Here is a 55304-nt window from a genome sequence, read left to right as displayed (position 1 = left end):
CCTCAACTCCGGTTCGTCGTCGGTGAAGTACCAGCTGCTCGACATGCGCGACAGCAGCCGGCTGGCGGCGGGCCTCGTCGAGCGCATCGGCGAGGAGACGTCCCGCCTCAAGCACACCCCGCTGCACGCCGGCGGCGAGAGCCGGGAGTGGACGGGCGCGATCGCCGACCACGACGCCGCGCTGAAGGCCGTCTCCGCCGAGCTGGCCAAGGACGGCCTCGGCCTGGACTCGCCGGAGCTGGCCGCGATAGGCCACCGGGTGGTGCACGGCGGCAAGCACTTCACCGAGCCGACCGTCATCGACGACACCGTGCTCGCCGAGATCGAACGGCTGATCCCGGTCGCCCCGCTGCACAACCCGGCCAACCTGACCGGCATCCGCACGGCGATGGCGCTGCGCCCCGATCTGCCGCAGGTCGCCGTGTTCGACACCGCTTTCCACACGACGATGCCGGAGTCGGCCGCCCGCTACGCGATCGACGTGGCAACCGCCGACCAGCACCGCATCCGCCGCTACGGCTTCCACGGCACCTCGCACGCCTATGTCTCCCGGGCGACCGCGAAGCTGCTGGGCAAGGCGCCGGAGGAGGTGAACGTCATCGTGCTGCACCTGGGCAACGGGGCGTCCGCCTCGGCAGTGCGGGGCGGGCGGTGCGTGGACACCTCCATGGGGCTGACGCCTTTGGAGGGGCTGGTGATGGGTACCCGCTCCGGCGACATGGATCCGGCCGTCATCTTCCATTTGATGCGTGTCGGCGGAATGTCCGCCGACGAGATCGACACTCTTCTCAACAAGAAGAGCGGTCTGATCGGTCTGTGCGGAGACAACGACATGCGGGAGATCCGCCGCCGTGTCGACGAGGGCGACGAACAGGCGCAACTCGCCTTCGACATCTACATTCACCGCTTGAAGAAGTACATCGGCGCCTATTACGCCGTGCTCGGCAGGGTGGACGCGGTCGCCTTCACCGCCGGGGTCGGCGAGAACGCGGCCCCCGTGCGGGAGGCGGCCCTGGCGGGCCTGGAGGAGCTGGGCCTGGCGGTCGACGCGGAGCTGAACGCCGTACGCGGCGGCGCACCGCGGCTGATCTCCCCGGAGTACGCACGGGTCGCGGTGGCCGTGGTCCCGACCGACGAGGAACTGGAGATTGCCACGCAGACGTACGCGCTGGTAAATGGCTCATCGAATCTCACCTGAGCGGCATCCCGCCCTTTTGTATTTTCCGCCAGCCGGAATATTCCGCAGCGAAACAAACCGATAGGATCGCCCCATGCGCCGTTCGAAAATCGTCTGTACTCTCGGCCCCGCGGTCGACTCCCATGAGCAACTGGTCGCGCTGATCGAAGCCGGCATGAACGTGGCCCGCTTCAACTTCAGCCACGGCACCCACGCCGAGCACCAGGGGCGGTACGACCGCGTCCGGGCCGCGGCCAAGGAGACCGGCCGGGCCATCGGTGTGCTCGCCGACCTCCAGGGCCCGAAGATCCGGCTCGCGACCTTCGCCGAGGGCCCGGTCGAGCTGGTGCGCGGGGACGAGTTCACCATCACCACCGAGGACGTCCCGGGCGACAGGACGATCTGCGGCACGACCTACAAGGGTCTGCCCGGTGACGTGGCCAAGGGCGATCAGGTCCTGATCAACGACGGCAACGTCGAGCTGAAGGTCACCGAGGTCGACGGCTCCCGGGTGAAGACGATCGTCATCGAGGGCGGCGTCATCTCCGACCACAAGGGCATCAACCTGCCCGGCGCGGCCGTCAACGTGCCCGCGCTGTCCGAGAAGGACGTCGAGGACCTGCGGTTCGCGCTGCGCATGGGCTGTGACCTGGTCGCCCTGTCCTTCGTCCGGGACGCCAAGGACGTCGCCGACGTCCACCGGATCATGGACGAGGAGGGCCGCCGCGTCCCCGTCATCGCCAAGGTGGAGAAGCCGCAGGCGGTGGACAACATGGAGGACGTCGTCATGGCGTTCGACGGTGTGATGGTCGCCCGCGGCGACCTGGCCGTCGAGTACCCCCTCGAAAAGGTCCCCATGGTGCAGAAGCGGCTCATCGAGCTGTGCCGCCGCAACGCCAAGCCGGTGATCGTGGCGACCCAGATGATGGAGTCGATGATCACCAACTCCCGCCCGACCCGCGCCGAGGCCTCCGACGTGGCCAACGCGATCCTGGACGGCGCCGACGCGGTCATGCTCTCCGCCGAGTCCAGCGTGGGCGCGTACCCGATCGAGACCGTCAAGACGATGTCGAAGATCGTCCAGGCGGCCGAGGAGGAGTTGCTCTCCAAGGGTCTCCAGCCGCTGGTCCCGGGCAAGAAGCCGCGCACCCAGGGCGGTTCGGTGGCCCGCGCCGCCTGCGAGATCGCCGACTTCCTCGGCGGCAAGGGCCTGGTGGCGTTCACCAAGTCCGGCGACACCGCCCGCCGTCTGTCGCGCTACCGCGCGGCCCAGCCGATCCTGGCCTTCACCACCGACGAGTCCACCCGCAACCAGCTGGCGCTCAGCTGGGGCGTGGACTCCTACGTCGTGCCGTTCGTGAACAGCACCGACGAGATGGTCGACCTGGTGGACCAGGAGGTCATCAAGCTCAACCGCTTCAGCCCGGGCGACATCATGGTCATCACCGCCGGCTCGCCCCCCGGCGTCCCCGGCACCACCAACATGGTCCGGGTGCACCACCTGGGCGAGGGCGGCCGCGGCTGACCCCGCCTGCCGGTACGACACCGAGGGCGCCCTCCTGTGACAGGGGGGCGCCCTCGGCGCTGTGCGGCTCCCGAACGGGCCTGTGGGGATCGCTCAGTCGGTGATGTACTGATGCAGTCCGGGAACGGTCAGGGTGCCGCCGAACTGGCCGGCCTGCACCACCTTCACCTTCGTGAAGTAGATCAGCGGGATGTCCAGCGGCGGCGGGTGCTCCGGGTCGAAGGTGACCGGGATCAGCCCGAGCAGATTGCCCGAGATGCTCTCCGTGTACATCACCGTGTCACCGTCGCGGATCGTCGACGTCGACCCCCTGGCGGCCTGCACGTGGTAGGTCTTGCCCGACTGCTTGTCCTTCACCGTCTGGTGCAGATCACCGATGTCGGTGCCGTCGGATATGACGTACTTCAGCACCTTCTTGACCGTGCCGTTGGCGGTCCGCACCTCGACGATGCCCTCGTAGGAGGCGCCCTTCAGCGTCAGCGAGCTGGCGTCCAGGTACCACGGGTCGTCGGGCAGCGGGACCGGATTGTCGACCCCGCCCTCCGCGTCCGTGGCCACCGGGCAGTCGTCCACGTCCGTCGTGGGGCTCGCCGAGGGCGACGGGGTGGTCGTGGCCCCGTCGGTCCCGGTCGGCTCCGGGACCGCCCCGGACGTCGCCTCGCCGGCGGTCCCGGCGGGGACCTCCACCGCGTCGGTGACGTTCCCGGTGGTCTCCTCGACCGGGTCCTTGCCGCCGCTGTCGCCGCTCGCGGGGCCGTCGCCCTGGTCCGCGCCCGCGCTCGGGCTCGGACTCGGGCTCGCCGACGCGGACGGGGGCGGCGTGGGGCTCGGGCTCTCCTCGGCGCCGCCGCCGGTGATGCCGTCGACGACACCGCCCACGACACCGGTGACGGTGTCACCGATGGTCTCCAGCACACCCTGGGACGTCTCGGACGGTGACGGGACGGGTCCGCTCTGCGGCTCCTTGGTCGCCGGGGCCTCGGCGGAGGCGGAGGCGGACGGCGTGGGCTCGGCGTCGTCGGCGGAACCTGAATCCGCCGAAGAACCGTCACCCGAACCGGAGTCGCCCTCGCTCGAACCCGAGTCACCCGAACCCGTCCCGCCGGAGCCGGACGTCGCCGACGGGCTCGGCTCGGCCCCGCCGTCGGACGGGCCCTCGCTCTCGCCCGCCGAGGCGGAGGGCGACGGCGTGGCCTCGGGCGTCCCGCCGTTCTCGGCGGCCTCCAGGGCCGCCACGCACTCCTTGTACTCGTCGGCCGTCAGGCTCCGGGACGCCGGCTGGTCCTCGGCGAGGGCGAGCTTCGGCGTGAACCCCATCCCCATCAGGACCGCGGTGGGCATCGCCGCCAGGGCTATGGCCTTGCCGGCCGGCATGTGGAGCCTGGTGAACAGCGGCTTCTTGGGTGCCGCGTGGCGCGGCCCGGTTCTCACACGGGACTCGTCCACATCAGCCCCGTGGGTCACCTCGTCAGCCGGCACTGTGCCTCCCGTTCGCCTCGTTACCGGGGCTCGTTCCTGACAGATCGTCGGTTGCACCCACCGAGTCCGGGTTCGTGGCCGGGTCCGCGACCGGGGCCTGCCCGGCCGTGCCCATGGGGGCGATGGCCGCTCCCTTGGCCTCCAGCGGGTCCTGCGCGGGCGGCGCGTCCTCGGCCCAGGACACCGCCATCGCGCCGCCGATCAGGGCGAACAGGAAGCCGATGAGGAAGCCGCCGAGGTTGGACACCGGGATGGACACCAGCGCGAGCAGGATCGCCGCCACGCCCGCGAAGACCCGGACGTGCTTCTGGAACCAGAGACTGACGCCCAGGACGACGAGCAGCACACCGATGATCAGGGACCCGGCACCCGCGGTCGTGGCCATCGCGAGCGTCAGATGGCCGAGCCGGAGGTTTGCGTACGGGAAGTAGGCGATGGGGAGTCCGCCGAGCATGACGAACAGGCCGGCCCAGAACGGCCGGGTGCCCCGCCAGGCGCGGAAGTTCCGCCGAAAGACCCGGAGGTAGTGCTCGTCGTGGCCGGGCGCGGCAGGAGTCTCGGCGCTCATGGAAAACAGCTCCCTGGAACGGCGTTGCCGTGGTGAGTGGTACTGCGAATGCGGAGTTGGAGAGATGACGGGCGGGGGTGCCACCGGCTCCCCCGCCCGTCAGTGAGTGCTTAGTAGCACTCCTTGACACCCGTCGACAGCGACATCTTCAGGCCGCTGAGCTTGAAGGTTCCGGCGGTGGTCGCCCACGCCGTCTGCTTCACGTCGGTGAGGGTGACCGAGTCGGCCTGCTGCGAGAAGCCGTACGGGTTCGACTGCTCCTTGCCGCCCTTCATGCCCGGACCCTTGACGGCGTCCTTGGCGGCGACACCGATGTCGATCCCGCGGAAGACGGCGTCGCCTTCCAGCTCCGCGACGTCGATGTACAGGTTCTCGGCCTTGACCGGGGTGTCACCCTGGCCCGCCCGCAGAATCAGGCTGACGTTGCCGAGCACCGGGATGTTCGGGGTGACGACCGACTGACACAGGCTCTTGATGGTCGCGGACTTGAACGCCGAGACGGCGACGGGGTGAACCGTCTTCTTGCCGTCGAGCGTGTAGCCCTCGTCGAGAGCGCCGTACTGCACGAAGCCCGTGCCGTCGAGACGCTCGGTCGTGACCTTGAAAGACTGTCCGGAAACGCTGAACGACGCGGCGAGAGCACCCTGAGCGAGGGCGACGCCTATCGCCGCCGTGGCGGCCACGCTGGGCACCATGACCACGGCGAACCGCTTCCATCTGGTCCCACCACGCACCTGGGACTCCATATTTCCTCCTTCTCGGACGTACATCTCCTGGCCCGGCTGGCGCCCTTGGGCGGCTCAGCCGGGCAGGGATGGGAGAAGTGCTACGTCCTCGGGAAGGAGAGCGCCCGCGCTCGGTGGCGCGTACCGCGCCCGAATCACCGGCGATCACCCCCGAGCGACAACCACTGGTCGCGCCTGACACGCATCACGCACAACCCTGCCGGACAGGCTTCGCCCGCTGGCGAAGACCCCCCTGTCCAAGAGCCGGCGACACGGTCGCCGGCTCTGCTCGGTGGGGACCCAGGAAATCCCGTGACCCGACTGGTTGTCGGGGTGTGGGAATGGACCGAGCGTCGCCGATCGTGGTGCATTCCGGCCGCCCGCACAAGGGGGTTCGTTACTCGCTAGTAACGGCCGGATAACCGAACAACGACCCCCAGGTCTCGCTCGGCGACACTCGGTGCACTCAGGGGGTAGGACAAAGAAGGAATGTCGGGATGGAATCCGACAGAACAGAGGACTCGACTTACTGGCAGTAACAGCGGCCGCGTTTGCCAAGATTTGGCAAAACGCGGCCGCATCGGTGCCATCGAAGCAGCCGTGTCCCTCCCGGAACACGGCTGGTAAGTGCCGGAAAAGGGCTAGAACAGAGCGCGCGCCAGCGCCCTGCGAGCCGCGGTCACCCGCGGGTCGTCGGCCCCCACGACCTCGAACAGCTCGAGCAGCCGCAGCCGTACGGCGTCCCGGTCGTCACCGGCCGTGCGCCCGACGGTGTCGATGAGCCGCCCGAACGCGTCCTCGACATGCCCGCCGACCAGATCCAGGTCGGCCGCGGCGATCTGCGCCCGGACGTCGGCCGGCTTCTCCGCGGCCTCCTTGCGCACCTGCTGCGGGTCCAGACCCTGCACCCGCTGCAGCAACTCGGCCTGCGCAAGGCCCAGCTTGGCCTCCGGGTTGGCCGGGTCGTCGGCGAGCACGTTCTTGTACGCCTGGACGGCACCGCCCAGGTCGCCCGCGTCGAGCGCCTGCGCGGCCGCGTTCAGCGTCGCCTCGTGCGGACCGGCCGGCTGGACCGGCGGCTGGGCCGCGCCCGGCTCCGCCTCCGGATCGACGGTGAGACCGGTCAGGCCGAAGCGCTGCTCGGCGACGGTGACCAGCTGGTCGAGGGTCTCCCGGATCTGCGTCTCGCCGGCGGCCCCCTGGAAGAGCGGCAGCGCCTGCCCCGCGACGACCGCGAAGACGGCCGGGATCCCCTGGATCCCGAACTGCTGCATCAGCATCTGGTTGGCGTCGACGTCGATCTTCGCGAGGACGAAACGGCCGTTGTACTCGACGGCCAGTCGCTCCAGGACCGGGCTCAGCTGCTTGCAGGGCTGGCACCACTCGGCCCAGAAGTCGATGACGACCGGGACTTCGGTGGAGCGCTGGAGGACGTCGCGTTCGAAGGTGGCCTCGTCGACGTCGATGACGAGATCGGCCGGGGAGACGGCCCCGCCCCCGCCCTGGCGGGCCGCTTGGGCGCGCGCCTGCTCCGCCTTCGCCTTGGCCTCCTGGGCCGCCTTGACCGCGGCGAGGTCGACGACACCGCTCATGGACATGTTCCGTGGCTGCATGCGTCTATCCTCCCCCGTTCCCGCGCGTCTGTGAAAAGCGATGAGAAAAGCGGCGCCGGGTCCCCACCCCACGCCATGTGGTCGTCGCCCGCGGATACCGCTCACGAGCTTTCGCTACGAGTCGTAGCGTAATACCCGGGCGGGACTTCCCGGCACCCCGCGCCGGTGATCTCGCTCACTGAGCGCACGGACCGGCCAGGAACGGCCGGATATGGTCGACGCCATGCAGAGCCGCACCTCAGCCGGCCGCGCGGGACGTCCGCGCAACGCCGCCGCCGACGCCGCCATCCTGGCCGCGACCCGGGCGGCCCTGGTCGAACTCGGCTGGTCCAAACTCACCCTGGGAGACGTCGCCACCCGCGCCGGGGTTGCCAAGACCACCCTCTATCGCCGCTGGGCCGGCAAGAACGAACTGGTGGTCGACGCCGTGGCGGAACTCTTCGACGAACTCCGCCTCCCCGACCGCGGCACCCTCGGCGCCGACATCGAGGGCGTGGTCTTCCAGTTCGCCGCGATCCTGGCCCGGCCGGAGGCCAAGAGCGGCCTGATGGCGGTCCTGGCCGAGTCCACCCGCGACGACGCCCTGCGCGAACGCATCCGCGCCTCCATCGTCGACCGCCAGAAACGCCTGGTCCTGGAGGGCCGCGCCCGTGCCCAGCGACGCGGCGAACTGCCCCCCGAGACCGACCCCGAGGAGGCGGCCCGCACCGCCGACCTCATCTTCGACGTGGTGGCGGGCGCGGTCGTCCACCGCGAACTGATCAGCGCGGAACCGGTGGACGAGGAGTGGGTCCACAGCTTCACCCGCTTGCTGCTGCTGGGCCTGTCGCGCTGACCTCGGCCGCGGGCGCAGCCGCGCCGCTGGGGCGGCACCGGTGGGGGCGGGCGGGCACCCCGTCACGCCGGGTTGCGCACCCGCCCCCGCCCGGCACCGGCCGGCTCAGAACCCGGCCGGCTCCGTGTACACCCCCCACTCGTCCCGCAGCACGCCGCAGATCTCCCCGAGCGTCGCCTCGGCCCGCACCGCCTCGAGCATCGGCTCGATCATGTTGGAACCGTCCCGCGCGGCGGCCAGCATCGCGTCCAGGGCGGCCCGTACGGCCCCCTCGTCGCGCGCCCCCTTCCGCGCCCCCAGCGCCCGCACCTGTTCCCGCTCCACCTCATGGCTGACCCGCAGGATCTCCAGGTCTCCGGTGACCGACCCGGTGTGGGCGTTCACGCCCACCACCCTCTTGTCACCCTTCTCCAGAGCCTGCTGGTAGCGGAACGCCGACTCCGCGATCTCCCCGGTGAACCAGCCGTCCTCGATGCCGCGCAGGATCCCGGACGTCACCGGACCGATCGGGTGCCGCCCGTCGGGGTGCGCCCGCAGCCCGCGCTCCTTGATCTGCTCGAAGATCTTCTCCGCGTCGGCCTCGATCCGGTCGGTGAGCTGCTCGACGTACCACGAACCGCCCAGCGGGTCCGCGACGTTGGCGACGCCGGTCTCCTCCATCAGCACCTGCTGGGTGCGCAGCGCGATCTCCGCCGCCTGCTCGCTCGGCAGCGCCAGCGTCTCGTCCAGCGCGTTGGTGTGCAGCGAGTTGGTCCCGCCGAGCACCGCGGCCAGCGCCTCCACCGCCGTACGCACCACGTTGTTGTACGGCTGCTGCGCGGTCAGCGAGACACCGGCGGTCTGGGTGTGGAACCGCAGCCACTGTGCCTTCTCGCTCTTCGCCCCGTACACGTCGCGCATCCAGCGTGCCCAGATCCTGCGCGCGGCCCGGAACTTGGCGATCTCCTCGAAGAAGTCGACGTGCGCGTCGAAGAAGAAGGACAGACCGGGCGCGAACACGTCGACGTCCAGCCCGCGGCTGAGCCCCAGCTCGACGTATCCGAAGCCGTCGGCCAGCGTGTACGCCAGCTCCTGCGCGGCCGTCGCGCCGGCCTCGCGGATGTGGTAGCCGGAGACGGACAGCGGCTTGTAGGCGGGGATGCGCTCGGCGCAGTACTCCATGAGGTCGCCGATGAGCCGCAGATGGGGTTCGGGCTGGAACAGCCACTCCTTCTGCGCGATGTACTCCTTGAAGATGTCCGTCTGGAGCGTGCCGTTGAGCACGCCCGGGTCGACGCCCTGGCGTTCGGCGGCGACCAGGTACATGCAGAAGACGGGCACGGCGGGCCCGCTGATGGTCATCGAGGTGGTGACGTCGCCGAGCGGGATGCCCTTGAACAGGACGTCCATGTCGGCCGCCGAGTCGATCGCCACCCCGCAGTGCCCGACCTCGCCCAGGGAGCGGGGGTCGTCGGAGTCGCGGCCCATCAGCGTCGGCATGTCGAAGGCGACGGAGAGCCCGCCGCCACCGGCGGCGAGGATCATCTTGTACCGCTCGTTGGTCTGCTCGGCGTTGCCGAACCCGGCGAACTGCCGGATGGTCCACGTGCGCCCTCGGTAGCCGGTCGGGTACAGGCCGCGGGTGAAGGGGTACTCCCCTGGCCAGCCGATCCGCTCGAAGCCCTCATAGGTGTCCCCTGGCCGGGGACCGTACACCGGCTCCACGGGGTCGCCGGAGAGCGTGGTGAAATCCGCGTCGCGCTTGCGCGCTGCGTCGTACCGGGCCTGCCAGCGTCGGCGGCCCTCCTCGATGGCGTCAGCGTCCATACCCTCGAATTTACTAGGACGTCCAAGTAAATGTCGATGGCTGACAGCCGTACGCGGGTGCGTACGGCTGTTTGCTCAGGCCTTGGCGACCGTCGGCTCGCCGTCCGCCACCTGGGTCTCCAGCTCGCGGCTGATCTTCCGCTCGACGAAGAACGCGGCGGTCGGAATGGTCCCGGCCAGCAGCACCCACGCCTGCTTGGCGATCGGCCACCTGGCCTTGGAGCCCAGGTCGAACGCGAAGACCAGGTAGAGCACGTACAGCCAGCCGTGGGCGATGCTGACGACCTTGGTGAAGTCCGCCGCGCCGTCGCTGTCCAGCGCGTACTTGCCGATCATGCCGAAGGTCAGCAGGACGAGCAGCACACCGGTGACGTAGGCCATGACGCGGTAGCGCGTCAGCACGCTCTTTTTCATGCGTACGAGCGTAACCACCCGTTCCGGGAGATCTTGTCCGGGGTCCCGGCCGCGGTCACTCGTCTTCGAAGTCGTGTGCCGCCACGCGCAGGGGCCGCAGCATCGCGAAGATCTCCGCGCACTCCTCGGCGTCGTAGACCCCGAGGCCGAAGTCCATGGCCATCAGGTCGCGGGTGGCGGCGTCGACGACCTCGCGGCCCTTGCCGGTGATGGAGGCGAGGGTGCCGCGGCCGTCGTTGGGGTTGGGGCGCTTGGCGACCAGTCCGGACCTGACCAGGCGGTCCACGGTGTTCGTGACGGACGTCGGGTGGACCATCAGCCGCTCGCCGATCTTGGACATCGGCAGCTCGCCGGCCTTCGAGAAGGTGAGCAGCACCAGTGCCTCGTACCGCGCGAAGGTCAGCCCGTAGGGCTTGACGACCGCGTCCACCTCGGCGAGCAGGATCTGGTGGGCGCGCATGATCGAGGTGATCGCGGCCATGGACGGCACGTTCCCCCAGCGCTGCTTCCAGAGTTCGTCGGCGCGGGCGATGGGATCGAAAGGGAGGCTGAGCGGCTTCGGCACGTCATCAGACCTTACCGGCCGGTCATATGCCGGTCAGCCCTGTCTCGCCTTTCGGTCCCCGGCATCTTCGCCCCACCCCTTTGAGCGGTCGCTCAAGGCCGTGCTACGGTCCTGCCCGGCGAATTAAGCATTCGCTCAAAGCACACGCTCGAAGCACACGCTCGAAGCACTCGCTCGAAGCACACGCTCGAAGCACACGCTCGGCGAACCGGGGGATACGACATGGGTCTCTACATAGAGACATGGATAAGAGCCGGCCTCGACGACCTCTGGTCCCGCACCCAGGAGCCCTCCCAGCACCAGCGCTGGGACCTGCGCTTCACCGAGATCGACCATCTCCCGCGCGCGGAGGGCGAACCGCAGCACTTCCGTTACGCCACCCGGGTGCTGCCCTTCCTCACCCTCGCCGGAACCGGTGTCTCGGCCGGTGAGAAGGAGCGCCCCGACGGCACCCGCACCTCCGCCCTGCGCTTCTTCTCCCCGCATCCGCTCTCCCCGCTCGCCGAGGGCAGCGGCTACTGGCGCTACGTCCCCGACGGCGACGGCGTCCGCTTCCTCACCGGCTACGACTACCGCCCCCGCTGGGGCGCCTTCGGCGCGCTGGCCGACCGGTTCGCCTTCCGCCCGCTCATGGGCTGGGCGACGGCCTGGTCCTTCGACCGGCTCCGCCTGTGGCTGGAGCACGGCGTCACCCCGGAACGCGCGCTGGCGAACTGGATCGCCGAGCTGGCCGTCCGGGGCCTGGTGATCGCCGCGGCCACCACCGGCCTGGCCCAGGGCTCCGCGCTGCGCCTGCTGGGCCCGTTCGCCGCGTCGACGGCGTTCCTCTGCCCCCTGCTGCTGGCCGTCGCCATCTGCCTGGCCCTCTTCAAAGCGCCCCTGTCCCGCACCCCGGCGGCCCGCCGCTGCCTGCGCACCCCGCCCACGCGGGCGTGCGCCCCCCGGCTGCTGCGCACCCTGGAGAACCCGCGATGACCTCGATCTTCCGTACGGCGATGGGGCCGGACTTCGACCGGCTGCACCCGGAGCTGCGACGCCGCTTCTCCGTCGGCCTGGCGAGCGGCGAAGCGTGCACGGGCCGGGGCGTGATGAGCCGGATCTGGCACGGCGGGGCCTTCGTCAAACCGTTCCTGGCCCTGGGCGCCACCCGCAACATCCTCGTCCCGCGCACCGGCCGGAACGTGCCCTTCGTCATCGAGAACGTCCCGTACACCGACACCTTGGGCCGGGAGACGGTCAGCTTCGTGCGCACCTTCCTGCTGCCCGGCCGCTCCCGCCGCTTCGACGCCCAGATGGTGCTGAGCCCCAAGGGTGACCGCGTCCTCGACTACCTGGGCACCCACCAGCACCTGGCCAGCGAGCTGCATCTCGGCGCCGAGCCCGACGGCTCCCTGCTGATCCGCTCCGGCGAGCACCGCTTCCGGGAGGGCCCGGTCGACGTCCGGGTGCCCGGGCTGATCGGGGCGACAGCGGAGGTGCGCGAGTCCTTCGACGACACGACGGGCCGGTTCCGCATCCGGGTCCGCGTCGTCAACGACCACTTCGGCCCCCTCTTCGGCTACGAGGGCGGTTTCACGGCGACGTACACCGGCATCCGGGCCCGCGGCGTGCGGCCCGGACTGCGCCCCGTCCGCGAGGAGTCCCGCGCATGAGCCCCGAGACCACCAAGTCCCAGGAGACCAGGACCAAGCTGCTGGAGGGCGCGCTGCGCACCCTCACCGAACAGGGCATCGCGAAGACCTCGGCGCGCACGGTCGCCGCGGCGGCCGGCGTCAACCAGGCGCTCGTCTTCTACCACTTCGGCTCGGTCGACGAGCTGCTCGCGGCGGCCTGCCGGTACGGCGCGGAGCAGACGGTGTCCCGCCACCGCGCCCGGCTCGCCGCGGTCACGTCCCTCTCCGAGCTGCTGGCGCTGGGCCGCGCCATCCACGAGGAGGAGCGGGCCGGCGGCCATGTCGCCCTGCTCGGCCAGCTGCTCGCCGGCGCCCAGACGCACACCGCCCTCGGCCCCGCCACGGCGGGCGGCCTGAAGCTGTGGACCGACGAGATCGAGCGGGTTCTCACCCGGGTCCTGGCCGGGACGCCGTTCACCGAGTTCACCGATCCGGCGGGGCTGGCACGGGCGGTGGCGGCGTCGTTCGTCGGCATCGAGCTGTACGAAGGGGTGGACGCGGCCGGTGCGGCCTCGGCGCTGGACGCGCTGGAACAGCTCGGCGCCCTGGTGAGCGCCCTGGAGGAACTGGGTCCGGTGGCCCAGCGGGCCGTACGGCACCAGCTGCGCCGCACGGCCCGTCGCTGAGGCGGGTCTACTCGGCGGCCAGGTGCCGTTCCACGGTCTCCACCTTGGAGGTGAGGCCGTCGGTGACGCCGGGCCGGATGTCCGCCTTGAGTACCAGGGACACCCGGGGCGCCCGCGCCTCCACGGCGGCCACGGCCCGCTTGACGACGTCCATGACCTCGTCCCACTCGCCCTCGATCGAGGTGAACATCGCGTCGGTGCGGTTCGGCAGGCCGGACTCGCGGACCACCCGCACGGCGTCGGCGACGTACTCCCCCACGTCCTCACCGACGCCCAGCGGTGTCACGGAGAAGGCGACGATCATGCCTGGACGACCCCTTCGCTGCGGGCACGGGTGGCGATGACCGCGTCCTCGGCCTCACGCTTCAGCATGCGCTCGGCGAAGAAGCCGCCGGTGGGCAGGACCGAGAGGACGAAGTAGAGGGCGGCGGTCCTGAACGGCCACTTGGCGCGGTTCCAGGCGTCCGCCCAGAAGATCACGTACAGGACGAACAGCACGCCGTGCACCGCGCCCATCACGGGCACCGCGTTGAAGTCCGTGGTCCGCTTCAGCACGGAGCAGACGAGCAGGATCAGGAACGAGACGGCCTCGGGAGCCGAGACCAGGCGGAGGCGGCGCAGGGCACTGGCGGTCTTGATGTCCACAGGTCACCTTCGGTGGGAGATTCGCTGGCGGCGGATGCGCCAAGGACGGGGTCGCTTTGTGAACGGATGCACAAACGTCGCTCCATTGTGGCAAACGGCCGCCCCGGGGATGCGCTCAGGGTCCGCTCCGGGTCCGTTCAGGGTCCCGGGCACTGTCGGCGGGCACCCCCGGCCGCTACCGTCACAAACGTGGCGATGTTCCGACTTCAGGGCGGCAGGGTGCTCGCCGTCGACATGACCGGGGACGCCGTGCGCGCCAAGAACGGGTCGATGGTCGCGTACGACGGACAGATGTCCTTCAAGAAGCTGAGCGGCGGCGGTGAGGGGATCCGCGGGATGGTGACCCGGCGGATCACCGGCGAGCAGCTGACCGTGATGGAGGTGAAGGGGCACGGGACGTGCTGGTTCGCGGACCGGGCGTCCGAGATCAACCTGGTGAGCCTCCAGGGCGACAAGCTCTACGTGGAGTCGAGCAATCTGCTCGCGGCCGACGGCGGCCTGCGCACCGGCACGAGCTTCACCGGGCTGCGCGGCGCCTCGCAGGGCAACGGGCTGTTCACCACCACCGTCGAGGGGCACGGGCAGGCGGCGATCACCTCGGACGGGCCCGCGGTGGTGCTGCGGGTCAGCCCGCGGTATCCGCTGAGCGTGGACCCGGGGGCGTATGTGGCGCACCAGGGGAATCTGCGGCAGTCCTTCCAGTCCGGTGTGACCTTCCGCACCGTCATGGGGGAAGGCGGCGGCGAGGCCTTCCAGATCCGGTTCGAGGGGGACGGGCTGGTCTACGTCCAGCCCAGCGAGCGGAACACGATGGCGGGGGACGTGTGAGATGACCTTCCGGGAGATCAACGCGAAGATGGTCGAGGCGACCGTCGTACCGGGTCAGCGGCTGTTCAGCCAGCGCGGAGCGATGCTCGCCTACCGGGGCGAGGTGTCCTTCACCCCGAACCTGGCCGGGGGCCGGGGCGGCGTCATGTCGATGATCGGCCGCCGGCTGGCCGACGAGGACACCCCGCTGATGACCGTCGAGGGCAGCGGCACGGTCCTCTTCGGGCACGGCGGCCATCACGTCCAGGTGATCGGTCTCACCGGTGACACGCTCTACGTGGAGGCGGACCGGCTGCTGGCCTTCGAGGGCACCCTCCAGCAGGGGACGATGTTCATGGGATCCCAGGGCGGCGTGATGGGCATGGTGCGCGGCCAGGTCAGCGGGCAGGGGCTGTTCACCACCACCCTCAAGGGGCACGGCGCCGTCGCCGTGATGGCGCACGGCGGCGTGCTGGAGATCCCGATCACGCCGCAGCGTCCGGTGCATGTCGACCCGCAGGCCTACGTGGCCCACCACGGCGACGTCCGCAACAGGCTGTCGACGGCGCTCGGCTGGCGGGACATGGTGGGCCGGGGCTCCGGTGAGGCGTTCCAGCTGGAGCTGAGCGGGAGCGGTGTGGTCTACGTCCAGGCCTCGGAGGAGAAGCTGTGAGCACCTACGCGACGCCCGGCGGCCCGGCGGTGTTCGACCCCGCCACCCTCCCGGCCGACGACAACGTGAACCCGTACACCTTCTGTGTGGAGCTGAAGGGAACCCAGTGGTTCCTGCAGAAGGGGAAGATGATCGCCTACTACGGCTCGATCGACTTCAACGGCGTGGGGCACGGCCGGCTGGAGCGGCTGGTCCGCACCTCGTTCCACTCACCGCTGCACGCCTCGGACTGGGTGGTGGCGGAGGGCTCGGGGAAGATGCTGCTCGCCGACCGGGCCTTCGATGTGAACTCGTTCGACCTGGAGGACGGCAATCTGACCGTTCGGGCAGGCAATCTGCTCGCTTTTCAGCCAACTCTGTCCCTCAAGCAGTCGATCGTGCCGGGCTTTCTGACCCTCCTCGGAACCGGACGGTTCGTAGCCGCATCTAACGGGCCGGTGGTGTTCATGGAACCCCCGATCCGGGTGGACCCGCAGGCACTCGTCGGCTGGGCCGACTGCCCGTCCCCGTGCCATCACTACGACCACGGGTATCTGACGGGTGTCCTGGGCGGTCTACGTGCGATGACGGGCCTCGGCGGGGCCTCCGGAGAGGAGCACCAGTTCGAGTTCGTGGGGGCCGGCACCGTCCTGCTCCAGTCGACCGAGACCCTGATGTCCGGGCAGGACACGGGCGCGGTTCCGCACGAACCGGGAGTTCCCGGCGGCGGGATGTCCGGAGGGCACGGGGCGCAGGCCGCGACACCGCGCCTTCCCGGACAGCTGGGGGACCTCCAGCGTCGCTTCGGGCTGTGAGCGGTAGTCTGCAGAGTGTGACATCGAACGCGTGCGCACCGTCACACCACCTATACTAGTTCACAATTCAACTTCTTAGGTAGACTTCATTCATGGAGACCGAGACGGCCACGCGCTGGCTGACCGATACGGAGCAGTGTGCCTGGCGCACCCACCTGGAGGTCAACAGGCTGTTGACGTACCAGCTCGAAAAGGATCTTCAGCCGTTCGGCCTGACGATAAACGACTACGAGATCCTGGTGAATCTCTCCGAGTCGGAGGACCTGCGGATGCGGATGAGCGACCTCGCCTCCGCCACCCTCCAGTCCAAGAGCCGCCTCTCGCACCAGATCACCCGCATGGAGAACGCCGGCCTGGTGCGCCGGGAGAACTGCGAGTCCGACCGCCGGGGACTGTTCGCCGTCCTCACCGACCACGGCATGGAGACCATGCGGAAGGTCGCCCCGCACCATGTGGCGTCCGTGCGCAGGCACTTCATCGACCTCCTCTCCCCCGAGGCCCTGACCGAGCTGGACAAGGCCCTCAAGCCCATCGCCGAGCATCTGCGGGGGCATCGGGGCCGTCCCTGACCACGTAGTGCCAAAGGACTAGGCCAGTGGCAGGCGGAGTTCGAACAGGGCTCCGCCTGCCGGGGCACCGCGGGCCGTGAGGGTGCCGCCGTGGCGGACCGCGACGTCGCGGGCGATGGCCAGGCCCAGTCCGGCGCCACCCTCGTCGCGGCTGCGGGCGTCGTCCAGCCGGACGAACCGTTCGAAGATCCGCTCCCGGTCGCCCTCCGGCACCCCGTTCCCGTCGTCGGCGACCCGCACCACGGCCGCCCGGTCCCCGTCCCGGCGCACGCTCACGGTGACCGACGAGCGCGCGTGCCGCTCGGCGTTGTCCAGCAGGTTGGCGAGGACCCGCCCCAGCTGACCGCGCGATCCGGCCACTTCCACACCCCCTTCGGCCGGCTCCGCGTCGACCGTCACCAGCGCCCGCCCCGCCGCCTCCTCCCGGGCCAGCGCCACCAGGTCGACCCGCGTGCCGGCGGGCCGCTCCCCCGCGTCCAGCCGGGCGAGCAGCAGCAGATCGGCGGCGAGCCGTTGCAGGCGTACGGTGTCCTCGACCGCCCCGTCCAGGTCCAGCAGCCCGGGATGGGCGGCGGCCACCTCCAGCTGGGTGCGCAGCGAGGCGATCGGGCTGCGCAGCTCGTGGGAGGCGTCGGCGACGAACCGGCGCTGGCGTTCCACGGAGGTCTCCAGCGCGGCCAGCGTCTCGTTGGTGGTGCGCGCCAGGCGGGCGATCTCGTCGTGGGTCCCGGGTTCGGGCACCCGCCGGGACAGGTCCTCGGAGGCGGTGATCTCGGCCATCTCCCGGCGGATCCCCTCCACCGGGCGCAGGGCCCGCCGGGTGACCAGCCAGGTCACCGAGCCGACCACGGCGAGCAGCAGCGGGAATCCGATCAGCATCACGCCGGCCGCCGTGCGCACCGCGTCCTGCTGGGCCGCGAGCGACGCCCCGGCGTAGACGCGGACCGACTCGTCACGGCCGTCGGTGGCCTCCGCCGCGGCGAAACGGTACGTGCCGCGCTCCCCCTCCACGGTGGCGGTGCCCTGTCCGTGCCAGACGATGTCGCCGAGTTCGCCGGGCTCGGGGCTCTCCTCCTCGTCCTCCTCCGGCTCGGGCGCGCCGCCGCGGACCGGGGTGACACCGGGGACGCCGGTGCCGCTGATCGCCTCCAGCCCCTCGCTGACCGCGAGCACCCGGCCGTCCTCGTCGACCACCTGGACCGGGTTGTCGTCGGCGTCGGGCAGGTCGAGATCGGCGTACGGGGTGCCCGCCGCGACCCGGGAGGCGATCTGCCGGGCGACGCCGTCCGCCTCCGAGTCCGCCCTGCCCTCCAGGTTGCCGCGCAGCGACAGCAGGACGGCCGCGCCGGCCGCGATCAGGGCCACGGCGACCACGAGCGTCGCGCCCCAGGTGGCGCGCGCCCGCACCGAACCGAACAGACGTCTCATCGCGGGGCCTCCAGCCGGTACCCGGCGCCGCGCATCGTACGGATCAGTCCGGCGCCCAGCTTGCGGCGCAGGGCGCTGACATACACCTCGACGATGTTCGGGTCGCCCTCGTAGGCGAAGTCCCAGACGTGCTCCAGGATCTCCGCCTTGGAGACCACCTCGCCCGCCCGCAGCGCCAGCTGCTCCAGCACCGCGAACTCCTTCGCCGTGAGCGGCACTTCCGCCCCGTCCCTGAGGACCCGCCGGGCGCCGGTGTCCAGCCGCAGCCCGCCCGCCTCGATCACCGGTGTCCCGCCGCCCGCGGCGCGGCGGCGCAGCAGCGCGCGGATCCGGGCCACCAGGACGACGTACGAGAACGGCTTGGTCAGATAGTCGTCCGCACCGGTGTCCAGGCCCTCCGCCTCGTCGTACTCGCCGTCCTTCGCGGTGAGCATCAGGATCGGTACGTCGTGGCCGGCGGCGCGCAGGGCCGAGCAGACCCGGTAGCCGTTCATGCCGGGCAGCATGATGTCGAGCACGACCAGGTCGTACGGCGACTCGCTCGCCCGGTGCAGCCCTTCCAGGCCGTCGTGGACGACATCCACGGCGTAGCCCTCGGCGGTGAGGCCCTTGGCCAGGGACAGGGCGAGGCGTTTCTCGTCCTCGACGATCAGGAGGTTGAAGGGGCGGCGCGCGGCGCCTTGAGCAGGGCGGTGGTGGGTGACGGACGGGCGCATGAGGACAGGGTGGCAAACCGAAGCTGAAGCCCTCTTCAGGCGGCTTCAGCGTGGCTTCAGGTTCGGCTCGGCAGAGTGGATCCCGTCGAACCGAGCCAGCCGACCTCTTGGAGGGTCCCCATGAAGCGCAACATCGTCATCGCCGCCGTCACCGCGACCGCCCTGATCGGCGGCGGAGCGGCGGTCGCCTTCGCGGACGGCGACGCCGGCGAGGCGAGGGCGGCGCGGGGCGCGGGTGTCGCCGCGGGCGACGACACCGGCCGGGCGCCCGCGAGCAAGCTGACCGTCGTACAGGCCATCGACGCCGCGCTGAAGGCGCAGCCGGGCACGGTCGTCTCCGCCGACCTCGACGACGAGCGGGACGACGACGGCGAGGACGGCGACGACGGCAACCGCGTCGACGACCGCGGCTGGGAGGTCGACATCCTCGGCTCCGGCCGCACCGTGCACACCGTCCACGTGGACCCGGCGACCGGGAAGATCCTCGGCACCGGCACCGACCGCGACGAGGACGACGCCGTCGAGGCGCGCGGCCTGCTCAAGGGGGCGGACGTGGACGCCCGGGAGGCGGCCGAGGCCGCTGCCGCCGCCGCGAAGGGGGTCGTCAGGTCCGTGGACCTCGACGACGACGAGCACGGCGCGGGCTGGAGCGTGGAGATTGCCGGCTCCGACCAGGACTGGCAGGTCGACCTGAGGACGGGCAAGGCCACGGCGGAGCGGAGCGACTCCGACGACGCGTCCGACGAGGACTGAGCGGCGGACGCCCCGCGGGGCCGAGGTCGGTCGCCGGGTGCGGGCCGGATGGCTCGCGCAGTTCCCCGCGCCCCCGGGAGGCGCTGACGCGCCAGCCGGACGCCCGCCCGGCCTGCGGGACGCTCCCCAGGCGGCCGAGCCGCGTCTTCAGGGGTGCGGGGAACTGCGCGAGCAACCCCCCACGGCCCGCACCCGGCAGGACCGCGCGGCCACGCTGGGCGAGCGCCGCCTCAGGACTCCGTGAGGCTCGCCACGAGTTCGTCCGCCGCGCGGTACGGGTCCAGGTCACCCGCCACGATCCGTTCCGCGAGAGCGGACAGGCGACGATCGCCGTGGAGGTCGCCGATGCGTTCGCGGAGGGCGGTGACCGCGATGGTCTCCACCTCGCGGGCGGCGCGGGCGAGGCGGCGCTCGGCGAGGACGCCGCGCTCCTCCATCCAGGCCCGGTGCTTCTCCAGGGCCTCGACGACCTCGTCGACGCCCTCCGCGCGCGCGGCGACCGTCTTGACGATCGGTGGCCGCCAGTCGCCGGGACCACGGGACTCACCGAGGCCGAGCATGTGGTTCAGCTCGCGGGCGGTGGCGTCGGCCCCGTCCCGGTCCGCCTTGTTGACGACGTAGACGTCGCCGATCTCCAGGATTCCGGCCTTGGCCGCCTGGATTCCGTCACCCATGCCGGGGGCCAGCAGGACGACGCTGGTGTCCGCCTGGGACGCGATCTCGACCTCGGACTGGCCGACGCCGACCGTCTCGACCAGGATCACGTCGCAGCCCGCGGCGTCCAGGACGCGGATGGCCTGCGGGGCGGCCCAGGCCAATCCCCCCAGGTGGCCTCGCGTGGCCATCGAGCGGATGTAGACCCCCGGGTCCGAGGCGTGTTCCGACATCCTCACCCGGTCGCCGAGGAGGGCGCCGCCGGAGAAGGGGGACGACGGGTCGACGGCGAGTACGCCGACCCGCCTGCCCTGCTTGCGGTACGCCGTGACCAGCGCGGACGTGGACGTGGACTTGCCGACGCCGGGCGAGCCGGTCAGGCCGACGACGTACGCGTTGCCGGTCAGCGGGGCGAGCGCCGCCATGACCTCCCTGAGCTGCGGGGACGCCCCCTCCACCAGGGAGATCAGCCGGGCCACGGCCCGCGGCCGGCCTTCCCTGGCCTGGGCGACCAGCGAGGAGACGTCCTGCATCACAGCTCCGTTCACTAGAGATCCGCTCGTCCGCTTTCGGGAACTCAGGCCTTGGGCACCCGCACGATCAGCGCGTCGCCCTGGCCGCCGCCACCGCACAGGGCGGCCGCGCCGACACCGCCGCCGCGCCGCTTCAGCTCCAGGGCGAGGTGCAGCACGAGACGGGCGCCGGACATGCCGATCGGGTGCCCCAGGGCGATGGCACCACCGTTGACGTTCACCTTTTCGGTGGACACGCCGAGGTCCTTCATTGACTGGACGGCGACCGCGGCGAAGGCCTCGTTGATCTCGATCAGATCGAGGTCGGAGACCTCCAGGCCCTCCTTCTTCAGGGCGTGCGCGATCGCGTTCGACGGCTGCGACTGCAAAGAGTTGTCCGGACCGGCGACGTTGCCGTGGGCGCCGATCTCGGCGATCCAGTCCAGGCCCAGCTCCTGCGCCTTGGCCTTGCTCATCACCACGACCGCGGCGGCACCGTCGGAGATCTGCGAGGAGGAGCCGGCGGTGATGGTGCCGTCCTTGGAGAACGCCGGGCGCAGCCTGCCGAGGGACTCCGCGGTGGTGTCGCCGCGGATGCCCTCGTCCTTGCTGAACAGGACCGGGTCGCCCTTGCGCTGCGGGATCTCGACCGGGGTGATCTCGGCCTCGAAGATGCCGTTCTTCTGGGCGGCGGCGGCCCGCTGGTGGGACAGGGCGGCGATCTCGTCCTGTGCCTCACGGCTGATGCCGAGGCGGGTGTTGTACTTCTCCGTCGACTCGCCCATGGCGATGTTCTCGAAGGCGTCGGTCAGACCGTCGTACGCCATGGCGTCGAGCATCTGGACCGCGCCGTACTTGAAGCCCTCGCGGGACTTCGGCAGCAGGTGGGGAGCGTTGGTCATGGACTCCTGGCCGCCTGCGACGACGATGTCGAACTCGCCGGCGCGGATCAGCTGGTCGGCCAGCGCGATGGCGTCGAGGCCGGAGAGGCACACCTTGTTGATGGTGAGCGCCGGGACGTTCATGGGGATGCCCGCCTTGACGGCCGCCTGGCGGGCCGGGATCTGGCCGGCTCCGGCCTGGAGCACCTGGCCCATGATCACGTACTGCACCTGGTCGCCGCCGATCCCCGCACGGTCGAGGGCGGCCTTGATCGCGAAGCCGCCGAGGTCGGCTCCGGAGAAGGACTTCAGCGAGCCGAGCAGCCGTCCCATCGGGGTGCGGGCACCCGCGACGATGACGGATGTCGTGCCGTTCGTGGCAGAAGACATGAGCTGCGATCCCCTTACCGGCTGCACAGCCGAGGAGTGAACGAGGGTTTACTCGAATGTACTGAGCGGTATCCCGCCCGTCATCGGGCTGTCGGTGTGATCGCGCGCACGTTGCGTAACCACCTCCGGAGCGCTGCACTGAGTCCATGCTGACGCGAATCGACCACATCGGGATCGCCTGTTTCGACCTCGACAAGACCGTCGAGTTCTACCGTGCCACCTACGGCTTCGAGGTGTTCCACTCCGAGGTCAACGAGGAGCAGGGCGTGCGCGAGGCCATGCTCAAGATCAACGATACGTCCGACGGCGGGGCTTCGTACCTCCAGCTCCTGGAACCGACCCGGGAGGACTCCACCGTCGCCAAGTGGCTCGCCAAGAACGGCGAGGGCGTGCACCACATCGCCTTCGGCACCGCGGACGTCGACGGCGACGCCGCCGCCATCAAGGACAAGGGCGTCCGGGTGCTCTACGAAGAGCCCCGGCGCGGCTCCATGGGGTCCCGGATCACCTTCCTGCACCCCAAGGATTGCCATGGAGTTCTGACAGAACTGGTCACTTCGGCCCCTGTTGAGTCACCTGAGCACTGACCCTCGTACATAGGGGCCGGTAGGGTTGGGGTCGGTCGCCCCGCTTCCACCGGGGCGACCCGTGCCGGGGTCCGGGTTTCGGGGGACGAGCGTCGGGGCAGCAGCCCATGCTCCGTCGTTGATCTGACACCATTCCCCGGGGGCCCCGTTCGGCGGATGGACGGAGCTCGTTTGGAGAGACTTGCGACCAGGGGACGGATGGGACCGCGCAGTGCGGGGCTACGAGAGCCAGGAGCGAGAGCCGGCGGCTGACGTCGACCACCTCTCTCGGTTCGAGGCCGAGATGAAGCGGCTGAGGACCGAGCGGGAAAAGGCCATCCAGCACGCCGAGGACCTCGGCTACCAGGTCGAGGTGCTGCGGGCCAAGCTGCACGAGGCGCGCCGTACCCTCATGACCCGGCCCGCCTACGACAGCGCCGACATCGGCTACCAGGCCGAACAGTTGCTGCGCAACGCGCAGATGCAGGCCGACCAGATCCGCGCCGACGCCGAGCGCGAACTGAGCCAGGCCCGGGCGCAGACCCAGCGCATCCTCCAGGAGCACGCCGAGCAGGCCGCCCGGCTCCAGGCCGAGCTGCACCAGGAGGCGGTGACCCGGCGCCAGCAGCTCGACCAGGAGCTGGCCGAGCGCCGGCAGACCGTCGAGTCGCACGTCAACGAGAACGTGGCGTGGGCCGAGCAGCTGCGCGCCCGCACCGAGCAGCAGGCCCGCCGTCTGCTGGAGGAGTCCCGCGCGGAGGCCGAGCAGGCGATGGCCGCCGCCCGCGCGGAGGCCGAACGGCTCACCGCCGAAGCACGCCAGCGGCTGCGGAGCGAGGCCGAGACCGCCCGCGCGGAGGCCGAGCAGCTGCTGCGCCGCGCCCGCGCGGACGCCGAACGGCTGCTCAACGCCGCCTCCACGCAGGCCCAGGAGGCCACCGACCACGCCGAGCAGCTGCGCACCACGACCGCCACCGAGTCGGAGGCGGCCCGCCGCCAGGCGACCGAGCTGAGCCGGGCCGCCGAGCAGCGGATGGCGGAGGCCGAGGAGGCGCTGCGCAAGGCGCAGTCCGAGGCGGAGAAGCTGGTCACCGAGGCCAAGGAGGCCGCGGCCAAGACCCTGTCCAGCGCCGAGGCCGCCAACGAGACCCGCACGCGGACGGCGAAGGAGCAGGTCGCCCGGCTGGTCAGCGAGGCCACCAAGGAGGCCGAGAGCACCAAGGCCGAGGCCGAGCAGCTGGTCGCGGACGCCCGCGCGGAGGCCGAGAAGATCGTCGCGGAGGCCGTCGAGAAGGCCCGCACGGTCACCGCCGAGGAGACCGCCACCCAGCTGTCGAAGGCGGCCAAGACCGCCGAGGACGTGCTCACCAAGGCCTCCGAGGACGCCAAGCGGACCACCAGGGCCGCCGCCGAGGAGGCCGAGCGGATCCGCAAGGAGGCCGAGGCCGAGGCGGACCGGCTGCGCGCCGAGGCGCACGACATCGCCGAGCAGCTCAAGGGCGCGGCGAAGGACGACACCAAGGAGTACCGCGCCAAGACGGTCGAGCTGCAGGAGGAGGCCCGCCGGCTGCGCGGCGAGGCCGAGCAGCTGCGCGCCGACGCGGTCGAAGAGGGCGAGAAGATCCGCGCCGGGGCCCGCAAGGAGGCCGTGGCGAAGATCGAGGAGGCGGCCAAGTCCGCCGAGGAGCTGCTGGCCAAGGCGAAAGCCGACGCGGACGAGCTGCGTCGTACCGCCACCGCCGACAGCGAGAAGGTCCGCACCGAGGCCATCGAGCGGGCCACGACGCTGCGCCGGCAGGCCGAGGAGACCCTGGAGCGCACCCGCGCGGAGGCCGAGCGCCACCGCGAGGAGGCCGTCGAGCACGCCGAGGGCATCAAGGCGGAGGCCGAGCGCGTGGCGCGCGAGCTGCGCGAGGAGACCGAGCGCGCGGTCGCGGCCCGGCAGGCGGAGGCCGCCGAGGAGCTGGCCCGCCTCCAGGCCGAGGCCGAGCAGCGGCTGGCCGCCGCCGAGCAGGCGCTGACGGAGGCCCGTGAGGAGGCCGCCCGGATGCGCCGGGAGGCCGCCGAGGAGACCGACCGGCTGCGCGCCGAGTCGGCCGAGCGGATCCGTACGCTCCAGCAGCAGGCGGAGACGGAGGCCGAGCGGCTGCGCAACGAGGCCGCCGCCGACGCGTCCGCGTCCCGCGCGGAGGGCGAGGCCGTCGCCGTACGGCTGCGGTCCGAGGCCGCCGCCGAGGCGGAACGGCTGAAGACGGAGGCGCAGGAGAGCGCCGACCGAATGCGGGCCGAGGCGCAGGCCGCGGCGGAGCGGCTGGCCGCGGAGGCGTCGGAGACGCTGGCCGCCGCGCAGGAGGAGGCCGCCCGGCGCCGCCGCGAGGCGGAGGAGACGCTGGGCGCGGCCCGGCAGGAGGCCGACCAGGAGCGCGAGCGGGCCCGCGAGCAGAGCGAGGAGCTGCTGGCCTCGGCGCGCAAGCGCGTGGAGGAGGCGCAGGCCGAGGCGGTCCGGCTGGTCGAGGAGGCCGACCGGCGCGCCACCGAGATGGTGTCGGCCGCCGAGCAGCGCGCGCAGCAGGTGCGGGACTCGGTCGCCGGGCTGCACGAGCAGGCCCAGGAGGAGATCGCCGGGCTGCGGTCGGCCGCCGAGCACGCGGCGGACCGTACCCGCCGGGAGGCCGAGGAGGAGGCGGACCGGGTCCGCACCGACGCCTACGCCGAGCGCGAGCGCGCCGGTGAGGACGCCGCGCGGATGCGGCACGACGCCACCGCGGAGGTCGAGGCCGCCAAGGCGCTCGCGGAGCGCACCATGGCGGAGGCGATGGCCGAGTCGGAGCGGCTGCGCTCGGACGCGTCCGAGTACGCCCAGCGGCTGCGCACGGAGGCGTCGGACCATCTCGCGGAGGCCGACCAGGCGGCGGCCCGCACCCGCGCGGACGCCCGGGAGGACGCCAACCGGATCCGCTCGGACGCGGCGACGCAGGCCGACACCCTCATCACGGAGGCACGCTCCGAGGCCGAGCGGCTCACCACCGAGACGGCCGCGGAGGCCGAGCGGGTGCGGACCGAGGCGCTGACGGAGGCCGAGCGGCTCACCACGGAGACCGCGGCGGAGGCCGAGCGCGTACGCACCGGCGCGCTGGCCGAGGCCGAGCGGGTCACCACCGAGGCGCGGGCCGAGGCGGAGCGGGTCACGGCCGACGCGGTCACCGAGGCCGAGCGGGTGCGCACCGAGGCGGTGGCGAACGCCGAGCAGCTGATCGCGGACGCCACCGGCGAGGCGGAGCGGCTGCGCGCCGAGGCCGCGGAGACGGTCGGGTCGGCGCAGGCGCACGCGGAGCGCGTCCGGGCGGAGTCGGAGCGGGTCAGGACCGAGGCGGCCGGGGAGGCCGAGCGGCTGACCGCAGCGGCGCGCGAGGAGGCCGAGCGGACCCTCGACGAGGCCCGCAAGGAGGCCAACAAGCGGCGTTCGGAGGCGGCGGAGCAGGTCGACAAGCTCATCTCGGAGACCGCGGCCGAGGCCGACAAGCTGCTCACCGAGGCTCAGACGCAGGCCCTGAAGACCACCGCGGACGCCGAGTCGCAGGCCGACACCATGGTGGGCGCGGCCCGCAAGGAGGCCGAGCGGATCGTCTCCGAGGCGACGATCGAGGGCAACTCGCGGGTGGAGAAGGCCCGTACGGACGCGGACGAGCTGCTGGTCGGCGCGCGCCGGGACGCCACGGCGATAAGGGAGCGCGCGGAGGAGCTGCGCGATCGCGTCACCACCGAGATCGAGGAGCTGCACGAGCGGGCCCGCCGTGAGGCCGCCGAGACGATGAAGTCGACCGGCGACCGGTGCGACGCGCTGATCAAGGCCGCCGAGGAGCAGCTGGCCAAGGCCGAGGCGAAGGCGAAGGAGCTGGTGTCGGAGGCGAACTCCGAGGCCGGCAAGGTGCGCATCGCCGCGGTGAAGAAGGCCGAGGGGCTGCTGAAGGAGGCCGAGCAGAAGAAGGCCAAGCTGGTCAAGGAGGCCGAGGAGCTGAAGGCCGAGGCGGTCCGCGAGGCCGAGCGCACGGTCGCGGAGGGCAAGCGCGAGCTGGAGATCCTGATGCGCCGCCGCGAGGACATCAACGCGGAGATCTCACGGGTCCAGGACGTCCTGGAGGCGCTGGAGTCCTTCGAGGCTCCGGCGGCCGGCAAGGACGGCGGCGTCAAGGCCGGTGCGACGGTCGGCGCGCCCCGATCGGGTGGCAAGTCGTCGGACGGGTAGTCAAGAGGCGGTACGGAGGTGTTTCCTGGGGTCTTTGGCCACGTCGTCGACGGGGCCTTTGGCCAAGCCTTTGATGACGCGTTTGGCAAGCAGTCCGACGGTTAGCCACTCAAAAGGGGTGTCATTCTCCAGATCAAACACGCATCCGCTCGATGACACACCGTTCTGGCCCCTAGGATTCCACCTATCACCTCACCGGTCTCATTCGACAGGAACCCCATGAGCGACACTTCCCCCTACGGCTTCGAGCTTGTGCGGCGTGGGTACGACCGCGCTCAGGTGGACGAACGTATCTCCAAGCTCGTCTCCGACCGTGACAGTGCTCTCGCCCGCATCACCGCTCTGGAAAAGCGCATCGAGGAGCTCCACCTCGAAACGCAGAACGCCCAGGCCCAGGTAAGCGACGCCGAGCCGTCGTACGCCGGTCTCGGTGCCCGCGTCGAGAAGATCCTGCGGCTCGCCGAGGAAGAGGCCAAGGACCTGCGCGAGGAGGCCCGCCGCGCCGCCGAGCAGCACCGCGAGCTGGCCGAGTCGGCGGCCCAGCAGGTGCGCAACGACGCCGAGTCGTTCGCGGCCGAGCGCAAGGCGAAGGCCGAGGACGAGGGCGTCCGGATCGTCGAGAAGGCCAAGAGCGACGCCGCTCAGCTGCGTGCCGAGGCGCAGAAGGACGCGCAGTCCAAGCGCGAGGAGGCCGACGCGCTGTTCGAGGAGACCCGCGCCAAGGCCGCGCAGGCCGCCGCGGACTTCGAGACGAACCTGGCCAAGCGCCGCGAGCAGTCCGAGCGGGACCTGGCGTCGCGGCAGGCCAAGGCCGAGAAGCGCCTCGCCGAGATCGAGCACCGTGCGGAGCAGCTGCGCCTGGAGGCCGAGAAGCTGCGCACCGACGCCGAGCGCCGGGCCCGCCAGACGGTGGAGACCGCCCAGCGCCAGGCCGAGGACATCGTGGCCGACGCCAATGCCAAGGCCGACCGGATCCGCTCGGAGTCCGAGCGCGAGCTGGCCGCCCTCACCAACCGCCGCGACTCGATCAACGCCCAGCTCACGAACGTGCGCGAGATGCTCGCCACGCTGACGGGCGCCGCGGTGGCCGCCGCCGGCACGCCGACCGAGGACGAGCCGATCTCCCGCGGGGTGCCCGCCCAGCAGTCCCGGTAACCGGCACGGTCCCGGTAACCGGCACCGCACAGAGCCCTCTGCCACTCCGGTGGCAGGGGGCTTTGTCCCGTTTTAGCGTGGCGACATGATCGAACTCGAGGGGCTGACGAAGCGGTACGGCGAGAAGGTGGCGGTCAACAACCTGACCTTCGCGGTGAGACCGGGCATCGTCACGGGGTTCCTCGGTCCGAACGGCGCGGGCAAGTCCACCACGATGCGGATGATGCTGGGCCTGGACCGGCCGACGGCCGGGGACGTGCGGATCGACGGCAAGCACTACGACCGGCTCAAGGACCCGCTGAAGTACATCGGCGCACTCCTCGACGCGAAGGCCGTGCACGGCGGGCGCAGCGCCTTCAACCATCTGCTGTGCCTGGCGCAGAGCAACGGCATCCCGGCGCAGCGGGTGCACGAGGTGCTGGACACCGTGGGCCTGACGGCGGTGGCGCGCAAGAAGACCAAGGGGTTCTCGCTCGGCATGGGCCAGCGGCTGGGCATCGCCGCCGCGCTGCTGGGCGATCCGCGGATCCTGATGTTCGACGAGCCGGTGAACGGGCTCGATCCCGAGGGCATCCACTGGATCCGCACGCTGATGAAGTCGCTGGCCGGGCAGGGCCGGACGGTGTTCGTTTCGAGTCATCTGATGAGCGAGATGGCACTGACCGCGGACCACCTGGTGGTGATCGGGCAGGGCCGGCTGCTCGCCGACACGTCGATGGCGGACTTCATCGCGCGGAACTCGCGCAGTTACGTCCGGATCCGCACCCCGCAGCCCGAGCGGTTGCTCGATGTGCTGCACGGTGCCGGGATCACGGCCGTGGCGGCCGGCGGCGGGGCGTTCGAGGTGGACGGCGAGAAACCGGAGCGGATCGGTGAGCTGGCCGCGCAGCGGCAGGTGGTGCTGCATGAGCTGAGCCCGCAGCAGGCCTCCCTGGAGGAGGCGTTCATGCGGCTGACCGCCGAGTCGGTCGAATACCACGCCCACTCCGGCGCGCCCGCGCGCACGCAGTGGGGCAATGGCTGGAAGAAGGGTTGAGGCATGGCGGCCACCCAGGTCATCCGGTCCGAATGGACGAAGATCCGCTCGGTCGCGTCCACAGTATGGACACTCTCCCTCACCGTGCTGGTCACGATCGCACTCGGAATGCTCATTTCCGCGCTTTCGAAGAACGAGTTCGACAACATGAGCGCCCGGGACCGACTGTCCTTCGACCCGACGTTCATCAGCTTCGCGGGAATGAGTCTCGGCCAGCTCGCGATGATCGTGTTCGGGGTGCTCGTGGTCTCCAACGAGTACAGCTCCGGAATGATCCGCACCTCGCTGGCCGCCGTGCCGCAGCGCGGCACCTTCCTGTTCGGCAAGCTCGCCGTCGCCACCGTGCTCGTCCTGGCCGTCGGCATGGCCACCAGCTTCGCCGCCTTCTTCCTCGGCCAGGCGATGCTCGGCGATCTCAGGGCGTCCATCGGCGATCCGGGAGTGCTGCGCGCGGTGATCGGCGGCGGGCTCTACATGACCCTCATCGCGATGTTCTCGATGGGCGTCGCCGCGATGCTGCGCTCACCGATGCTGTCGCTGGGCATCCTGATGCCCTTCTTCTTCCTGATCTCCAGCATCCTGGGCAACGTCGGCGCGACCGAGAAGATCGGCCGGTTCCTGCCGGACCAGGCCGGCAGCAAGATCATGCAGGTGGTGCCGCCGGTCGGCGACGACACCCCGTACGGCCCCTGGGGCGGGCTCGGGATCATGGCGCTGTGGGTGCTCGCGGCCCTCGTCGGCGGTTACGTCCTGCTGAAGCGGCGGGACGCCTAGTCACCGGCGGTCGGCTGAGAGTTTTTGCTCGACCTTGAAGGGAACCGTCAGCGCCTCGGTATCCTCCTAACCCTTACGGGGGCGTGTGCCCCGCTGTCCTGAACCTTTCGATGGGTGCGGAGCATGATCGAAGCAGTCGGCCTGACCAAGCGCTACGGCGACAAGACCGCTGTGCACAACCTTTCCTTCCAGGTACGGCCCGGCGCCGTCACCGGCTTCCTGGGCCCCAACGGCTCGGGCAAGTCGACGACCATGCGGATGATCCTCGGCCTGGACAACCCCACCTCGGGACAGGTCACGATCGGCGGCTACCCGTACCGCAAGCTGCCCAACGCGCCCCGCCAGGTCGGCGCGCTGCTCGACGCCAAGGCCGTGCACGGTGGACGCTCGGCCCGCAACCATCTGCTCTCCCTGGCCCAGCTGTCCGGCATCCCGGCCCGCCGGGTGGACGAGGTGCTGGGCGTGGTCGGCCTCCAGGACGTCGCCCGGCGCCGCTCCAAGGGCTTCTCGCTCGGCATGGGCCAGCGGCTCGGCATCGCCGCCGCCCTGCTCGGCGACCCCCAGGTGCTGCTGTTCGACGAGCCGGTCAACGGCCTCGACCCCGAGGGCATCCTCTGGGTGCGCAACCTGATGAAGTCGCTCGCGGCGGAGGGCCGTACGGTCTTCGTCTCCTCGCACCTGATGAGCGAGATGGCGCTGACCGCCGACCACCTCATCGTGATCGGGCGCGGACAGCTGCTCGCCGACATGAGCGTGCGGGACTTCATCGCGGCGAACTCGGCCGGCTTCGCCCGGGTGCGCACCCCGGACACCGAGCCGCAGCTGCGCGAGAAGCTGTCGGCCGCGCTCACCGAGGCGGGCGGCCAGGTGCTGCCCGAGCAGGACGGCGCCCTGCGGGTGACCGGGCTGCCGCTCCCCCGCATCAGCGACATCGCCCACGAGACGGACGTACGGCTGTGGGAGCTGTCGCCGCACCAGGCCTCCCTGGAGGAGGCGTACATGCGGATGACCCAGGCCGTCGTCGACTACCGCTCGACCATCGACCAGAAGGCGGGCCTCCAGCAGCCCCTGCCGCCCGGCGCGCAGCCGCCGATGCCGGTGCCCGGCCAGGGCCAGCCGGGCTGGTACGCCCCGCCGCCGCCCCAGCAGGGCGGGCAGCCGTTCGCGCCGCCGCAGGGGACCGGGGCGTACGGCGCCCAGGGTCCGTACGGCGGCCCGGAGGCTCCCGGCGCCCCCGCCGTGCCCGGCGCCGGACAGCCGAACCCGTACGCCCAGCAGGCACCGCGGCAGCCCGCGCCCGCCCCGGTCCCCGCGGCGCCGCAGGACCAGGCCCCGGCCGCCCCCGACGCCCCCTCGGCTCCTCCGGCGGCGCCCGCCGCGCCGCAGGCCGCCCCCGCCCCCGTCTCCGACCCGACCCAGTCCGAGGACGCCCGATGAGCACGCCCCAGACCCCGATGTCGCCGGCCGCGCCCGGCACGCCGCCGTACTCCGGTTACACCTCGCCGATCCCCGTCGTCCGCACCCACCTCGGGCACGCGCTCGCCTCGGAGTGGACGAAGATCAAGTCGGTGCGGTCGACGATGTGGACGCTGGGCGTGTTCGTCGCGCTCGTCATCGGCATCGGCCTGCTGACCGGCACGGTGGTGGGCGGTTCGGCGTCCGAGGGCGACCTCGGCTCGGAGAGCGCGCTGGCCCTCGGCTTCTTCGGGCTGCTGCTCGGCAGCATGTGCATCATCACGCTCGGCGTGCTGACCACCGCCTCCGAGTACGGCACCGGGATGATCCGTACGACGATGACCGCCTGCCCCTCGCGCGGCCGGGTGCTGACGGCGAAGGCAATGGTGTTCTTCGCGGTCGCCTTCACCGTGACGCTGGTCTCGTCCGCGCTGGTGGCCGTCGCCCAGGTCGGCATGGTGGACGCCCGGGACCCCTCGGGCGGCGAGTGGCTGAAGGCCACGGTCGGCGTCTCGCTCTACATCGCCCTGCTCGGACTGCTCTCGCTCGTCGTCGGCTCGGTCATCCGGCACTCCGCGGGCGCCATCACCATCATGATCGGCGCGGTGCTCGCCCCGCTGGTGGTCGCGCTGTTCATGTTCTCCGCGTCGCTGGAGGACCTCCGGGAATTCCTGTTCGAGTACTCGATCCCGAACCAGCTCGGCGTCTTCTACGCCAACTCCCTCAGTGAGTCGGGCCCGTCGGGCTGGGACCCGCTGTGGATCATGCTGGGCGTCACCGCCGTCGCCTTCGCGGGCGCCTACGCGCTGCTGGAGCGGCGGGACGTCTAGAGAAGGCCGCTCAGAACCTCGGCGCGTTACGGGACCGCTGCACCCGCGTGGTGCGGCGGTCCCGCGCGTTCCAGCAGGACTTGTGCCAGTGCCGGCGGTCGTCGACGCCCGCGTGCGCGGGCCACGCGACCACATGCGGGACGCCGTCCGGGATCAGCTGCTCGCAGCCCGGGCAGCGATAGCTCTTGCCCTGCGCACTCGCGCCCGCGACATGGCGCACGCTCCACTCCTCGCCGCCCCAGTCCTCGCTGGACTGCCAGCCGCCGTAGCGGCCCGGCCGGTCGTCCTCGGCGCCGCGGCCGGCGGAGACGGCATTCTTCGGGCCCATGGGTCGGTTGCGACGCGGGGACACGGAACACCTCACGGAGCTATACAGGAAGCGGGTCCTGTCCAGCCTACGCGCCCCCGACAGGGGTAGGCGGAAGCGGCGAAGCATCCAAGTCCCCGGCTCCGGCCAGGCATTCTGCAGACAATCGGCCAATTCTTCGGCCGGGCCGTGTCCTCGGCACGTGTCAGACGGTTATGCCGGGTGGGGGAGCTCCGTGTCGGAGCCAAGGAAGCAGGAAGAGCGATGCGCGTAGGTAGTTTCGTGTTGGGGGCCCAGTTCCCGGGTCAGGGCCAGGGGGAGGCGCTGCACCGCGCGGTCCGCGCGGCGGAGGCCTCCGAGGAGGCGGGGCTCGACTCGGTCTGGCTGGCCGAGCACCACTTCGTGCCGTACGGCACCTGCCCGTCGGCCATCACCCTCGCCGCGTTACTGCTCGGCCGCACGCGGCGCATCCAGGTCGGCACGGCGGTCAGCGTGCTGCCCACCACCCACCCCGTGACCCTGGGCGAACAGGCCGCTCTGCTCCATGTGACCAGCGGCGGCCGGCTGTCGCTCGGGGTCGGCCGGGGCGGCCCGTGGGTCGACCTGGAGGTGTTCGGCACCGGCCTGGAGGCGTACGAGCAGGGCTTCCCGGAATCACTCGATCTGCTGGTGCGCTGGCTGCGTGAACCCCGCGTCGAGGCCGCCGGGGAGCGGTACGCCTTCCGGGAGGTGCCCGTCGTACCGAGGCCGTCGGAGTCCCTGACGGAGACCGGCGGCCCGGAGGTGCTGGTCGCCTGCACCTCCCCCGCCAGCGTGCGGACGGCCGCCGAGCGCGGACTGCCGATGCTGCTCGGCATGCATGTCGGCGACGAGGAGAAGGCCGAGATGGCCGGCCTGTGGCGCCGCCTCGCCCGGGCCGCCGGCCGGCCCGCGGAGCAGATCGCCGACCCGGGCCATGTGTCCGCCGGCGTCTGCCAGATCGCGGACCGGCGCGTCGACGCGGCCGAGACCCTGACCAAGGCGATGCCGGGCTGGCTGAAGCAGGGCCTGGACGCGCATGTGACGGTCGACGGCCGGGAGCGCCGGATGCGCGACCCACTGGCCTACACCGAACTGCTCTGCGGGCTGCACCCCGTGGGCACCCCGCGGTTGTGCGCCGACCGGCTCGCGGCGACCAGCGAGCGGACCGGCATTTCCCGTTTCGCCCTGCTGGTCGAAGGCTCGGGAGACCTGGCGGCGACGGAGGAGAACCTGCGCCGCCTCGGCGCGGAGGTGCTGCCGCAACTGCGCTGAGCGCACCGGACGCCGAGCGGGCCGGACGAGGCGGCCGGCGGCGCGGGAGGCTTGCCGCCCCGATAGAGATCGCACCTCCCATGGGCGGGAGCGGCAAGCTGAGGCCGGCCCACCGCGTCAGCAGTCCCGAAGCTCCGGGGACTGGTTGAGCAGCTGGCTGCGCACCGAGGTGAAGCGGGTCAGCGTCTCGTCCACCGAGGCGTCCAGCGGGAACACGGCCACCCGGTGGCAGTTCTGGAAGGCGAGCCGCACACCGAAGTGCCGCTGCAGCGCACCGCGGATGGCGTCACTCGCGAGCGCACGCAGGAGCTGACCGCGTGCCTGCTCGTCCGGCGGGGGCGTCTGGTTGTCGGCGAACTGGCCGCCGTCCACCTTCAGCTGGGCCACCAGGGAGCTGATCATCTCCCACGCGTAGGGCAGGGAGGTCCGGACGCAGTCGACGAAGTCAGCTTCGTCGACCTCGCCTCGCTCGGCCTGTTCGAGTAGGGCCGGTGAGACGTCGAGCGACATGGGTACTCCTCTCGCACCCCCGACCAGCAGGGGTTGCCGGACAGATAGGGGAGCGCGATACGGACACCCTGAGTACACGCGTCGCGACCTCCCGTTCACTACGGTAGGCAACGGACGGTGACGGCACCAGGAGAATGCGGATACAGGCGGATCCCAGTAGGCACACAATCGGCCACGACCGAACACGAGTGTTCCGGATAAACAGGACGCGAATCGCGTACCGCCCGGGGCGTCGAGTAGCGTTGCCGACCATGCGTCTCGTCATTGCCCGATGCTCGGTCGACTACGCCGGCCGGCTCACCGCCCATCTCCCCTCGGCACCCCGTCTGATCCTGGTGAAGGCGGACGGCAGTGTCTCCATCCACGCGGACGACCGGGCGTACAAGCCCCTCAACTGGATGTCGCCGCCCTGCACGCTGAAGGAGGGCAGCGGCGAGGACGAGGGCGTGTGGACCGTCATCAACAAGGCGGGCGAGAAGCTGATCATCACCATGGAGGAAGTCCTCCACGACTCCTCGCACGAACTGGGCGTCGACCCCGGCCTGATCAAGGACGGAGTGGAAGCGCACCTCCAGGAACTGCTCGCCGACCGCATCGACACGCTCGGCGAGGGCTACACGCTGATCCGCCGCGAGTACATGACGGCCATCGGCCCCGTCGACATCCTGTGCCGGGACGCGGAGGGACAGACCGTCGCGGTCGAGATCAAGCGGCGTGGCGAGATCGACGGCGTGGAGCAACTCACCCGTTATCTGGAGCTGTTGAACCGGGATCCCCATCTGGCGCCGGTGCGCGGCATCTTCGCCGCGCAGGAGATCAAGCCGCAGGCCCGGGTCCTCGCCACGGACCGCGGCATCGGCTGCCACGTCCTGGACTACGACGCGCTGCGCGGCATCGAGGACGACAAGCTGCGGCTGTTCTGAGCGTTCTTCTCCTCCTCCGCATGTGAAGGGCCGGGTCCGCGCGGACCCGGCCCTTCACATGTCCCGTACCTCAGATCACCGACTCGGTGCTGCGGGGCGAACTCGGGTCGCCGCTCTCCGGGGCGCTCGCCGAGCTGCTGGACTCGGTGGGGGCGCTCGCGGAGTCGGAGGTGGACGGAGTGTCCGAGGGGGCGGTGGTCGGCGTCTCCGTGGGAGTCGTGGGCGTTTCGGTCGGCGTCTCCGACTCCGTGGGCGTCTCCGACGGCGGCTTCGTCGTCTCGGTCGGCGGCTTGGTCGACGACGGCGGCTTGGTCGTCGACGACGGCGGCTTCGTCGTGCCGGACGGGTCGCCGCCCGGGTCCCGGGTGCCACTGGGGTCGTCCGACGGCCGGCCCGATTCCGAGCCGGTCGCCGAGGCCGTCGGCGTCGGGTCGTCGGCCGTGCCGAAGGTGCCGTCGGGGCCCGGGTCGGTGGGGCGGCTGGTGGCGCTGCCGGTGTCGGGGGCGCCGTCGCCGTCGCGGTCCGCCTCGTCGGCGCCCAGGCTGTCGTCGCCCACGCCCTGACTGGCCGACGGGTTGCCCCCGACCTGGTCGGCCGGGGCGTCGGCGTCGTTGCCGGAGGTGGCGCCGAGCGTCACCACCGTGCCGAGCACCGCCACGAGCAGCGCGCCCGCACCGGCCGCGACCAGGTTGCGCCGGGCGAGCCCGCGCAGCCCGGCCAGGCCGCCCCGGGGTGCCGTACCGCCCGCCGTGGATCGGTGGTGGGTGACGAGCGTGCCGGGGTCGGCGGGGCGCGGCAGCGACGGGAACGGGATCGGGGCCGCCGGGGCGCCGCCGGGCGGCGAGGCGGACTCCTCGTGCCGGGCGGCGGGCACCTCGTCGCCCGCGGCGGCGCCGAGCACGGGAGCGGTGCTCACCGGAGCGACGCCGGGGGTGTTGCCGGTGCGGTCGTCGACGAGGGCCAGGGCGCGGCGGCCGGAGACGGTGCCACGCTTGTCGGCGAGGGCGCCGCGCAGGCCGATGGAGGCCTCCAGTTCGGCACGGGCCCGGTCGAAGCGGCCCTCGCACAGCGCGAGGATGCCGAGCTCGTGGTGGAAGTAGGCCTGTTCGGCGACCTCTCCGGAGAGCCGGGAGGCTTCCGCGCCGGCCCGCAGGGTGCGCTCCCAGGCGCTCCAGTGCAGGCCCGCGGCGAAGGCGGGCGCCGCGGTGCGGGCCAGCCGGACGGCGGAGCTCTCGTCGTCCTCGTCGGGCCGGGTGGTGGCGGGGGCGAGGAGGCCGAGGGCGGCGAGCAGGGCGTCCGCCTCGGCGCAGACCCGCTCGGGGGTGACCGAGGGGTGTCCGGCCCACCAGGCGTAGTGCCGGGCGGCGGTGCGGGCGTGGTCCTGGGTGTCCTCGGCGTATCCGGCGGCCTCCAGCTGGGTCTGGACACCGGCGGCGAGCCGGTAGCGGACGCCGACCGGGCTGACCAGGGCGCAGTTCAGCAGCTCGCCGAGGGCGGCGTCCGCGTGGGTGTCGCCGACCAGGGCGGGCAGGTGGGCCTGGTGCGGCACCTCGCCGCCGAGGGCGACGGCGAACCGCAGGGTGGCGCGCGCCGACTCGCTCAGCCGGGAGGCGAGCAGGGCGGCGGGCGCGGCGCCCTCGGCGAGGGAGGGCAGCGGTATCTCGTCGCCGACGGCCGCGTCGAACGGCTCGTCGAAGGGGGGTTCCTGGAAGACGCCGAACTCGTCGAAGGCGTCCGCGCCGGCCCGCAGCCGGTCCCGCTGCCGGAGCAGGGCGCCGGCCTGGACGAACCGCAGCGGCAGGCCCTCGGACTCGAACCACAGGTCGCCGGCCCAGCCGGCCTCGTCCTCGGTGAGGGGGCGGCCGACGGCGTGCCGCAGCAGGTCCAGGCCGCCGGCGCGGTCGAGGCCGCCGAGGGAGACCTCCTCCACGGCGGACTCGGCGGACGGCGCGGGCACGTCGGGGGTGGCGCTGATCAGGAAGGCGCACTCGGGGGTGGCGTCCAGCAGCTCGTCCAGGGCGGCGCCGCCGAACTCGATGTCGTCGAGGACGACGACGGCGCCGATCTCCCGGACGGCTTCGAGCAGTCCGTCCCGTTCCGGCCGGTGCAGGGGTGCCTCGTGGACGGCGTGGAACAGTTCCTGGAGGAGTTCGCCGGCGGTGCGGTGGTAGCCGCTGAGGCGGATCACCCCGTCGGGGGCGAGGTCCGCGCAGTCCTCGGCGACGGTGTCGAGGAGCAGGGTGCGGCCGGAGCCGCCGGGGCCGGTGAGGCGTACCGAACGGCCGCGGGCGAGCAGCCGGACGAGGCGTTCGCGCTCCTCCTCGCGGCCGACCAGAGGCAGTTCGGGCAGGGTGGGTCCGGGCGGCGCCGGCGGGCGGGCCGCGCGGTCGCTCCCGGCGCGTTCGGCGGCGGTCAGCTTGCGCGGCCGGCCGGGGCGTTCGGCGGGCGGGCAGAGTTCTATCTCGCTGCCGTCGACGGGATTGACGGTGAGCAGGTAGTCACCGGAGACGAGCTGGACCGTGCGGGCGAGTGCCGGCGCGTGCTGTCCGAAGTCGGGTGTGAGCGGGTCCCTGGGCGGGCGCTGGCGCGGCGCGTGGCCTGCGCCGTCATGGCCGTGGTCCTCGGGTCCCCGGGTGTTCGGGTCCATAGGTTCAAGCCCCCCAAAAGCGTCGAGTGCGGACGGCCCCTCCCGGCCGTGTCGCACACCGCGCTGTCGCTTCTGGTCCGGGCCCGCTCGAGGGTGGATCGGACAGCGGGCGACCGAACCTTAAACCGTGGCTCAGTATCCATGACAGCCCGGGGTACCGTGCCGTCCGAGACGTCACCGTCTCAGCGGATTGCGCGCGACGTGCGATTCGAGACCGGAACGTCCGCCTCTGGGTACCCGGTGTGCGCCGTCACACGCGCGGCAGGGACTCCACGCCGATGCCGCCCTCGATCGCCAGGATCCGGTGCAGCCGGGTGGCCACCAGCAGGCGCTGCATCTGCGGCGGTACGCCGCGCAGCACCAGCCGGCGGCCGCAGCGGCCGGCCCGCCGGTGGGCACCCATGATCACGCCGAGCCCGGTGGCGTCCCAGGAGTCCAGTTCGGACAGGTCGAGGACGAGGTCGCCGGCCCCGTCGTCGACGGCCGAGTGCAGAACCGCACGGGCGTCCGCCGCGCTGCGGACGTCGAGGCGGCCCCCGACGACCACCTCGGCGTGGTCGCCCCTGATGTGCATATGCGCTCCCCGTGCGTTCGGTGAGGTACTCCATGACGATGACGGTGGCGGTGCAACGTCGGAAGGACGGTGGCCTGCACCGTCTGACTGCTTCTGCGGCGATGCGGTTGCTGTTTGTAAGCGAACCGATACCGAATTCACCCCGAGGTGTGATGCTTCCGGGGCGAGTGCCGTTTCAGTGCTTGTAGAAGCCCTGCCCGCTCTTGCGCCCGATGTCACCGGCGTCAACCATCCGGCGCATCAGCTCCGGCGGGGCGAACTTCTCGTCCTGGGTCTCGGTGTAGATGTTGCCGGTGGCGTGCAGCAGGATGTCGACGCCGGTCAGGTCCGCGGTGGCGAGCGGTCCCATGGCGTGGCCGAAGCCCAGCTTGCAGGCGAGGTCGATGTCCTCGGCGCTGGCGACGCCCGATTCGTACAGCTTGGCGGCTTCGACGACGAGCGCCGAGATCAGCCGGGTGGTGACGAAGCCGGCCACGTCGCGGTTGACGACGATGCAGGTCTTGCCGACGGACTCGGCGAACTCCCGCGCGGTGGCGAGGGTCTCGTCGCTGGTCTTGTAGCCGCGCACCAGCTCGCAGAGCTGCATCATCGGGACCGGCGAGAAGAAGTGGGTGCCGACGACGCGCTCGGGGCGCTCGACGACGGCGGCGATCTTGGTGATCGGGATGGCGGAGGTGTTGGAGGCGAGGACCGCCTCGTCCTTCGTCAGCTTGTCGAGGGCGCGGAAGATCTCGTGCTTGACGTCGAGCTTCTCGAAGACGGCCTCGACGACGATGTCGGCGTCGGCGACGGCGTCCAGGTCGGTGGTGGCGGTGATCCGGCCGAGGGCGGCCTCGGCGGCGTCCGCCGCCAGCTTCCCCTTGGCGACGAACTTGTCGTACGACGCCTTGATGCCGTCGGTGCCGCGCCGCAGCGCCTCGTCGGTGACGTCGCGCAGAACGACGTCCCAGCCCGCCTGGGCGGAGACCTGGGCGATGCCGGATCCCATGAGACCGGCCCCGATGACGGCGAGCTTCCGTGCCACTGTGCGACTCCCCTGATACGCGCTGTCCTTGTTCCTCTCGGGCGGACACTAGCGTTCGCGAGGGGCTGTGTGACCGGTAAGTAACGCGCGTCACGTCTCACATGACGGACATCACACCGGCAGGGGTCATGCGGCGCCTCGTACGGCGTAGTTGAGCACCTTCTCGCTCAACAGCTCCGCCATCTCGTCGAGCAGCAGCAGTACCTCGCGTGACACCTCGGCGGGCTTGCCGCCCGCCATCATGCGGCGGCCGATGTCCGCCATCACCGTCTGGTGCAGCCAGTTGACCTGACCGGCGATCAGGCCGGGCATCGGGTCGTCGGGCGCGGCGCCGGTCTCCTCGCGCAGGGTGGCCTCCAGGTTGTCGACGACCTCCTGGCCGATCGCCCAGAGCCGGGAGCGCAGAGCGGGCGAGTCATGAATCACCGTCATGAACCGGGCATAGCCCTCCATGAGCCCCATGCGGGGCGAGACCGCCTCGACCTCGTCGCGCAGTTCGCGCAGCACCGCACCGGCGGCCGACTCGCCGTCACGCCGGCCGCGCACCCAGCGCGAGAGCCGGTCGACGACCTCCCGGGAGCGGTCGAGGAACAGGTCCTCCTTGGCCGGGAAGTAGTTGTAGACGGTGTTGACGGAGACGTCGGAGGCCTCGGCGATCTCCGCGACGGTGACGGCGTCGAAGCCGCGCTCGATGAACAGGCCCGTGGCGACATCGGAGATGTACTGCCGGGTCTGCCGCTTCTTCCGTTCCCTGAGTCCCTCGGCCATGCCCGCATGCTACCGGCTTCCCTGGTGCCGCTGAAAAGTTGGGGCCATTGCAAAATTTCAGTGACTCTGTTTTTCTGGGGCCATGGCAATCATCAGTACGGCCGGGCTGGCCCGTACCTTCCAGACGAGACACGGCCCCGTGGAGGCCGTGCGCGGTATCGACCTCGCCGTCCGCGAAGGCGAGATTCTCGGCTTCCTCGGCCCGAACGGGGCGGGCAAGACCACCACCCTGCGGATGCTGACCACCCTGCTGAAGCCGACCGGAGGCGCGGCCACCGTCGCGGGCTGCGACCTGGTCGGCGACCCCGTCGGAGTGCGTCGGGCCTGCGGTTACGTCGCCCAGTCCGGCGGCGTCGACGGGCAGATCACCGTCCGCGAGGAACTGGTCACCCAGGGCCGGCTGTACCGGCTGACGAAGGCCCGGGCCCACGAGCGAGCCGAGGAGCTGGCGGGCGAGCTGGGCCTCACCGGCCTGCTGGACCGCAGGGCCGGCGCCCTCTCCGGCGGCCAGCGCCGCCGCCTCGACATCGCGATGGCGCTCACCCACCGCCCCCGCGTCCTCTTCCTCGACGAGCCGACGACCGGACTCGACCCCGGCAGCCGCGCCGGCCTCTGGGACCTGGTCCGCCGGCTGCGTGACGAGCACGGCACGACCGTCTTCCTGACCACCCACTACCTCGACGAGGCGGACGCCCTCGCCGACCGCCTGGTGATCGTCGACCGGGGCGTGGTGGCGGCCGAGGGCACACCGGCCGCGCTGAAGCTGACGTACGGCGGCTCGGTCGACGCCACCCTCCAGGACACCTTCCTCGCCATCACCGGCCGCAGCGCCGCCCCGGCCGACACCGCCCCCGTCGCCGTCTAGGAGCCCCGATGCTGTTGCACGACACCGCGCTGATCTACGGGCGCTACGCCCGGCAGACCTTGCGCTCCCGCTTCGCCCTGCTCTTCGGCGTGCTGATGCCGCTGCTCTATCTGCTCTTCTTCGGTCCGCTGCTGACCGATCTGCCACTCGGCGGGGACGGCAGCTCCTGGCAGGTGCTGGTGCCCGGCCTGCTGATGCAACTGGGGCTGTTCGGCGCGCTGTTCGCCGGCTTCATGATCATCGTGGAGAACGGCCAGGGCGTCGTCGACCGCATGCGGGTGACCCCGGTCAGCCGGCTCGCGCTGCTGCTCGGCCGGGTGCTGCGGGACACCACCGTGTTCGTCTTCCAGGCGGTGCTCCTGGTGCTGGCCGCCCTCGTCATGGGACTGCGGGCACCGCTCGCCGGCGTCCTGATCGGCTTCGGCTTCGTCGCCCTGCTGACCGTGTCGCTCGCCTCGCTGTCGTACGCGGTGGCGATGAAGGTGCGCAGCCCGCAGGAGTTCGGGCCGCTGATCAACGCCGTCAGCATGCCCTCCATGCTGCTGTCCGGCCTGATGCTGCCGATGAGCCTCGGACCGGCCTGGCTGGACGTGCTCTCCCACTTCGTGCCGTTCCGCTACCTCGTGGACGCGATGCGCGACGCCTACGTCGGGCACTACGCGACCGCGCACATGCTGTACGGCGTGCTGGTGGCCGTCGGCATGGCCGCCCTCTCCGTGACGGTGGGCACACGGGTCTTCCGTACCGCGGGGGCATAGCGGGTCACTACGCTGGCCGCATGGTCAATCTGACGCGCATCTACACCAGGACCGGCGACCAGGGCACCACCGCCCTCGGCGACATGAGCCGGGTCGCCAAGACCGATCTGCGGATCTCCGCGTACGCCGACGCCAACGAGGCGAACGCGGTGATCGGCACGGCGATCGCGCTGGGGAACCTGGAGGAGGAGATCGTCGCGGTCCTCACCCGCGTGCAGAACGACCTGTTCGACGTGGGCGCGGACCTGTCGACACCGGTGGTGGAGAACCCCGAGTACCCGCCGCTGCGGGTCGAGCAGTTCTACGTCGACCGGCTGGAGGCGGACTGCGACCGCTTCAACGAGCGGCTGGAGAAGCTGCGCTCGTTCATCCTCCCCGGCGGGACCCCGGGCGCGGCCCTCCTCCACCAGGCCTGCACCGTCGTCCGCCGGGCCGAGCGCTCCACCTGGGCGGCGATGGAGGTGCACGGCGAGACGATGAACCCGCTCACCGCGACCTACCTCAACCGCCTGTCCGACCTACTGTTCATCCTTGCCCGTACGGCGAACAAGGAGACCGGGGACGTGCTCTGGGTCCCGGGCGGGGAGCGCTGAGTCCTCCTCCCCCGCCGGAGCCTTCTTCGGCCAGACGAAGTAGGCGAGCGCGACCAGGCCGTGGATGCCGGCGGCCCGCAGCGCCACCCACTGGAAGGCGCGCAGGGACGAGATGTCACCGTCGTCGCCGACGTACCAGACCGCGCCCTGCAGCAGTGCGCAGGCGACGGCCGCGGCCAGCAGCGTCCGCAGCCACAGCCGGGCCTCGTGCCGGGCGCGGGGCATGCCGTAGCGGGGGGCGCCCACCGGCTTCGGCGCACCGGCGAGGCGATGCGCGGCGTGGCCGTCCAGCCAGCGGATGGTGTAGTGGCCGTAGGCCACCGTGTAGCCGATGTACAGCGCCGCGACGCCGTGCTCCCAGCCCGGCTCCGCGCCGTTCTTCAGGTCGATCGCCGTCGCCGCGAACAGCACCAGCTCCAGGACCGGCTCGCACAGCAGCAGCACGGCACTCGTCCTGCGCCGCTTCAGCAGGTAGCGGACGGCGAGGCCCAGCGCCAGCAGCACCCAGAAGCCCACCTCGCAGGCGATGATCAACGCGACGATCACGACGTGCTCCTTTCGGTCACCCTTCCAGGCTCCCGGCGAAAGCGGCGCGGATCGTCGTCGCCGGTGACGAACTCGCGGTACATCGAAAGATGCAGTCGCGGACCCTTCCCGGGAATCAGGCGAGCGCGGCGCGTGCCGTGTTGGATGGGGGCATGGCCGCCCCGCGACTCCCCCGCCCGCACCGCTTCGACGCGTACGTCGCGCTCGCCGGGCTGCTGGGCGGGCTGCTGCTGTGGGGCATGGGTCTGGCGACCCGGCCGAAGGGCGAACCGATCGTGCTCTTCCCGGGCCCCTGGCCGCTCCTGGTGCCGCTCGTGGTGATCGCCGGATGCGAGCTGATGCGGCGGGCCGCGCCGCGCACCGCACTGCTGACCGCCACCGCCGCGCTGACGCTGGACACCCTGACCCAGGGCAGCCTGGCCACGCTGGTGATGTACACCGACGTCATGTACGCGGCCGTGCTGTACGGCACGCCCGCCTCGGCCCGCCGCATCCCCTGGATCACGGGGCTGCTGTCGGTGGTCGCCACCGTGGCCTCGTACGCGGCGTGGCGGGTGCCCGAGGCGCTGCTGATCGGCGCGGGCGTCGCCATCGTGTCGTTCGCGCCCGCCTCCACCGGCCTGATCGTGCGCAATCACCGCGACGCCGCCGAGGCGGCCCGGCTGCGCGCCGAACAGACGGCGCTGCTGGCCGAGATGGACCGCGTCCAGGCGGTCGGCGCCGAGCGGGCCCGGATGGCGCGGGAGCTGCACGACATGGTCGCCAACCACCTCTCCGCGATCGCCATCCACTCCACGGCCGCGCTCTCCCTCGACGACCCGGACACCACCCGGCAGGCCCTCGGGGTGATCCGCGAGAACAGCGTCGAGGGCCTGGCCGAGATGCGCCGCCTGATCGGCATCCTGCGGGACGCCGGCGCCGGCACCGAGCCGTCCGCCGCGCCCACTCTCGACGGCCTCGGCGCCCTGGTGGACACCGCCCGCGCCAACGGCCTGGACGTCACCCTGCGCGCCGGGCACGACGGCTCGCTGCCCGCGCCGGTGGAGCTGGCCGCCTACCGCATCGTCCAGGAGTCCCTGACGAACGCCCTCAAGCACGCCGGCCCCGGGCCGGTCGTCGTGGCCCTCGCGCAGCGGGACGGCTCGCTCGCCATCACGGTGACCAGCCCGTACGGCGAGCGGGACGCGCCCCGCGCCCCCGGCTCGGGGGCCGGTCTCGTCGGCATGCGGGAGCGGGCCACGCTGCTGCGCGGCACGCTGGAGGCCGGGCCCGAGGACGCGCCGGACGGCAAGATCTGGGCCGTACGCGCGACACTTCCCACCGTCGAAGGAGACCCCGCATGATCCGTGTCCTGGTCGCGGAGGACCAGTCCGCCGTCCGCGCCGGGCTGGTGCTCATCCTGCGCAGCGCCCCCGACATCGAGGTGGTCGGCGAGGCGGCGGACGGTGAGCAGGCCGTGGCGCTGGCCCGGGAGCTGCGGCCCGACCTGGTGCTGATGGATGTGCAGATGCCGCGCCTGGACGGGGTGTCGGCGACCCGGCGAGTGGTGGCCGAGGGGCTGGCCGATGTGCTGGTGCTGACCACCTTCGACCTGGACGAGTACGTGTTCGGTGCGCTGCGCGCGGGCGCGGCCGGGTTCCTGCTGAAGAACACCGAGGCGAGGGATCTGCTGGCGGCGGTGCGGACGGTGGCGCGCGGGGAGGGGCTGATCGCCCCCGCGGTGACCCGGCGGCTCATCGCCGAGTTCGCCGCCGGGCCGGCGCGGGAGCCGAAGGCGGATCCGGTGGTGCTGGAGCAGCTCACCCGGCGGGAGCGGGAGGTGTTGTCGTGCCTCGGTGAGGGGCTGTCGAACGCGGCCATCGCCGAGCGGCTCGACATGGCGGAGGCGACGGTGAAGACGCACGTCAGCCGGTTGCTGGGGAAGCTGGAGCTGCGCAGCCGGGTGCAAGCGGCGGTGCTCGCGCAGGAGTTGGGGGTCTGACGGGTTGCCGCAGGCGGCTGGCGGGTAGTGGTCCAGACCTATTGACCTATGGTCCAGACCTTTCTATTCTCGCCGCACCGTGGGCGTGAAGGCTCAGTCACGCCCGCCCCGACATCCCCACAAAGGAGGCGCAGCATGCGCTTCAGACACAGAGCCGCGGCAGGGTTCGCGACCCTGTTGCTCCCCTTCGCCGGACTGGTCGGGCTCGCCGGCCCCACCCAGGCCGCCGCAGCGTCCGCATCTGCCACCGCCACCTACGTCAAGTCCTCGGACTGGGGCAGCGGCTTCGAGGGCAGGTGGACGGTGAAGAACACCGGCACCACCACCATCAGCTCGTGGACGGTCGAATGGGACTTCCCCTCCGGTACGTCCGTCAGCTCCGGCTGGGACGCCGACATCACCTCCGCCGGCACCCACTGGACCGCCAAGAACAAGGCCTGGAACGGCACCCTCACCCCCGGCGCCTCCGTCACCTTCGGCTTCAACGGCACCGGCACCGGCTCCCCCGCCAACTGCAAGCTCAACGGCGGCAGTTGTGACGGCGGCCCGTCCGTCCCCGGCGACAACCCGCCGAGCGCCCCCGGCACCCCGGCCGCCTCCGGCGTCACCGACACCTCGGTGAAACTCACCTGGAGCGCGGCCACCGACGACAAGGGCGTCAAGAACTACGACGTCCTGCGCGGCGGCACCAAGGTCGCCACCGTCACCGGAACGAGCTGGACGGACACCGGCCTCACCGCCGGCACCGACTACTCGTACACCGTCCAGGCCCGCGACACCGCCGACCAGACCGGCCCGGTCAGCGGCGCCGTCGCGGTGCGCACCACCGGCGGCTCCACCGACCCCGGCCCGCAGCCCGGCGCCAAGATCAACCTCGGCTACTTCACCGAGTGGGGCGTCTACGGCCGCAACTACCACGTCAAGAACCTGGTGACCTCCGGCTCCGCCTCGAAGATCACCCACATCAACTACTCGTTCGGCAACGTCAAGAACGGCCAGTGCCTCCTCGACGACGCCTACGCCGCCACCGACAAGGCCTACACGGCCGACCAGTCCGTCAGCGGCGTCGCCGACACCTGGGACCAGCCGCTGCGCGGCAACTTCAACCAGCTGCGCCAGCTGAAGGCCAAGTACCCGCACATCAAGGTGCTGTGGTCGTTCGGTGGCTGGACCTACTCCGGCGGCTTCGGCCAGGCCGCGGCCAACGCCACCGCCTTCGCCAAGTCCTGCAAGGCCCTGGTCGAGGACCCGCGCTGGGCCGACGTCTTCGACGGCATCGACATCGACTGGGAGTACCCGAACGCCTGCGGCCTGACCTGCGACACCTCGGGACCGGCCGCGTTCAAGAACCTCATGCAGGCGCTGCGCGCCGAGTTCGGCCCGAACTACCTGGTCACCGCCGCCATCACCGGTGACGGCTCGTCCGGCGGCAAGATCGACGCGGCCGACTACGGCGGCGCCGCGCAGTACCTCGACTGGTACAACGTGATGACGTACGACTACTTCGGCGCCTGGGCCAAGACCGGCCCGACCGCCCCGCACTCCCCGCTCACCTCGTACGACGGCATCCCGCAGGCCGGCTTCAACTCGGCCGACGCGATCGCCAAGCTCAAGGCCAAGGGCGTTCCCGCGGCCAAGCTGCTGCTCGGCATCGGCTTCTACGGCCGCGGCTGGACCGGCGTCACCCAGTCCGCCCCCGGCGGCACCGCGACCGGCGCCGCGCCCGGCACCTACGAGGCGGGCATCGAGGACTACAAGGTGCTCAAGACCGCCTGCCCGGCCACCGGCACCATCGCCGGCACCGCGTACGCGCACTGCGGCACCAACTGGTGGTCCTACGACACCCCGGCCACCATCGGCACGAAGATGACCTGGGCCAAGAACCAGGGCCTCGGCGGCGCCTTCTTCTGGGAGTTCAGCGGCGACACCAGCAACGGTGAGCTGGTGAGCGCCATCGCCAACGGGCTGAAGTAAGCCCTCACGAAGTAATCACCTACGCGGCATCGACGCTCCCCCCGGACTCCGTCCGGGGGACCCCCACCCAGCGGGTGAACGTGGCTACGCCACGTTCACCCGCTGTCCGGGCGGGGCCGCCTCAAGCCACGCGAGGAATCCGGTCAGCGCGTCTTCGCTCATGGCCAGCTCAAGACGCGTACCCCGGTGCAGACAGGCGAGGATCACCGCGTCGGACAGCAGCGCCAGCTCCTCCTCGCCGTCCGGCAGCCGACGGCCGGCCACCTCGATCGCCGAACGCTCCAGCAGCCGACGCGGGCGGGGAGCATACGAGAAGACCCGGTACCACTCGACCCGGTCGCCGTTGTAGCGGGCCACGCCATAGGCCCAGCCCTTGCCGCCGGTGCCGCCCCGCTCCGGGGCGTCCCAGCGCAGGGAGCAGTCGAAGGTGCCGCCGGAACGCTGGATGAGCCGGCGCCGCAGACCGAAGACGAACAGCCCCAGCACCACAAGGGCGACGACGATTCCGCACACAGTCAGAGCGAGGACCATCGGCACCGACCTCCTCGTCTCCTAGGTAACGGAACGGAAAAAACCTCTATATCTGCCTCAGCCGCGGCCGGCTCCGGATTGCTCCGGTGCCGGCCGCGGCTGAGTGACGTCACTACTCGGCGCTCCCCCAGAGCCTAGACGGCCCGGGAGCGACCCTCGGGGTCAGCGCGCCGCCGCCGCACGCAGTCGGACGTCCGCGCGGCGCTGGGCGGCTTCGTCGCCCTCCGCCTTCGCCTGCGCCAGCTCGCGCTCGGCGCGCTGGACGTCGATCTCGTCCGACAGCTCGGCGATCTCGGCCAGCAGGGACAGCTTGTTGTCCGCGAACGAGATGAAACCGCCGTGCACCGCGGCGACGACCGTTCCACCATCACTCGTACGGATGGTCACCGGGCCCGACTCCAGCACACCGAGCAGCGGCTGGTGACCGGGCATGACGCCGATGTCGCCGGACGTGGTGCGCGCGACGACCAGGGTGGCCTCGCCGGACCAGACCTCTCGGTCGGCCGCGACCAGCGCGACGTGCAGCTCAGCAGCCAAGGTGGCTCCTCGGGTCACCACCCGGCGGGACTGCCGGGTGTTGGTTACAAGTCTAGTGGGCGTGGATGAGGGGGCGGGACGTGCCCGCCCCCTCGGTGGTGAGCGCGAGGCTCACCGTGAGCGCGAGGCTCAGGAGACGCCCAGCTCCTTCGCGTTCTTCTTCAGGTCCTCGATACCACCGCACATGAAGAACGCCTGCTCCGGGAAGTGGTCGTACTCGCCGTCGCAGATCGCGTTGAACGCGGTGATCGACTCGTCGAGGGACACGTCCGAACCGTCCACGCCGGTGAACTGCTTGGCGACGTGGGTGTTCTGGGACAGGAAGCGCTCCACGCGACGGGCACGGTGGACGACGAGCTTGTCCTCCTCGCCCAGCTCGTCGATACCGAGGATCGCGATGATGTCCTGGAGGTCCTTGTACTTCTGCAGGATGTTCTTGACCCGCATGGCGGTGTTGTAGTGATCCTGCGAGATGTAGCGCGGGTCCAGGATCCGGGACGTGGAGTCCAGCGGGTCCACGGCCGGGTAGATGCCCTTCTCGGAGATCGGACGGGACAGAACCGTCGTCGCGTCGAGGTGGGCGAAGGTGGTGGCCGGGGCCGGGTCGGTCAGGTCGTCCGCGGGGACGTAGATCGCCTGCATCGAGGTGATCGAGTGACCGCGGGTCGAGGTGATGCGCTCCTGGAGGAGACCCATCTCGTCGGCCAGGTTCGGCTGGTAGCCCACCGCGGAGGGCATACGGCCGAGCAGGGTCGACACCTCGGAGCCGGCCTGGGTGAAGCGGAAGATGTTGTCGATGAAGAACAGCACGTCCTGCTTCTGCACATCGCGGAAGTACTCCGCCATGGTCAGACCGGCCAGGGCCACGCGCAGACGGGTGCCCGGGGGCTCGTCCATCTGACCGAAGACCAGCGCGGTCTTGTCGATGACGCCCGACTCGCTCATCTCGTCGATGAGGTCGTTGCCCTCACGGGTGCGCTCACCGACACCGGCGAACACCGACACACCGTCGTGGTTGTTGGCGACGCGGTAGATCATCTCCTGGATGAGCACCGTCTTGCCGACACCGGCGCCGCCGAACAGACCGATCTTGCCGCCCTTGACGTACGGGGTCAGCAGGTCGATGACCTTGACGCCGGTCTCGAACATCTCGGTCTTCGACTCGAGCTCGTCGAAGTTCGGGGCCTTGCGGTGGATGGACCAGCGCTCGCCCTCGTACTTGTCGTCGGTGTTCAGCACCTCACCGAGGGTGTTGAACACCTTGCCCTTGGTGAAGTCGCCGACCGGGACGGTGATGCCGTCACCGGTGTCGACGACCGGGGCCTGGCGGACCAGACCGTCGGTGGGCTGCATCGAGATCGCGCGGACCAGGCCGTCACCCAGGTGCTGGGCGACCTCCAGGGTCAGCGTCTTCTTCTCGCCGGCGTTGGCCGGGTCGGCCACCTCGACGTGCAGCGCGTTGTAGATCTCCGGCATCGCGTCGACGGGGAACTCCACGTCGACGACCGGGCCGATGACCCGCGCGACGCGGCCCGTCGCCGTGGCCGTCTGAGCAGTGGTGGTCATTACTTGTCACTCCCCGCGGTCGCGTCGGCCAGGGCGCTCGCGCCACCGACGATCTCGCTGATTTCCTGGGTGATTTCGGCCTGGCGGGCCGCGTTGGCAAGACGGGAGAGCGTGTTGATCAGCTCGCCCGCGTTGTCGGTTGCCGACTTCATCGCGCGCCGCGTGGCGGCGTGCTTCGAAGCGGCCGACTGGAGCAGCGCGTTGTAGATCCGGCTCTCGACATACCGCGGCAGCAGCGCGTCGAGGACGTCCTCGGCCGACGGTTCGAAGTCGTACAGCGGCAGGATCTCGCCCTTGGCGGACGACTCCTGCGCGACCTCCTCGAGGCTGAGCGGCAGCAGGCGCGCGTCGAGCGCCGTCTGCGTCATCATCGAGACGAACTCGGTGAAGACGATGTGGAGCTCGTCCACGCCGCCGTCCGCCGTGTCCTTCTGGATGGCCTCGATCAGCGGGGCCGCGACCTTCTTGGCGTCCGCGTACGACGGCTCGTCGGTGAACCCGGTCCACGACTCCGCGATCGTGCGCTCACGGAAGTTGTAGTGGGCCACACCGCGCCGGCCGACGATGTACGTGTCGACCTGCTTGCCCTCGCGTTCCAGCCGCTCGGTCAGCTGTTCCGCCGCCTTGATGGCGTTGGAGTTGAACGCGCCGGCCAGACCGCGGTCGCTGGTCAGCAGCAGCACCGCGGACCGGGTCACCGTCTCGGCGGCCGTGGTCAGCGGGTGCTTGGTGTTGGAACCGGTGCCGACCGCGGTGACCGCGCGGGTCAGTTCGTCCGCGTACGGCGTGGAGGCCGCCACCTTGCGCTGCGCCTTGACGACGCGCGAGGCGGCGATCATCTCCATCGCCTTCGTGATCTTCTTGGTCGCGGTGACGGATCGGATGCGACGCTTGTAGACCCGGAGCTGGGCTCCCATGAGTCAGGTCCCTTCCTTACGTCACTTGGAGGCGCTGGTCGCCTTCGGGGCCGCCGGAGCGTCCTCGCCGAGCAGCTTGCCGTCCGAGGTCTCGAACTGCTTCTTGAACGCGGCGATGGCGTCGGCGATGGCCTGCAGGGTGTCGTCCGACATCTTGCCGCCCTCCCGGATGGAGGTCATGAGGCCCTGCTCCTTGCGGTGCAGGTACTCCAGCAGCTCCTTCTCGAAGCGGCGGATGTCGGCGACCGGAACCTCGTCCATCTTGCCGGTGGTGCCGGCCCAGACGGAGACGACCTGGTCCTCGGTCGACATCGGCTGGTACTGGTCCTGCTTCAGCAGCTCGACCATGCGCTGACCGCGCTCCAGCTGCGCCTTGGACGCGGCGTCCAGGTCGGAACCGAAGGCGGCGAACGCCTCCAGCTCACGGAACTGGGCGAGGTCCACACGCAGACGGCCGGAGACCTGCTTCATCGCCTTGTGCTGCGCGGAACCACCGACTCGGGAGACGGAGATACCCACGTTCAGCGCGGGACGCTGACCGGCGTTGAACAGGTCCGACTCCAGGAAGCACTGGCCGTCGGTGATGGAGATGACGTTGGTCGGGATGAACGCCGAGACGTCGTTGGCCTTGGTCTCGACGATCGGAAGACCGGTCATCGAGCCGGCACCCATCTCGTCGGAGAGCTTGGCGCAGCGCTCCAGCAGGCGGGAGTGCAGGTAGAAGACGTCGCCCGGGTAGGCCTCGCGGCCCGGCGGACGGCGCAGCAGCAGCGACACGGCGCGGTAGGCGTCGGCCTGCTTCGACAGGTCGTCGAAGATGATCAGGACGTGCTTGCCCTCGTACATCCACTGCTGGCCGATGGCCGAGCCGGTGTAGGGGGCGAGGTACTTGAAGCCGGCCGGGTCGGACGCCGGGGCGGCGACGATGGTCGTGTACTCCAGCGCACCGTTCTCCTCCAGCGCGCGGCGGACCGACGCGATGGTGGAGCCCTTCTGGCCGATGGCGACGTAGATGCAGCGGACCTGCTTCTTCGGGTCGCCGGTGCGCCAGTTGTCACGCTGGTTGATGATCGTGTCGACGGCCAGGGCGGTCTTGCCGGTCTGGCGGTCGCCGATGATCAGCTGACGCTGACCACGGCCGATCGGGGTCATGGCGTCGACGGCCTTGTAGCCGGTCTCCATCGGCTCGTGCACCGACTTGCGCTGCATGACCGTGGGGGCCTGCAGCTCGAGGGCGCGGCGACCGGACGTCTCGATCTCGCCGAGGCCGTCGATCGGGTTGCCGAGCGGGTCGACGACGCGGCCGAGGTAACCCTCGCCGACCGCGACGGAGAGGACCTCGCCGGTGCGCGTGACCGGCTGCCCCTCCTCGATACCGCTGAACTCGCCGAGGACGACGGCACCGATCTCGCGCTCTTCCAGGTTCAGCGCGAGACCGAGGGAGCCGTCCTCGAACTTCAGCAGCTCGTTCGCCATGGCCGAGGGCAGACCCTCGATCTTGGCGATACCGTCGCCGGCGACGGTGACCGTACCGACCTCCTCGCGCGAGGCCGCGTCCGGCTTGTACGACTGGACGAAGTTCTCCAGCGCGTCCCGGATCTCCTCCGGCCGGATCGTGAGCTCCGCCATCTGGGTTCCCTGCTCTCCTTGTTGGGCCCGAAGTTTCACTTTGGGGGTCTGGGGGCGACCCCCAGGAATCCTCTGCACGGCCCAACCAGGGCCGTAAGTACATACTGCGTGTTCAGTTGCCGCGGCGGTCGCCGCCGCCGCGTCGTCGTCAGCCGGCCAGGCGGCGCTCGGCGTCGCCGATGCGGTCCGCGAGGGAGCCGTTGATGACCTCGTCGCCGACCTGCACCCGGATCCCGCCGAGGACCTCGGGGTCCACGTCCAGGTTGAGGTGCATCCGGCGGCCGTAGAGCTTCGCGAGAGCGGCGCCCAGGCGCTGCTTCTGCGGGTCGCTCAGCGGAACCGCCGACGTGACGACGGCGACCATGCGGTCCCGGCGCTCGGCGGCGAGCTTGGACAGGGACTCCAGTCCCGCTTCCAGGCTACGTCCCCGCGGCGCGGTCACAAGGCGCTTCACCAGACGCTCGGTGGTCGCGGCGGTCCGGCCGCCGAGCAGGCTGCGCAGCAGCTCGCTCTTGGCCGAGGCGGTGGCCTTGCGGTCGGTCAGCGCGGCGCGCAGCTCGGTGCTGCCGGAGACGATCCGGCCGAACCGGAACAGCTCGTCCTCGACGTTGTCGAGCGTGCCCGCCTGCTGGGCGGCGGTGAGGTCGGCGGTGGCCGCCAGCTCCTCCAGCGCGTCCACCAGGTCGCGCGACTGCGACCAGCGGGAGCGCACCAGACCGGCCAGCAGATCAGCGGTCTCCCCGCCGACCTGGCCACCGATCAGCCGCTGGACCAGCTCGGCCTTGGCCTCACCGGCCTGCGCCGGGTCGGTGAGGACCCGACGCAGCGACACCTCGCGGTCGAGCAGCGCGGTGACGGCGGCCAGCTCGTCGGCGAGACGTCCGGCGTCCACGGACGTGCTGTCCGTCAGCGCGTCGAGACGCTCACGTGCGGCTGCCAGGGCCTCGCGGCTCGCTCCGTTCATCGGCCGGCCTCGGCCTTCTCCTCGAGCTCGTCGAGGAAGCGGTCGATGACGCGGCTCTGCCGGGCGTGGTCCTCGAGGGACTCACCGACGAGCTTGCCGGCCAGGTCGGTGGCCAGCTTGCCCACGTCCTGGCGCAGCGCGGACGCGGCGGCCTTGCGGTCGGCCTCGATCTGGGCGTGACCGGCGGCGACGATCTCCTCGCGCTGCCGCTGGCCTTCCGCGCGCATCTCGGCGATGAGCGCGGCACCCTGCTCCTGCGCCTCCTGGCGCAGACGCGCGGCCTCGTGCCGGGCCTCGGCGAGCTGGGCCTTGTACTGCTCAAGGACGCTCTGGGCCTCGGTCTGGGCGGCCTCGGCCTTCTCGATACCGCCCTCGATGGCCTCGCGGCGCTCTTCCAGAACCTTGTTGATGTTCGGGAGGAGCTTCTTGGCGAGGAAGCCGAAGACGATGACGAAGGCGAGCAGGCCAATGACGAGCTCAGGGATCGGCGGGATGAGGGGGTTCTCGGCCTCCCCCTCAGCCGCCAGGATGAGCAGCTGGCTCATGTCGTTGCCTTTCGTCTGGGTTGCTGGTCGTCAGCCTGAGGTGATCAGGAGCCGTAGACGAACGGCATAACCAGACCGATCAGGGCGAGCGCCTCACAGAAGGCGAAGCCCAGGATCTGGTTGGCACGGATCAGGCCGGCCGCCTCGGGCTGGCGGGCGAGCGCCTGCGTACCGTTACCGAAGATGATGCCGACGCCCACGCCGGGGCCGATGGCGGCAAGGCCGTAGCCGATGGAGCCGAGGGCCTTGAGGTCACCGGTGACAGCGGCAAGAGTAGACATGCCAGTTCTTCCTTCTCTTTCAAGGACCGGTGGGGGTTGGCCACCGGACGTCTGCGGGGTTCGAAAGTGGCGGGTGCTCAGTGGTGCTCGGCGAGCGCGCCCTGAATGAAGGTGCAGGTCAGGAGCACGAAGACGTACGCCTGAAGGGCCTGGACGAAGAGCTCGAAGGCCGTCATGACGATGACCATGATGAACGAGACGCCGGCATAGGCGATGCCGATGCCGTTCAGCAGGTACCAGCTGGCGATCGTGAAGAGCAGCAGCAGGGTGTGGCCCGCGAACATGTTCGCGAAGAGTCGCACCGCGTGCGTGAACGGACGGACGACCAGGTTCGAGAAGAACTCAATGGTCATGGCCAGCGGCAGAACCGGGCCGAGCTCCTTGTTGTAGCCCGTGAAGTTCTTGAACGCGCCCACGAAACCGTGCCGCTTGAAGGTCAGCGACACCCACAGGACGTAGACGATAGCGGCGAGCACCGCCGGGTAGGCGATGATCGAGGTCACCGGGAACTGGGCGACCGGGACGATCGACCAGAGGTTCATCATCCAAATGAAGAAGAACAGCGAGACGACCAGCGGGACGTACTTCTCGCCTTCCTTCTTGCCGATGGTCTCGTAGACGACGCCGCGCCGGATGAAGTCGTAACCGGCCTCGGCGACCATCTGCAGCTTGCCCGGCACGACCTTCGGCTTGCGGAAAGCAGCCCAGAAGAAGCCGATGACGATGATGGAGCCGAGCAGCGCCAGCAGCATCGTCTTGTTGAAGTACAGGTTGCTGTCCGCGTCGCCCCAGAGGGGCTCGAACAGGAACGAGTGCAGGCCGGGAGCCGGGAAGCCACAGCCGTCGAAGATGTGGCAGTCGGTCTCGAAGGCGAGCACCTGCGTCGGGTCAGCACTCACCGCGGGCTCCTTCAGCGTGGCGCATGGGTACGGCAACCTCGTTGTGTCGGCGCGGCGCGCGGCCGCGGTTCGGCACTGGACTGGTGTTTCTGGGGTGGGGGCGGCGGTTCGGCGTCGAGCCTCGCGATGGAACAGGCGTCAGCTCGGATGCCCGCGCCCGCAGTGCCGCAGTTGGCACCGGACGATAGCAGCTTGTCGAACGCGTCTTTATCCCGGCCCTACCCCTCACGACGACGGACCCGTCTTCTCGGGCCTGCTGCCCTCGGAGGAGTCCGGTTCGACGTAAAGAATCTTGGACTTCATGTGCGCGACCGTCTGCGAGCCGATCCACACGAGGGTGGTCGCGATCAGCGTGATCGCGAAGGCCCGCGGATTGAACAGCGTGGTGTTCTTGAAGGCGGCGAGGAAGATGAACAGCAGCAGAATCTGCGCCGCGTAGAGCATCAGGCCCATCGCCTGGAACAGGTGCGGAAGCGACTTGGCAGTGCGCTGAAGCACGTACAGGCCGAGACCCATGAAGAGGATCGTCACCAGGGCGGCCACGACGGAGCCCACGGCCCCCTTGCCGCCGGCCACCACGCCACTGACGACGGCGGCTACAGCGCCGACGGCAGCTGTGGGCACAGCGGCCTGGGCCAGGATCCGGACGTCGTTGGACGGCATGGCGGCAACTCCGCTTTCGCAGGGGGGCAGGGGTGTCGTCATGGACGAGCGTAGTCCCGGGGGTGAGAGCGAACCTCACGCGAAGGGACCGTCGCACTACGGTCCTTCGGCTCTGTCCG

56 protein-coding genes (1 of these 56 running past the window's edge) are annotated in these 55304 nt (G+C 71.0%); 26 read left to right on the top strand and 30 right to left on the bottom strand.

From position 1 onward, the window contains the following. A protein-coding gene (locus tag VE614_RS32725) for an acetate kinase (RefSeq protein WP_324945702.1) crosses the window boundary here: on the top strand, positions 1 to 1198 show its 3' portion. 23 nt of this gene lie to the left of the window's left edge; the window shows 1198 of its 1221 coding nt (coding positions 24-1221); the start codon falls outside the window, past its left edge; the stop codon is at positions 1196 to 1198. Positions 1199 to 1271: 73 nt separating this feature from the next. Next, positions 1272 to 2702 carry a pyruvate kinase gene (gene pyk / locus VE614_RS32720; RefSeq protein WP_324945699.1) on the top strand — a complete coding sequence of 477 codons (1431 nt, stop codon included), beginning with the start codon at positions 1272 to 1274 and terminating at the stop codon, positions 2700 to 2702. A gap of 93 nt (positions 2703 to 2795) precedes the next feature. Here the strand turns inward: pyk and VE614_RS32715 are convergent, their stop codons facing one another. The 4 genes from VE614_RS32715 to VE614_RS32700 form a co-directional block, all read right to left on the bottom strand. After that, positions 2796 to 4181 carry a hypothetical protein gene (locus tag VE614_RS32715; RefSeq protein ID WP_324945696.1) on the bottom strand — a complete coding sequence of 462 codons (1386 nt, stop codon included), beginning with the start codon at positions 4179 to 4181 and terminating at the stop codon, positions 2796 to 2798. Then, entirely contained in the window at positions 4171 to 4749 is a 579-nt protein-coding gene (locus VE614_RS32710) for a DUF6114 domain-containing protein (RefSeq protein ID WP_324945694.1), read from the bottom strand. Before VE614_RS32710 ends, VE614_RS32715 begins: the two co-directional genes overlap by 11 nt. Positions 4750 to 4859: 110 nt before the next feature. Then, on the bottom strand, positions 4860 to 5495 hold the full coding sequence (locus tag VE614_RS32705) for a DUF6230 family protein (protein WP_324945691.1): 636 nt from the start codon (positions 5493 to 5495) through the stop codon (positions 4860 to 4862). Between the two features lie 620 nt (positions 5496 to 6115). Further along, on the bottom strand, positions 6116 to 7087 hold the full coding sequence (locus tag VE614_RS32700; protein WP_324945688.1) for a tetratricopeptide repeat protein: 972 nt from the start codon (positions 7085 to 7087) through the stop codon (positions 6116 to 6118). 223 nt (positions 7088 to 7310) lie between these two features. On the opposite strand from VE614_RS32700, the gene VE614_RS32695 reads away from it, so the two are divergent. Next, positions 7311 to 7922 (top strand): TetR/AcrR family transcriptional regulator, encoded by a 612-nt coding sequence (locus tag VE614_RS32695; RefSeq protein ID WP_324945685.1) that lies wholly within the window; start codon positions 7311 to 7313, stop codon positions 7920 to 7922. 105 nt (positions 7923 to 8027) lie between these two features. Here the strand turns inward: VE614_RS32695 and VE614_RS32690 are convergent, their stop codons facing one another. From VE614_RS32690 to VE614_RS32680, 3 genes are all read right to left on the bottom strand, one after another. Next, positions 8028 to 9728 (bottom strand): acyl-CoA mutase large subunit family protein, encoded by a 1701-nt coding sequence (locus tag VE614_RS32690; protein WP_324945682.1) that lies wholly within the window; start codon positions 9726 to 9728, stop codon positions 8028 to 8030. A 75-nt stretch (positions 9729 to 9803) separates the two neighbouring features. After that, positions 9804 to 10142 (bottom strand): DUF3817 domain-containing protein, encoded by a 339-nt coding sequence (locus VE614_RS32685; protein WP_324945679.1) that lies wholly within the window; start codon positions 10140 to 10142, stop codon positions 9804 to 9806. A gap of 55 nt (positions 10143 to 10197) precedes the next feature. Continuing rightward, positions 10198 to 10707, bottom strand: a complete 510-nt coding sequence (locus VE614_RS32680) for a MarR family transcriptional regulator (protein ID WP_324945676.1) — start codon at positions 10705 to 10707, stop codon at positions 10198 to 10200. A gap of 222 nt (positions 10708 to 10929) precedes the next feature. Here VE614_RS32680 and VE614_RS32675 point away from each other — a divergent pair, with 222 nt between their 5' ends. The 3 genes from VE614_RS32675 to VE614_RS32665 are packed head-to-tail and all read left to right on the top strand — an operon-like array spanning position 10930 to position 13006. Further along, positions 10930 to 11682 carry a hypothetical protein gene (locus VE614_RS32675; RefSeq protein ID WP_324945673.1) on the top strand — a complete coding sequence of 251 codons (753 nt, stop codon included), beginning with the start codon at positions 10930 to 10932 and terminating at the stop codon, positions 11680 to 11682. Continuing rightward, complete coding sequence (locus tag VE614_RS32670) at positions 11679 to 12359, top strand: DUF4166 domain-containing protein (protein ID WP_324945670.1); 681 nt, start codon at positions 11679 to 11681, stop codon at positions 12357 to 12359. The genes VE614_RS32675 and VE614_RS32670 overlap by 4 nt, the downstream gene beginning before the upstream one ends. Next, entirely contained in the window at positions 12356 to 13006 is a 651-nt protein-coding gene (locus VE614_RS32665; protein WP_324945667.1) for a TetR/AcrR family transcriptional regulator, read from the top strand. Before VE614_RS32670 ends, VE614_RS32665 begins: the two co-directional genes overlap by 4 nt. 7 nt (positions 13007 to 13013) lie before the next feature. Here VE614_RS32665 and VE614_RS32660 read toward each other — a convergent pair whose 3' ends face one another. Together VE614_RS32660 and VE614_RS32655 are read right to left on the bottom strand one after the other, a co-directional pair. Then, positions 13014 to 13310 (bottom strand): MTH1187 family thiamine-binding protein, encoded by a 297-nt coding sequence (locus VE614_RS32660; protein WP_324945664.1) that lies wholly within the window; start codon positions 13308 to 13310, stop codon positions 13014 to 13016. Continuing rightward, positions 13307 to 13651 (bottom strand): DUF3817 domain-containing protein, encoded by a 345-nt coding sequence (locus VE614_RS32655; protein ID WP_324945661.1) that lies wholly within the window; start codon positions 13649 to 13651, stop codon positions 13307 to 13309. Before VE614_RS32655 ends, VE614_RS32660 begins: the two co-directional genes overlap by 4 nt. Positions 13652 to 13846: 195 nt before the next feature. On the opposite strand from VE614_RS32655, the gene VE614_RS32650 reads away from it, so the two are divergent. The 4 genes from VE614_RS32650 (at position 13847) to VE614_RS32635 (ending at position 16494) form a co-directional block, all read left to right on the top strand. Beyond that, positions 13847 to 14479 (top strand): AIM24 family protein, encoded by a 633-nt coding sequence (locus VE614_RS32650; RefSeq protein ID WP_324945738.1) that lies wholly within the window; start codon positions 13847 to 13849, stop codon positions 14477 to 14479. A 1-nt stretch (position 14480) separates the two neighbouring features. Then, a complete protein-coding gene (locus VE614_RS32645; protein ID WP_324945658.1) occupies positions 14481 to 15131 on the top strand; it encodes an AIM24 family protein in 651 nt (216 codons plus the stop codon). Beyond that, positions 15128 to 15925, top strand: a complete 798-nt coding sequence (locus VE614_RS32640; protein WP_324945655.1) for an AIM24 family protein — start codon at positions 15128 to 15130, stop codon at positions 15923 to 15925. Before VE614_RS32645 ends, VE614_RS32640 begins: the two co-directional genes overlap by 4 nt. Before the next feature lie 92 nt (positions 15926 to 16017). Continuing rightward, positions 16018 to 16494, top strand: a complete 477-nt coding sequence (locus VE614_RS32635; RefSeq protein WP_324945652.1) for a MarR family winged helix-turn-helix transcriptional regulator — start codon at positions 16018 to 16020, stop codon at positions 16492 to 16494. 18 nt (positions 16495 to 16512) lie between these two features. Here the strand turns inward: VE614_RS32635 and VE614_RS32630 are convergent, their stop codons facing one another. Both VE614_RS32630 and VE614_RS32625 read right to left on the bottom strand, forming a co-directional pair. After that, positions 16513 to 17922 carry a HAMP domain-containing sensor histidine kinase gene (locus tag VE614_RS32630; protein ID WP_324945649.1) on the bottom strand — a complete coding sequence of 470 codons (1410 nt, stop codon included), beginning with the start codon at positions 17920 to 17922 and terminating at the stop codon, positions 16513 to 16515. Beyond that, on the bottom strand, positions 17919 to 18638 hold the full coding sequence (locus VE614_RS32625) for a response regulator transcription factor (protein WP_324945646.1): 720 nt from the start codon (positions 18636 to 18638) through the stop codon (positions 17919 to 17921). The genes VE614_RS32630 and VE614_RS32625 overlap by 4 nt, the downstream gene beginning before the upstream one ends. A 120-nt stretch (positions 18639 to 18758) precedes the next feature. On the opposite strand from VE614_RS32625, the gene VE614_RS32620 reads away from it, so the two are divergent. After that, entirely contained in the window at positions 18759 to 19391 is a 633-nt protein-coding gene (locus VE614_RS32620; protein WP_324945643.1) for a PepSY domain-containing protein, read from the top strand. 230 nt (positions 19392 to 19621) lie between these two features. On the opposite strand, the gene meaB is transcribed toward VE614_RS32620, so the two are convergent. Further along, positions 19622 to 20578: a methylmalonyl Co-A mutase-associated GTPase MeaB gene (gene meaB / locus VE614_RS32615; RefSeq protein WP_324945640.1), complete on the bottom strand. Its 957-nt coding sequence runs from the start codon at positions 20576 to 20578 to the stop codon at positions 19622 to 19624. 44 nt (positions 20579 to 20622) lie between these two features. Beyond that, positions 20623 to 21828 carry an acetyl-CoA C-acetyltransferase gene (locus VE614_RS32610; RefSeq protein WP_324945637.1) on the bottom strand — a complete coding sequence of 402 codons (1206 nt, stop codon included), beginning with the start codon at positions 21826 to 21828 and terminating at the stop codon, positions 20623 to 20625. A gap of 146 nt (positions 21829 to 21974) precedes the next feature. Here VE614_RS32610 and mce point away from each other — a divergent pair, with 146 nt between their 5' ends. The 7 genes from mce (at position 21975) to VE614_RS32575 (ending at position 31890) form a co-directional block, all read left to right on the top strand. Continuing rightward, positions 21975 to 22415 carry a methylmalonyl-CoA epimerase gene (mce, locus tag VE614_RS32605; protein WP_073940977.1) on the top strand — a complete coding sequence of 147 codons (441 nt, stop codon included), beginning with the start codon at positions 21975 to 21977 and terminating at the stop codon, positions 22413 to 22415. Between the two features lie 211 nt (positions 22416 to 22626). Continuing rightward, complete coding sequence (scy, locus tag VE614_RS32600) at positions 22627 to 26640, top strand: polarized growth protein Scy (protein WP_324945633.1); 4014 nt, start codon at positions 22627 to 22629, stop codon at positions 26638 to 26640. 219 nt (positions 26641 to 26859) lie between these two features. Continuing rightward, positions 26860 to 27795: a cellulose-binding protein gene (locus VE614_RS32595; RefSeq protein ID WP_324945630.1), complete on the top strand. Its 936-nt coding sequence runs from the start codon at positions 26860 to 26862 to the stop codon at positions 27793 to 27795. Between the two features lie 85 nt (positions 27796 to 27880). Then, positions 27881 to 28831 carry an ABC transporter ATP-binding protein gene (locus VE614_RS32590; RefSeq protein WP_324945627.1) on the top strand — a complete coding sequence of 317 codons (951 nt, stop codon included), beginning with the start codon at positions 27881 to 27883 and terminating at the stop codon, positions 28829 to 28831. A gap of 3 nt (positions 28832 to 28834) precedes the next feature. Next, positions 28835 to 29605: an ABC transporter permease gene (locus VE614_RS32585; protein WP_324945624.1), complete on the top strand. Its 771-nt coding sequence runs from the start codon at positions 28835 to 28837 to the stop codon at positions 29603 to 29605. Between the two features lie 123 nt (positions 29606 to 29728). Next, complete coding sequence (locus VE614_RS32580) at positions 29729 to 31042, top strand: ABC transporter ATP-binding protein (protein ID WP_324945621.1); 1314 nt, start codon at positions 29729 to 29731, stop codon at positions 31040 to 31042. Next, positions 31039 to 31890, top strand: a complete 852-nt coding sequence (locus VE614_RS32575; RefSeq protein ID WP_324945618.1) for an ABC transporter permease subunit — start codon at positions 31039 to 31041, stop codon at positions 31888 to 31890. The genes VE614_RS32580 and VE614_RS32575 overlap by 4 nt, the downstream gene beginning before the upstream one ends. A gap of 10 nt (positions 31891 to 31900) precedes the next feature. Here the strand turns inward: VE614_RS32575 and VE614_RS32570 are convergent, their stop codons facing one another. Continuing rightward, entirely contained in the window at positions 31901 to 32242 is a 342-nt protein-coding gene (locus VE614_RS32570) for an ATP/GTP-binding protein (RefSeq protein WP_324945615.1), read from the bottom strand. Between the two features lie 219 nt (positions 32243 to 32461). On the opposite strand from VE614_RS32570, the gene VE614_RS32565 reads away from it, so the two are divergent. Continuing rightward, complete coding sequence (locus tag VE614_RS32565) at positions 32462 to 33490, top strand: LLM class flavin-dependent oxidoreductase (RefSeq protein ID WP_324945611.1); 1029 nt, start codon at positions 32462 to 32464, stop codon at positions 33488 to 33490. A gap of 117 nt (positions 33491 to 33607) precedes the next feature. On the opposite strand, the gene VE614_RS32560 is transcribed toward VE614_RS32565, so the two are convergent. Continuing rightward, complete coding sequence (locus VE614_RS32560) at positions 33608 to 34000, bottom strand: SCO5389 family protein (RefSeq protein WP_324945608.1); 393 nt, start codon at positions 33998 to 34000, stop codon at positions 33608 to 33610. A gap of 251 nt (positions 34001 to 34251) precedes the next feature. Here VE614_RS32560 and nucS point away from each other — a divergent pair, with 251 nt between their 5' ends. Next, the gene (gene nucS, locus VE614_RS32555; protein ID WP_324945605.1) at positions 34252 to 34923 is read left to right on the top strand and encodes an endonuclease NucS; all 672 of its coding nucleotides are present in this window, start codon (positions 34252 to 34254) and stop codon (positions 34921 to 34923) included. A 70-nt stretch (positions 34924 to 34993) separates the two neighbouring features. On the opposite strand, the gene VE614_RS32550 is transcribed toward nucS, so the two are convergent. From VE614_RS32550 to VE614_RS32535, 4 genes are all read right to left on the bottom strand, one after another. After that, positions 34994 to 37570 carry an ATP-binding protein gene (locus VE614_RS32550; RefSeq protein ID WP_324945602.1) on the bottom strand — a complete coding sequence of 859 codons (2577 nt, stop codon included), beginning with the start codon at positions 37568 to 37570 and terminating at the stop codon, positions 34994 to 34996. Positions 37571 to 37820: 250 nt separating this feature from the next. Continuing rightward, positions 37821 to 38144 carry an STAS domain-containing protein gene (locus tag VE614_RS32545; protein WP_324945599.1) on the bottom strand — a complete coding sequence of 108 codons (324 nt, stop codon included), beginning with the start codon at positions 38142 to 38144 and terminating at the stop codon, positions 37821 to 37823. Between the two features lie 175 nt (positions 38145 to 38319). Next, the gene (locus VE614_RS32540; protein WP_324945596.1) at positions 38320 to 39168 is read right to left on the bottom strand and encodes a 3-hydroxyacyl-CoA dehydrogenase family protein; all 849 of its coding nucleotides are present in this window, start codon (positions 39166 to 39168) and stop codon (positions 38320 to 38322) included. Positions 39169 to 39294: 126 nt separating this feature from the next. Beyond that, positions 39295 to 39936, bottom strand: a complete 642-nt coding sequence (locus VE614_RS32535) for a helix-turn-helix domain-containing protein (RefSeq protein ID WP_324945593.1) — start codon at positions 39934 to 39936, stop codon at positions 39295 to 39297. A gap of 82 nt (positions 39937 to 40018) precedes the next feature. Here VE614_RS32535 and VE614_RS32530 point away from each other — a divergent pair, with 82 nt between their 5' ends. The 3 genes from VE614_RS32530 to VE614_RS32520 are packed head-to-tail and all read left to right on the top strand — an operon-like array spanning position 40019 to position 42152. Beyond that, positions 40019 to 40801 (top strand): ABC transporter ATP-binding protein, encoded by a 783-nt coding sequence (locus VE614_RS32530; RefSeq protein ID WP_324945590.1) that lies wholly within the window; start codon positions 40019 to 40021, stop codon positions 40799 to 40801. Positions 40802 to 40809: 8 nt separating this feature from the next. Further along, positions 40810 to 41559: an ABC transporter permease gene (locus VE614_RS32525; protein WP_324945585.1), complete on the top strand. Its 750-nt coding sequence runs from the start codon at positions 40810 to 40812 to the stop codon at positions 41557 to 41559. A gap of 20 nt (positions 41560 to 41579) precedes the next feature. Further along, positions 41580 to 42152: a cob(I)yrinic acid a,c-diamide adenosyltransferase gene (locus VE614_RS32520; RefSeq protein WP_324945581.1), complete on the top strand. Its 573-nt coding sequence runs from the start codon at positions 41580 to 41582 to the stop codon at positions 42150 to 42152. Here VE614_RS32520 and VE614_RS32515 read toward each other — a convergent pair. Then, positions 42078 to 42698: a hypothetical protein gene (locus VE614_RS32515; protein WP_324945578.1), complete on the bottom strand. Its 621-nt coding sequence runs from the start codon at positions 42696 to 42698 to the stop codon at positions 42078 to 42080. The genes VE614_RS32520 and VE614_RS32515 overlap by 75 nt on opposite strands. Before the next feature lie 152 nt (positions 42699 to 42850). On the opposite strand from VE614_RS32515, the gene VE614_RS32510 reads away from it, so the two are divergent. From VE614_RS32510 to VE614_RS32500, 3 genes are all read left to right on the top strand, one after another. Next, positions 42851 to 44041, top strand: a complete 1191-nt coding sequence (locus tag VE614_RS32510; protein ID WP_324945575.1) for a sensor histidine kinase — start codon at positions 42851 to 42853, stop codon at positions 44039 to 44041. Next, the gene (locus tag VE614_RS32505; protein ID WP_324945571.1) at positions 44038 to 44679 is read left to right on the top strand and encodes a response regulator transcription factor; all 642 of its coding nucleotides are present in this window, start codon (positions 44038 to 44040) and stop codon (positions 44677 to 44679) included. Before VE614_RS32510 ends, VE614_RS32505 begins: the two co-directional genes overlap by 4 nt. Before the next feature lie 135 nt (positions 44680 to 44814). Beyond that, on the top strand, positions 44815 to 46653 hold the full coding sequence (locus VE614_RS32500; protein WP_324945568.1) for a glycoside hydrolase family 18 chitinase: 1839 nt from the start codon (positions 44815 to 44817) through the stop codon (positions 46651 to 46653). Positions 46654 to 46737: 84 nt separating this feature from the next. Here VE614_RS32500 and VE614_RS32495 read toward each other — a convergent pair whose 3' ends face one another. The 10 genes from VE614_RS32495 to VE614_RS32450 form a co-directional block, all read right to left on the bottom strand. Then, the gene (locus VE614_RS32495) at positions 46738 to 47184 is read right to left on the bottom strand and encodes a DUF2550 domain-containing protein (RefSeq protein ID WP_324945566.1); all 447 of its coding nucleotides are present in this window, start codon (positions 47182 to 47184) and stop codon (positions 46738 to 46740) included. Between the two features lie 162 nt (positions 47185 to 47346). Beyond that, positions 47347 to 47721: a F0F1 ATP synthase subunit epsilon gene (locus tag VE614_RS32490; protein WP_324945563.1), complete on the bottom strand. Its 375-nt coding sequence runs from the start codon at positions 47719 to 47721 to the stop codon at positions 47347 to 47349. Between the two features lie 129 nt (positions 47722 to 47850). After that, positions 47851 to 49287 (bottom strand): F0F1 ATP synthase subunit beta, encoded by a 1437-nt coding sequence (gene atpD, locus VE614_RS32485; RefSeq protein WP_324945560.1) that lies wholly within the window; start codon positions 49285 to 49287, stop codon positions 47851 to 47853. Continuing rightward, positions 49287 to 50204, bottom strand: coding sequence for a F0F1 ATP synthase subunit gamma (locus tag VE614_RS32480; protein ID WP_324945557.1), 918 nt, complete (start codon positions 50202 to 50204; stop codon positions 49287 to 49289). The genes atpD and VE614_RS32480 overlap by 1 nt, the downstream gene beginning before the upstream one ends. A gap of 21 nt (positions 50205 to 50225) precedes the next feature. Next, positions 50226 to 51833: a F0F1 ATP synthase subunit alpha gene (atpA, locus tag VE614_RS32475; RefSeq protein ID WP_324945554.1), complete on the bottom strand. Its 1608-nt coding sequence runs from the start codon at positions 51831 to 51833 to the stop codon at positions 50226 to 50228. Between the two features lie 148 nt (positions 51834 to 51981). Further along, positions 51982 to 52797, bottom strand: coding sequence for a F0F1 ATP synthase subunit delta (locus tag VE614_RS32470; RefSeq protein WP_324945551.1), 816 nt, complete (start codon positions 52795 to 52797; stop codon positions 51982 to 51984). Continuing rightward, entirely contained in the window at positions 52794 to 53342 is a 549-nt protein-coding gene (locus tag VE614_RS32465; RefSeq protein WP_324945548.1) for a F0F1 ATP synthase subunit B, read from the bottom strand. Before VE614_RS32465 ends, VE614_RS32470 begins: the two co-directional genes overlap by 4 nt. A 44-nt stretch (positions 53343 to 53386) precedes the next feature. After that, positions 53387 to 53623, bottom strand: coding sequence for an ATP synthase subunit C (locus VE614_RS32460; RefSeq protein WP_030042676.1), 237 nt, complete (start codon positions 53621 to 53623; stop codon positions 53387 to 53389). Between the two features lie 77 nt (positions 53624 to 53700). Continuing rightward, complete coding sequence (atpB, locus tag VE614_RS32455; protein WP_324945541.1) at positions 53701 to 54522, bottom strand: F0F1 ATP synthase subunit A; 822 nt, start codon at positions 54520 to 54522, stop codon at positions 53701 to 53703. Positions 54523 to 54747: 225 nt separating this feature from the next. Continuing rightward, positions 54748 to 55185 (bottom strand): hypothetical protein, encoded by a 438-nt coding sequence (locus VE614_RS32450; protein ID WP_324945539.1) that lies wholly within the window; start codon positions 55183 to 55185, stop codon positions 54748 to 54750. Positions 55186 to 55304 lie beyond the last annotated feature (119 nt).

This window comes from Streptomyces sp., from assembly GCF_035645055.1.
In the GTDB taxonomy this organism is placed as follows: Bacteria; Actinomycetota; Actinomycetes; order Streptomycetales; family Streptomycetaceae; genus Streptomyces.
The sequence above is the reverse complement of the archived record's forward strand: the minus strand, read 5'-3'. Positions and strand labels throughout refer to the sequence as shown.

Bases quoted from the DNA above. Each gene is read 5' to 3' on its own strand.
- pyk (WP_324945699.1), top strand. From the start codon at position 1,272: ATGCGCCGTTCGAAAATCGTCTGTACTCTCGGCCCCGCGGTCGACTCC.
- VE614_RS32710 (WP_324945694.1), bottom strand. From the start codon at position 4,749: ATGAGCGCCGAGACTCCTGCCGCGCCCGGCCACGACGAGCACTACCTC.
- VE614_RS32705 (WP_324945691.1), bottom strand. From the start codon at position 5,495: ATGGAGTCCCAGGTGCGTGGTGGGACCAGATGGAAGCGGTTCGCCGTG.
- VE614_RS32700 (WP_324945688.1), bottom strand. From the start codon at position 7,087: ATGCAGCCACGGAACATGTCCATGAGCGGTGTCGTCGACCTCGCCGCG.
- VE614_RS32695 (WP_324945685.1), top strand. From the start codon at position 7,311: ATGCAGAGCCGCACCTCAGCCGGCCGCGCGGGACGTCCGCGCAACGCC.
- VE614_RS32690 (WP_324945682.1), bottom strand. From the start codon at position 9,728: ATGGACGCTGACGCCATCGAGGAGGGCCGCCGACGCTGGCAGGCCCGG.
- VE614_RS32685 (WP_324945679.1), bottom strand. From the start codon at position 10,142: ATGAAAAAGAGCGTGCTGACGCGCTACCGCGTCATGGCCTACGTCACC.
- VE614_RS32675 (WP_324945673.1), top strand. From the start codon at position 10,930: ATGGGTCTCTACATAGAGACATGGATAAGAGCCGGCCTCGACGACCTC.
- VE614_RS32670 (WP_324945670.1), top strand. From the start codon at position 11,679: ATGACCTCGATCTTCCGTACGGCGATGGGGCCGGACTTCGACCGGCTG.
- VE614_RS32665 (WP_324945667.1), top strand. From the start codon at position 12,356: ATGAGCCCCGAGACCACCAAGTCCCAGGAGACCAGGACCAAGCTGCTG.
- VE614_RS32660 (WP_324945664.1), bottom strand. From the start codon at position 13,310: ATGATCGTCGCCTTCTCCGTGACACCGCTGGGCGTCGGTGAGGACGTG.
- VE614_RS32650 (WP_324945738.1), top strand. From the start codon at position 13,847: ATGTTCCGACTTCAGGGCGGCAGGGTGCTCGCCGTCGACATGACCGGG.
- VE614_RS32645 (WP_324945658.1), top strand. From the start codon at position 14,481: ATGACCTTCCGGGAGATCAACGCGAAGATGGTCGAGGCGACCGTCGTA.
- VE614_RS32635 (WP_324945652.1), top strand. From the start codon at position 16,018: ATGGAGACCGAGACGGCCACGCGCTGGCTGACCGATACGGAGCAGTGT.
- VE614_RS32630 (WP_324945649.1), bottom strand. From the start codon at position 17,922: ATGAGACGTCTGTTCGGTTCGGTGCGGGCGCGCGCCACCTGGGGCGCG.
- VE614_RS32625 (WP_324945646.1), bottom strand. From the start codon at position 18,638: ATGCGCCCGTCCGTCACCCACCACCGCCCTGCTCAAGGCGCCGCGCGC.
- VE614_RS32620 (WP_324945643.1), top strand. From the start codon at position 18,759: ATGAAGCGCAACATCGTCATCGCCGCCGTCACCGCGACCGCCCTGATC.
- meaB (WP_324945640.1), bottom strand. From the start codon at position 20,578: ATGCAGGACGTCTCCTCGCTGGTCGCCCAGGCCAGGGAAGGCCGGCCG.
- VE614_RS32610 (WP_324945637.1), bottom strand. From the start codon at position 21,828: ATGTCTTCTGCCACGAACGGCACGACATCCGTCATCGTCGCGGGTGCC.
- mce (WP_073940977.1), top strand. From the start codon at position 21,975: ATGCTGACGCGAATCGACCACATCGGGATCGCCTGTTTCGACCTCGAC.
- VE614_RS32595 (WP_324945630.1), top strand. From the start codon at position 26,860: ATGAGCGACACTTCCCCCTACGGCTTCGAGCTTGTGCGGCGTGGGTAC.
- VE614_RS32590 (WP_324945627.1), top strand. From the start codon at position 27,881: ATGATCGAACTCGAGGGGCTGACGAAGCGGTACGGCGAGAAGGTGGCG.
- VE614_RS32585 (WP_324945624.1), top strand. From the start codon at position 28,835: ATGGCGGCCACCCAGGTCATCCGGTCCGAATGGACGAAGATCCGCTCG.
- VE614_RS32580 (WP_324945621.1), top strand. From the start codon at position 29,729: ATGATCGAAGCAGTCGGCCTGACCAAGCGCTACGGCGACAAGACCGCT.
- VE614_RS32575 (WP_324945618.1), top strand. From the start codon at position 31,039: ATGAGCACGCCCCAGACCCCGATGTCGCCGGCCGCGCCCGGCACGCCG.
- VE614_RS32565 (WP_324945611.1), top strand. From the start codon at position 32,462: ATGCGCGTAGGTAGTTTCGTGTTGGGGGCCCAGTTCCCGGGTCAGGGC.
- VE614_RS32560 (WP_324945608.1), bottom strand. From the start codon at position 34,000: ATGTCGCTCGACGTCTCACCGGCCCTACTCGAACAGGCCGAGCGAGGC.
- nucS (WP_324945605.1), top strand. From the start codon at position 34,252: ATGCGTCTCGTCATTGCCCGATGCTCGGTCGACTACGCCGGCCGGCTC.
- VE614_RS32550 (WP_324945602.1), bottom strand. From the start codon at position 37,570: ATGGACCCGAACACCCGGGGACCCGAGGACCACGGCCATGACGGCGCA.
- VE614_RS32545 (WP_324945599.1), bottom strand. From the start codon at position 38,144: ATGCACATCAGGGGCGACCACGCCGAGGTGGTCGTCGGGGGCCGCCTC.
- VE614_RS32535 (WP_324945593.1), bottom strand. From the start codon at position 39,936: ATGGCCGAGGGACTCAGGGAACGGAAGAAGCGGCAGACCCGGCAGTAC.
- VE614_RS32530 (WP_324945590.1), top strand. From the start codon at position 40,019: ATGGCAATCATCAGTACGGCCGGGCTGGCCCGTACCTTCCAGACGAGA.
- VE614_RS32525 (WP_324945585.1), top strand. From the start codon at position 40,810: ATGCTGTTGCACGACACCGCGCTGATCTACGGGCGCTACGCCCGGCAG.
- VE614_RS32520 (WP_324945581.1), top strand. From the start codon at position 41,580: ATGGTCAATCTGACGCGCATCTACACCAGGACCGGCGACCAGGGCACC.
- VE614_RS32510 (WP_324945575.1), top strand. From the start codon at position 42,851: ATGGCCGCCCCGCGACTCCCCCGCCCGCACCGCTTCGACGCGTACGTC.
- VE614_RS32505 (WP_324945571.1), top strand. From the start codon at position 44,038: ATGATCCGTGTCCTGGTCGCGGAGGACCAGTCCGCCGTCCGCGCCGGG.
- VE614_RS32500 (WP_324945568.1), top strand. From the start codon at position 44,815: ATGCGCTTCAGACACAGAGCCGCGGCAGGGTTCGCGACCCTGTTGCTC.
- VE614_RS32495 (WP_324945566.1), bottom strand. From the start codon at position 47,184: ATGGTCCTCGCTCTGACTGTGTGCGGAATCGTCGTCGCCCTTGTGGTG.
- atpD (WP_324945560.1), bottom strand. From the start codon at position 49,287: ATGACCACCACTGCTCAGACGGCCACGGCGACGGGCCGCGTCGCGCGG.
- VE614_RS32480 (WP_324945557.1), bottom strand. From the start codon at position 50,204: ATGGGAGCCCAGCTCCGGGTCTACAAGCGTCGCATCCGATCCGTCACC.
- atpA (WP_324945554.1), bottom strand. From the start codon at position 51,833: ATGGCGGAGCTCACGATCCGGCCGGAGGAGATCCGGGACGCGCTGGAG.
- VE614_RS32470 (WP_324945551.1), bottom strand. From the start codon at position 52,797: ATGAACGGAGCGAGCCGCGAGGCCCTGGCAGCCGCACGTGAGCGTCTC.
- VE614_RS32465 (WP_324945548.1), bottom strand. From the start codon at position 53,342: ATGAGCCAGCTGCTCATCCTGGCGGCTGAGGGGGAGGCCGAGAACCCC.
- VE614_RS32460 (WP_030042676.1), bottom strand. From the start codon at position 53,623: ATGTCTACTCTTGCCGCTGTCACCGGTGACCTCAAGGCCCTCGGCTCC.
- VE614_RS32450 (WP_324945539.1), bottom strand. From the start codon at position 55,185: ATGCCGTCCAACGACGTCCGGATCCTGGCCCAGGCCGCTGTGCCCACA.